Genomic DNA, 57,671 nt, shown 5'->3' with positions numbered 1-57,671 from the left:
CACGCGCAAGACGCACCGGGTCGATATCCGTCACAACCAGCAGCGACGGCTTCCTTTCCGCATGCAGCGCATAATCGATGGTTCCAAGGCCCATCGGGCCGACCCCCGCGAGAAGCGCCATTTTTCCGCCCTCCCTGATGCCCATTTCATGCACATAGGAGCCAAATTTCGTATGGTAATTCACGTGTGCGCCGCCCGCGATACAGCTCATGGGTTCGGCGAGCGATCCGTGATAGAACGCATCCCCTTCATATTTCAGGAAGCAGTCCGTCTCGAATGCTTCAGCCGGGATAATGATATACGTCGCGTCCCCGCCGTAATAGGGATAGGAATACCCCGGCGAATCGAGGGTTCCCTTGTAAAACATTGCCGGCTGCACGGTAAACTTATCGCCCGGATTCGCGAGATGCGCCACATTTTTTCCCGCTTTGACAACCTCCCCGCAGAATTCATGACCGATAATTACCGGGTTTTCCGCTACGTTATTGGGCACGCGCTTATGGTCGCCGCCCTGGAGGGCCGCCTTATAGCTCGACATGCACAAGCTGTCCGATATCACCTTTGCCAGCATTTCATCATCCGTAATTTCCGGCAGCTCAAACTCTTCCAGCCTTAAATCCGATTTCCCATACAACCTAACTGCTTTTGTTTTCATTGTTTTCCTCCAAACCCTGGATTTTTAAATACTCCGCTGCGCCTGTCAGCGGTTTCATACAATCTGGACATTCCTGCGCTTTGCTTCCCGCACAATCTCTTCGTCGAGGTCGTCGTCTGAAATAAGCACGTCGATATCCTCCATATATGCGTACGTAAACGGCATAATCTTATCGATTTTTTTGCTGTCCATCAATACAATCGTTTTTCGCGCGCGGTTTACCACCTCTTTTTTGATCTCGCATTCCGTATAGGTGCCGCTCGTGAATCCGTTCTCAACCGAAAACCCGCTCGCCGCCATAAACGCGATATCGATGTTTACCTCGCGGATAAAATTACACGAATTGATGCCGGATACGGAAATTGTGTTGCGGTTCACCTGCCCGCCGATCAGCGTAACGCTCGGCTTCTGCTTTTTAATCAGCTCCATGGCAATGTTCACGCCCGACGTCATAATGGAAAGGTATTCGTCCTCCATCTCCCGGGTGAACAGCATCAGCGTCGTGCCCGCGTCCACATAAATCGACCGTCCCCGTTCAATAAACTGAAGCGCTTTCTTGGCAATCACATATTTTTCCGCCACATTCTCAAGGGCGCGTTCCGAATAAATATCCTCCGCCGCAATGGAAAGCCGGCTCATCGCTACCGCGCCGCCGCGCGTGCGTTTCACATAGCCGTTGTCTTCCAGGTATTTCAAATCCCGGCGCAGCGTCATGCTTGAACAATCCGGAAAATGCTGTTCCAAATCCTTGAGTTTTACTTCCCCGCGCTCCCGCAGCAGTTCCTTGATCTCTTCCCGTCTTTCTGTGTTCATAACAGTTTCTCCAGTTTGTTTTTTCATATTGTAACATAAAAGTGTTCATTTCTCAACAAATTTATGAAAATTTTTGACATTTTCGATCATTTTATTTATTTAGCTCCGACGGAAGGCAAATAATTTTTTCGAAATTTTGTTTTTGAACATTCTAACGGGAAATACGCAAAAAGCGATCATTACGCATTTTTTAATTGAACGCCGGTTCACAGCGCCTTAAAATATCAAAATACCGCATTAAAAAGGGATTTTTTGCCTTGACAACACCTCCCGAAATCCGTATTATTTTATTAAATGAACTATGGTTCGTATTAAAATACCGATGGCGGACCTGCAATTGGCCGTCCGAAACCGGACGTTTGCATATTGTAAATTTATTAATGTAAGGACTTATATTTGGAGGTTTAACTATGGCAATTAAGAACACGATCAAAAGCGCGGGCGCTAACGTTGCGTTCTCTGCGGCATTCAAGTACCTGGAAAAAGACCCGGTCAAGAACCTGCCGAAGCTCCTGAAATGGGCGGACGGTTTCACAAAGGGCAACCAGTGGAACAAATCGGTCAAAAATTTCCAGGACTGGTGGGACCAGCAAACCTGGCAGGGCGTCCTGATGAAACGCGTCCTCACCGATGTAAACGTAAATTACCTGAAGCGTTTTATCCTCAACTTCTTCCTGAACTCCGGCGTAAAGGGTATGCCGATCGCCCAGGCGAAGGGCAAGGAAATGGGCGTCAACGTTCCGTGGGCAATCCTTATGGACCCGACTTCCGCCTGCAACCTGAAGTGCATCGGCTGCTGGGCCGCGGAATACGGCAAGCATTACAACCTGTCCTATGAAAAGATGGATGAAATCATCACACAGGGCAAGGAACTGGGCATCTATGTATACCTGTTCTCGGGCGGCGAGCCGCTGGTTCGCAAAAAGGACCTGATCCGTCTTGCGGAAAAGCATTCCGACTGCGCGTTCGGCGCGTTCACAAATGCGACGCTGATCGACGAAGACTTTGTGCAGGACCTCCTGCGCGTCGGCAACTTTACATTCATGATCTCCGTGGAAGGCACGCCGGAAGAAACGGATGCCCGCCGCGGCGAAGGTACGTATGATAAGGTCATGAAGGCAATGAAGCTCTTGAAGGACGCCGGTATTCCGTTCGGTTACTCCGCTTGCTACCACAGCCAGAACTATAAGACAATCGCAAGCGACGAGTGGAACGATACGATGATCGAGGCAGGCTGCCTGTTCGGCTGGCTGTTCACCTATATGCCGATCGGCAAGGACGCCGTTATGGACCTGTGCGTGACGCCAGAACAGAGGGCGCATATGTACCAGCGTGTTCGTGAAATGCGCGAATACAAGCCGCTCTTCATCCTCGACTTCTGGAACGACGGCGAATATGTCGGCGGATGTATCGCCGGCGGACGGCGCTATTTCCACATCAATTCCAACGGCGACTGCGAACCGTGCGCGTTCATCCATTATGCGACGCACAACATCAACGAGTGCACTCTTGAAGAAGCGCTCGGCAGCCCGCTCTTCCGTAAGTACCAGGAAGGCCAGCCGTTCTCCGACAACCTGCTGCGTCCGTGCCCGCTGCTCGATAACCCGGACGGCCTGCGCAAGGCAGTCAACGAATCCGGCGCACATCCGACGCAGGACCTCGACCTCGAGGGCGTCGACGTGCTGACGGCCAAGACGGATAAGATCGCTGAAAACTGGAAAGTCCGTGCAGATGAAATCTGGTCCTGCGGCCACTTCCCGTTCAACGGCGTAATCAACGCGGCGATGGATAAGAGGGTTGATACCACGAACGGCCAGGGCGCCAGCGCGTGCGGCAACTGCGGCCATGTTCCGTGCGACAGGGAAACGGAAATCCCGGAGAGCCTGAAATAACCGCAAACCCATTGAATTTTACGGCACAGCCCAACGCGGGCTGTGCCGTATTTTTTATGAATATCCGTTTACAAGCCCGTTCCTTGTCCGGTATAATAAAATTGTATCTGAAATTATAAAGGGACGGAGAAAAATCATGTTACTCACCACACGGGAAAGCATTACCGGAAAAACGCTTGAAGAGCTGGGAACCGTCACAGGCAGCACGGTGCAGAGCGTACACATTGGGAAAGACTTTATGGCCGGCTTTAAAACGCTGGTGGGCGGCGAACTGACATCTTATACGGAAATGATGCAGGAAGCGCGGAAAATCGCCACGGGGCGCATGGTTGCGGAAGCGGTCAACCTTGGTGCCGAGGCAATCGTGTGCCTGCGTTATGCTTCCTCGTCCATCACGCAGGGCGCGGCGGAAATCATTGCATATGGCACGGCTGTAAAATTCAAAGATTGATTTTCCCGGAAAGGAACCGGCTTGGAAAATATCATATCCACCTTCCCCACTGCCCTTGAAATCATCGGCCTGCTTGCTTTCAGTGTTTCGGGCGTTATTGCCGCGCTGCAAAAACACCTCGACCTGATGGGAATTATTGTGCTCGCGATCACCACCGCCTGCGGCGGCGGAATCCTGCGCGATGTTCTCCTGCAAAACGGCATCCCTGTTTTTTTTACAAACTATTCCTATATCACCACGGTCGTCGCCGCCATTGTAGGCACGCTCGTCATCAATAAGCTCTATTCGCGGCACAAAACCCTGCGTAAATATAATGTCAGCCGTATTCTCGATGTGGCGGACGCAATCGGCCTCGCAACCTTCGGCACGTCCGCGGCACTCATGGTTTTAGACCAGGGCGGCAATATGCTCACCTGTGTATTCATCTGTACCATTACCGGCTGCGGCGGCGGAATCCTGCGGGACGTGCTGGTCCAGCGCATGCCGATTATTTTTTCCGGCACCATCTATGCCGCCTGCTGCATTGCGGGCTCCGTTGCCATGTACCTCCTCTACGACTATTGCTCCCTGCCGCGTGAATTCATTACCACTATCTGTTTTGTCCTGATTCTCGGCCTTCGTTTCCTTGGCATTTTCAAGGGCGTCGGCCTGCCCAAAATACAATATCACGCCGAATAGGCATTTGCCGCTTGACGTTCTTTTGGTATCGTCATATAATACCAATAAACCAGCCGCGTTTTCCTGTCTCCGGGAGGTGCATTATGGATAACGATTTGTTGTATGTCGAGCTCAAAAATATACTCATGCGGAATATATACGATGGAACCTATGCCGTGGGGCAGCCGCTTCCTTCGGAACGGACCCTTTCGGAGGTATATGGCCTCAGCCGTGTAACGGTAAGGAAAACGCTCCAGGTGCTCGCGGACGAAGGTGTCATCCGGAAAAAAACCGGCTTTGGCAATATCGTATCGTTTGAACGCGGCAGCCATCCGGGGAAGCTTGACCAGGTTGCTCTCGTCGCTCCTGCGCAGCGTACATTTTTTTCGCTTTTCCTGGATCATTTCCAGCGAATTGCCGACGCGGCGGGTGCGCTCGTCTTTTTTATCCAGCAGTCGGAACGCGAACGCATCGAAGACACCCTCTTCCGCCTGCTCCTGCACGGCATCCATAATTGTGTTATCTGGCTTGATTATAAAATGCTTGACCCTGTTTATATCGAGCGGTTGCGCGCCCTGGGGATGAATATGGTCTTTTTTGATATCCCGGTATCGACTCCATATGCCGACAGCGTTTTCCTGGATAATATGGATGCGATCTCTTCCCTTTGCCAATACCTCGAAGATAACGGCAGGCCTCCCCTTGCGTATGTAAGCCGGGAAAACACGGCCCCTACCAGCTTTTTTGAACGGGAACATGCGTTTTCTTCCATGAATCCACACTCCGTGATCCTGCACATCCCGTGGTTCCACACCGGCTATCTTTCCGAACATATGGACCGCTTCATCCTGGATACCCTGTACCCGGCGCACCGGCCGGGCAGCCTTTTATGCAGCGACGGCGAAATCGGGGTTGCGCTGAAAAAAGCCTTGCAATACCACGAAATCGACGATATCCTGATTGCCGGTATCGATGATTTTCCGGAGGCGGAAGAACTGTCGCTGACGGTTTACAGGCAGCCGTACGACCTTTTCGCGCAGCAGGTTTTCGATTGCCTTGCAACACAAAACACCAGCAAGGATTGGCAGGCCGGGACGTACCGCATCAAGGGCGAACTGGTTATACGGTAAACTCCCCCGCCATCCCTGTCATATTTTACGGAATAGACAAGGGACCGCCCGGCGCTTCCACCGGACGGTCCCTTTAAGAGGAAATAGAGCTGCAAGATTATTGGCTGCTATTTCTTAGCTCACTATGATTTTTTCACCATGCTTTACAGTGGCATGATCTCGAATCCAAGATATTCGCGGTATGCCTCCAGCAGCGCGTCCCTGTTCTGTCCCGAGGAAACGCTCACATGATGCCTGAACCCATTTTTCGCAATTTTATATAGCTTTTTCTGCATATTTTCAATCTGCGCGACGCCGCCCGTGCCAAAGTAGCCGTCCTCGATCGGCTCCCCTGTAAAGGTTCCGTTATCCACATATGCGACAATCTTTCCGCTGTCGGATTTTGCGCTGGAATAGGTCATGGGCATCGCTTTGATACAGCCCTGGTTTACACCCCAGCTTACATCGTCGCCCATGGTCTTTTTAAACATCTTGTGTTCCACAATTATTCCTTTTTCCTTCATCATCGTGTTGCAGATTGGTCCGCAATGGAACAGGATGCATTTATTGGGGTCGTCGCCGTAGTTGTTGTTGAAATCAAGGCACATGGCGGGCTGCTCCGACGCGCTTGCAAGCGCCTTCATGGAGATTGCGTTTGCAATGTCGAGTTCGCACGCCGTTACGATGCCGCGGTCGTTAAGCTCGCTCACGAGGTTGCATGCGGATATCTGCATTTCGCGCTGGAATTCGTCCCAGCAGCGGATCGTCATACAATCCGTCTCAAGCTCCGCCGCAATTTGATCCGCCGCGAGGCTTGCGCGCACCATTTTGTCCATCGAAGCGGCGGGCACCCGCGTACAGTCCGCATAGCTTTCATAAAAATCCATCCTGCCCTTATATTCCGCGGAAGACGGATCGGCCGATTTCATCCGCAGGAAAAAGTCCGCAAGGTCGATTGTCTCCACCGTAATCCCGTATTTTTGCGCAGTCAGTTCGTCGAACCGCATCGTCTTGAACGCCGAAACGCGCGCGCCAATCGCCGCCACCGTAAGCTTTCGCAGGCTTTTCACGACCCGGCATACCGCGCCGAATTTCTTCAGCTCCCCCTGGAACTCCCCGCTGCTCAGGGCAACAACATGCGACTGCGTCAGTGAAAAGGGAATGCCATATTGGTAAAACAGGTCGGTAATGGCAAGCTTGCCGCAGAACGCGTCCCGCCGACCGGCAAAATCCATCTTCCCGATTTCGTCCGGGCAGGCCTGGATCAGGATCGGTACGCCGCAATCCTTGAGTGCGGCCACCGCCGCCGACTCGTCGCTGAAATTCGCCAGACACACAATTACGCCGTCGAATTTCCCCTTGTTCTCTTCCAGAAACCTTGCGTAAATTTTTCCCTCCGCAACGGTCTCCGCCGCGCCATGGCTCGTCAGGCCCACATCCATGCTGATAAAATCAAAGCCCGCGTCTTTCACCGCTTTTTCAAGCTGCGGCCGCGCTTCATCGATCACATCGTCGGGCATAAACGCCCTGTTCCCATAAAATAAAGCAAATGTCGTCATGCTTCCGCCTCCACTCTTCTTTCCGGGCCCCGCAAACACCCCGGCGCGTTCCTAGCGTCAGTCCCCGTATAAAAGGCTGCGCGTATCCCGGATGCACAGCATATCCGTAATGACCTCGCATACCTTATCGTATACCGCCTGCCGTGCCGCTTCGATATCTTCCTTCTCCGCAAGCGCGTTTTCATAGGCCTGTCTGATTTCCGTACCCACGTTGATTTTCGCAATTCCCGCACGGATTCCCTCGCGGATGCATTCTTTGTTGATCCCGCTTCCGCCGTGCAGCACAAGCGGAACGCCCGTCGCCCCGGCAAGCTTTTTCAAGTGTTCGATATCGAGCCGCGCCTCCGGTTTTTTCTGGTGGCGCAGGTTTTCCGCGACGGCTCCGTGAATGCTTCCCACCGCAACCGAAAGCCAATCGCATCCGCTTTCACGTACAAAGCGCTCCGCCTCCGCTACATCCGTAAATCCTTTTTTGGTCGCAAAAATTTCTTCATAGGGAATCCTCGGCCCGCTCTCGTGGCCCATCACCGCACCCAGCTCGGACTCGCACGGGATTCCCGCCCCGTGCGCCACCTGCGCAACCTCCTGCGTTGCGCGGATATTTCCTTCGAGGTCAAGCCGGGACGCGTCAATCATAACGGATTGGTACCCCGCCGCGATGGCGCGCCTGATAATCGGCAGGTAGTCCACCTTCTTCTGGTCTTCATCGATTACCGGAACATGGTCGAGATGCAGGAGCGTATGCTCCGGGTTCCGGTATTTCCCGTATTCCTCCGCCACCGCTTCAAGGCTCTGCGAGTCGAATTTTTCCCATTCAACCCGCGCCACCTGGATCATTGCCACCGAATTCATATCCGTCACCGCCTGTACGACGGGCTTCACCATGGGCAGGTACGGAATATTGTATGCCGGGATTACGGTCCCGTGCTTTTTCGCCCTCAAAACTGCGTCTTTTGCGTCCATCATGATTTATAAATCTCCTTTATCGCTTCGTAAAGCCGTTTATATTTTACATAATTGCTGCGGTATGCGGATACGTTTTCCTGCTGCGGCCGGAACGCGGCCTTATACCGGATCAGGTCTTCCTGCGCCTGCACAATGCTGTCGTAAAGGCCGATCTGGTTATAGCAAAGGATCGCGCTTGCAAGCGTACCCGCCTCGCTGTTTTCGGGCAGGCATACCTCCTGCTCGAAAATGTCCGCACGAATCTGCATCCACAGCGGGGATTTGGAGCCTCCCCCCACCGTAATAATCCGTTTCAGGCTGATACCGATATCCTCGAGGCAATCGATATTCAGCTTCATTTCATAGGTCTCGCCTTCCATAAAGCTCCGGAACAGCGCCCCCCGCGAGGTGTTGAGCCGCATACCGGCAATTGCCGCGGGCGTCCGGGCGTCTGAATACGGGGTGCCGCTTCCGGCCAGGTATGGGAGCACGATCAAGCCTGTCGGCCCCGCCGGGGCCTCTTCGTTAAGCAGCCCGTATGCATCCGGAAAGCCCGCAATATCCTTTGAAAGCGTATCCCGGAACCACTTCACCGTGCATCCGCCCGACATATTGAACGCATAGGTGGCATACTGGTTTTCCCCAAAATAGGGAACGACGGGGAATTTATACCGGAGCATCTTATCCATATCCATGCTCCCGTCCTTCATCACCGCGGTGAGGCAGTCAACCGTGCCCATACCGTTCGCGATATCCCCTTCTTCCCGTGCGCCGCTTCCGACCGCCGCAAGTATCTGGTCATGGCCGCCAAGAATCAGCTTTACATCCCCCGGCATGCCGAGCTTCTCCGCCGCCCGCCTGTTCAGCGTCCCGACGACGCTGCCGCCCGGCGCGGGCCGGGGCAGGATGGAGGGATCAATTCCCGCGAATTCAACCGCGGGTTTCCACCATTCCTTTTGCCTGAAATCAAACATGCCGCTGCGCGACGCCAGGGAATAATCGCAAATATGATCCGCGCCCAGCATATAGGTAACAAAATCGGTGATAAACGAGATGCGCTTTACCCTGGCCATCATTTCAGGCCTGTTCTTATTAAGCCATCTCAGCTTATATACGGCAAACATGGGGTCGACATAGTCCCCTGTTTTGCAAAAAATCTCCCGCTCCGTAAAAAGCGTTTTGAATTCTTCCGCCTCTTTTGTGCCGCGATGATCCATATAGATCATCGTTTTCCCCAAAATTTGGTCGCTTTCGTCAAAGCAAACGAACGATTCCCCGAAGGAGGTAACGCAAATTGCCCGTATTTCCTTTTTTTCACATACCCGTGCCGATTCCGCCAGCACCTCGTAAGCCTTTTCGATCAGCACGCGCGGATCAAGTTCAAACATCCCGTCCCCGGGGCAGATCAGGTCGTATTCCCGGTAGGCGTGGCCGAGCACGTTTGCTTTTCCGTCAAAAACGGTGCTTTTCACGCCGGATGTCCCTATGTCGAGCCCAATTACATACATATTTCCTTAACCCCTTGTGAGCCGCCCGCATACCATAGCGGGCCCTGCTTCATTATTTCGCGGGCATATTCGGATATTCGCTGAACAGCGGATACAGAATCGCTTCGTCTTCCTCGATGGTCGGGAAACGTCCCGTCTTTTCATAAAACCGGTTGTCTACATTATCGTCGTTCGTGCGCGACACCTCCCCGATCAGGCATTTCCCGCCTTCCGCCCAAAAGGTGTGGTATTGTCCCATCGGCAGGGAAATGCTTTCGCCCGTACCAATCTCAATCCTTGAACCCGCCGCCACTTCATAGGCCCGTCCATCCTGGTAAATCGTAACGGGCGTATCGAGCTTTTCTCCATTTTCGCCGGAATTATAACACCTGAGAACCAGCAGCCCGCCGCCGCGGTTGATGATATCCTCCTGCTTTTTCCAGTGGAAATGATAGGGCGTAACCTGGCCTTCCTCGCTGATTAAGAGCTTCTCCGCATAGGTCTTATTGTATTTGGGATCGCTGAAGCTCCCGTTGCGAAGCGTAATCATCAAAAGACCTATCTTGTGGAAATCCCCGCTGCCAAAATCCGTAATATCCCAGCCAAGCATGCAATCCTTAATTTCGTCGTATTCGCTGTTTTTCGTCTTCCACTCGTCGTACGTCCATGTCACGAATGGCGGCAGCGCAAAATTCTGCTCTTTAATGAATGCGACCGCGTCCCTCATGATTTGATTGATCTCTGATCTTTTCATAATTCCTGTCCCTTCTCTGCCGTTTGCACACGCGGGCGGATATCCCGCCCGCATATGCTTAACCGTTCGCCTTATGCGGCAACCTCTTTTGTCCTCTGCGATTTGATAAAGCTGTCAAACGCAACCGCCGCAATGAGTACAAAGCCCTTAACAAACTGCTGTACAAACTCGCTGATACCAAGCATCGTCATACCGTTTGTCAATATTCCCATAATCAGTACGCCGATGATAACCATATACAGCTTGCCCTGGCCGCCCATCATGCTTACGCCGCCGAGCACCACGCCCGTGATGACGTCCATTTCATAACCTTCGCCGGTATTCGGCTGGCCGGAATTCGTCCGCGCCAGGATTACAAGTCCTGCCAGCGCGCTCATAAAGCCGCCGACCGCATACACCAGGAATTTTACTTTTGATACGTTGACGCCCGAGAGCCGCGACGCTTCCTCGTTTCCGCCTACGCCGTAAATGTGGCGGCCTGCGCGCGTCTTTGTCAAGAAAATGATCCCGAACGCGAACACGCCCGCCATAATCAGCACCGGTATCGGAATTGGCCCGAGGTATCCCTGGCCGAGCTGCGTATAAGATTTGTCAAAGCCGAACACCGGCAGGCCGCCCGTAATGATGTAAGCAAGCCCGCGGATCGACACCATCATGCCCAGCGTCGCAATAAACGGCGGCACATCCAGCTTGGAAACAAAGAAGCCGTTTGCCAGCCCGAGGCCAATGCCGAACAGGCACATGATAATCGACGCCAGCACCGGATGCATCGAGAACTGCGTCATCAGCAGCGCCGCGCCGACGCATGCAAACCCGGCGACCGAGCCGACGGAAAGGTCGATTCCCGCCGTCAGCATAATAAACGTCATTCCAACGGCAATGATGCCCACAATCGACACCTGCCTCAAAATGTTGAAAATATTATCCGCCGTCAGGAAGCGGTTGGAAAGCACCGAGAAAATCACAATCAGTGCGATAAGCACAAACACCATACCATAATTGCCGAAGATTCTCTTCAGGCTTTTCTTCTCTAAACTATTTTTTCCGTTTTCCATTTCTTCAACCTCCAATCAATCCGGAAGCATATTCCAGGATCAATTCCTGTGAAAATTCATTCCTGCCAAGTTCCCCAACGATCCGTCCGCCCCTCATGACCAGGATGCGGTCGCTCATGCCGATCAGCTCGGGCATTTCCGACGACACCATGATGACCGTTTTTTCTTCGTCGTCCGCCAGGTGCCTCATCAGGTTATAGATTTCCTGTTTGGCCCCAACGTCGATGCCCCGCGTCGGCTCGTCGAAAATAATAACGTCGCACTGGGTCGCAAGCATCTTTGCAAGCACCACCTTCTGCTGGTTGCCGCCCGAAAGGTTTTTCACCAATTGATTGATGCTGGGGGTTTTGATCTGGAGCTTATTCACATATTCTTCCGCAATCGCCGTATCCTTCTTGCTGTCGACAAACGGCCCCCGCATGGCTTGCTTGAGCGAACTGAACGTGACGTTTTCCTTGATGGTAAGCCCAAGCAGCACACCCTGGTTCTTCCTGTCCTCCGGCAAAAGCCCGATCCCGTGGTTAAGCGCGCTCCCGGGGTTTTTGATCTTGATCCGTTTGCCGTTCAGGAATATTTCCCCGTCCTCTATGGGATCGGCCCCAAAGAGAGCCTGCATTACCTCGGTACGTCCCGCGCCCACAAGCCCGCCGAAGCCGAGGATTTCTCCCTTCCTGACCTCAAAGCTCACGTCCTTGATCTTTTCGTTCGTTAAACCCTTGACCTGCAGCACCGGCTCGCCCAGCTCCGCCACCCGCTCCGGGTAATTTTCGCCAAGCTCGCGTCCCACCATGTCGGTAATCAGTTCTTTCCGCGTGATGTCTTTCACATCCTTGGTCGAAATGTATTTCCCATCGCGGAGAACCGTTACGCGGTCGCATATTTCGAACATTTCCTCCATCCTGTGGGAGATGAAGATGATTGTCACCTTATTCTTTTTCAGTTTCTTTACGATATTAAATAATAGCTGCGTTTCCTTGCTTGTAAGGGGCGCCGTCGGCTCGTCCATAATCAGCACGCGGGAATTCGCCATCACCGCTTTCACAATCTCGGTAATCTGCTGGTATGCCACGCCAAGGTCGCTGATCACGGCCAGCGGGTCAAGCTCGATCTCGAACTCTTCGAGCGCCTTGCTTACCTCTTCGGCCATCGCTTTTTTATCGACGAACGCGCCCTTCATAATTTCTTTTCCATAAAACACATTCTCGGCTACCGTCAGGTAGGGAATGAGGTTGAATTCCTGATATACCGCCGAAATTCCCTTTTCAATCGCCTCGATCGGCCCCAGCCTGTGATAGGTCTCGCCATTTAGTATGATCTCTCCCCGGGTCGGCTCGATTGCCCCGGTCAGCATCTTGATCAGGGTCGATTTGCCTGCGCCGTTTTCTCCTGCAAGCGCGTGGACCTCGCCTTCCTGAAAGCCAACCGACACTCCGTCAAGCGCTTTTACGCCGGGATAATATTTACAGAGATCTTTAACCTCCAATATATAATCTTGCATTTCTTTTCCTCCGCTTCAATGAACAGCCGGATTTCCTCTTACCTCTGCCGCGCCCCCGCGAAGGGGGCGCGCAAAGGCTTTTGATTTTGCCGGTTTGCCCGGCGTTGTTTTCCGCACAAGCGGATTAAATGGTTACCGTCCGGGGATTCAGCCCTTCGGTTTCCATCCTGCGAGGACGTCTTCCTGCCATACCGGATCGGTGCTGAAATAAGACGTCTTGACTTCGTCGTTCACCGGAACCTTGCCGCTGTCAACGATTTCCTTAATCGCGTTTACGCAGTCCTCACCCGTCTGGTAAGGCCCGAGGTCTACAGTTGCCCGGTAGATGCTCGCCGCGTCGTTCATTTTTTCAATTGCTTCAGGGGTCGCGTCGCCGCCGCCGATGTAGAATTTATCGAGCGTCGCCTGGTCGAGGTTCATGCCGTATACGGCTTCCACAGCGCCGAGCGGGCCTGCGTCGTTGTTTCCTGTAATAACGTTTACTTCAGGATGCGCCTGCATAACGTCTTCCGTGATCTGCATTCCTTTTTCAGGATTGTCGCCTGCCTGACGGGCTACGATTACCGCGTCGGGGCATTCTTTTTTGATGGTATCCTCGATGCCGTCCGCCCGCTTCACAACCGCTTCCACGTTGTCCTGCGAAATAATCAGCACATTGCCCTTGCCGTCCAGCTTCTCGTTGATCCACTTTGCAGCGTTCGAGCCGATGACCGTACCATAGGTATACTCATCGAGCGTGAAGATCGCGTTTGCGTTCGGAACGAGCTGCGCGAACGAGATTACCAGGATGCCCTGTTCGTTCATCTTCTGCGTTACGTCGACGAGCGCGTTGGAATCGATCGGGCAGGCGATAACCGCGGTCACGCCCTGGTTCATGAAGTTCTCGAAATCGGAAACCTGCTTCGCCACGTCGTATCCCGCGTCAACAACCGTCAGCTGGTAGCCGTATTCCTTGCACATTGCCTCAACGCCGTTCTTAACCGAAACAAAATACGGGTTTGCAAGCTGCGGGATGGACATGCCAACCGTTACGGTTCCGCTGTCCTTGGCAGCCTTGATGACCGCGTCGTTCGCCGTCGAAGCCACGGGCACCGCCTGCGTCGCCTGCGCGTCGGGCTCTGCCGCGCTTTCTTCAGCGCTTGCGCTCGCTTCCGTGCTCGCCTCTACGCTCGGCTCAGCGCTTGCTTCCACACTCGCCTCCGTGCTTGCGGACGGTTCCGCCGCCGGTGCCGAACACCCTGTCAGAGCCATCGCCGTTACCAACAAAATTGCCAGAACTGTTACGAATACTGTTTTTTTCATTTTTTTCCTCGCTTCTTTCTTTATTTTTATTTCCTAAACGCGTTTCGCGTAAAAGACTGCCCGTTCCAAGTCATGCTGGCCATCAAACTGTACCTTATTGGCCGGGCAAAAGAAGCGATAGAAATAAAACATGTAATGCGTTTTTATAATAAATTTTTATAAAAAAAGCCATTCGTGGTATATGACTAAAAAGGTACACAAAATAATCCAATCCGCAAACGTATATTTTTTACGGTTCAGCCACTTCCAGTTCCAATTCACTTTTCAAAAAAGCTTTTATTTTTCAGATGTTTTATTTTGTCGTATTCCGGATTACGACCTCCGGCCGGATCAGGGCGATCTTTTGCCGTCCCACCGGCGGCTTCGGTACGCCGCTTTTAATTTCGTCCTCGAGGATATCCATCGTCTGCCTGCATATATCGGACAGCGGCTGCCGTACCGTTGTGATCGGCTTCTGCGCCAACTCCGCAAACATCATATCGTCAAACCCCGCCACCGAAATGTCCTCCGGTATATGGACGCCGCGTTCGTCGAGGCGTTTCATAATCGCCAGCGTCATCATGTCGTTGATACATATGATCGCTTCCGGCTTACGTTCCAGGATTTTATCCGTTATATCATACGCCGCCTGGAAATTCGGTTCTTCCACAAAAAACAGGTTTTCCTCCGGCACCGTAACGCCCGCCTCGTCTACCGCCTTCATGAAGCCCTGAAGCCTCATGTTGGCGAAATTCACATCCATCCTGACGCTGATGAAACAAATATTTTTAAGTCCTTTTCCCAGCAGGTAACGGGTCATCTCATATTCCCCGCTGGAAAAATCGCACATTACACATGGTTCCATGCAGCCGGCATAGGTTTCCGTACAAAACACCATCGGAATTTTCTCCGACCGCAAAAGCTCCAGGTGCCCGATATCCGGGTGGTCCCGCAGCATCGGCACGACGATCACGCCGAGCACCCTGCGTTCCATAAAGCTTTCAATGTACATTTTCTCCGTCCGGCTTTTGCTGTTCGATATCCCGAGGAGCAGCGTATATCCCTTTTGCTCCGCAAGCTTCGCCATAATATCCACGATTGCGCTGTAGTACGGATTCACAATCTCGGGAACGAGCAGGCCGATGGATTTGCTGTCCTTCGTCACAAGGCTTCTTGCGGAATAATTCGGCACATAGGCGAGCTTTTCGGCAATCCGCAGGACCTTATTCCTCGTCTCGGCGTTCACGCCCCTTTTATTGTTGATTGCCATCGACGCCGTTGCAACCGATACGTCCGCTTCCCTTGCAACATCCTTAATCGTTACCTTCATTCGTTCTACCCCGGCCGGTTATTTGAAACGTTTAAAATTATTTGAATAAAAAAACTCCGCCTCGCTTTAATCGTTATTTCTTTCTAACAGAAAATCCTCTTAAAAATTCGCCGAGTTCCTCTAATGCAATTCTATGGTGTCTGATTCGTTTGAAACGTTTAGAACTTGTTTATGGGTTGATTATAGCAACCTTTCGTGGGATAATACTAGTAGATCAATATCGGGAAATAGCAAAATTGTACTTTTCTGCGTGAGAATATTACAGAAATTTTACGGATGTGAATCATGAGCCTGACACTGGAAACCGAAAACCTGCGGGGATTTTTACAGCATTTCAACACGATCACAGGGCTGCGCATCGCACTTTTCGACCTTGATTTTAACGAGCTGCTGTCGTGTCCCGAGCAGCCGAATCCCATCTGCGCGCGCATCAAGGAAAGCGACGCCGGGCGCGAACGCTGCCGCCGGTGTGACCTTGCCGCCCAGCTCTATATCAAGGAAAAGCCGGAAAACAATCATATTTATTTCTGCCACGCCGGGCTTGTCGACGGCATCGCCCCCATTACGGACGAGCGGCAGATTATCGGTTATATGATGATCGGCCAGTGCCTTTCGTGCGACGTATCCATCGAGGATTCATGGCAGAATACCGTCCGGCTTTGTTCCGGTTTCACGGATATCAGCGACCTGCGGGACCAATTTTTCGCAACGCCGCAGCTTACGCACGAGCAAATTCGCGCATGCGCATACCTCACCAATGCCTGTGCCAGCTATGTGCGCCTCAAAAATTATGTGCGCCTCCGGCAAAACGACGTTTTCACCACGGCAAGCAAATACATCGAACGCAACCTCCCGGGCGACCTTTCTTCAGACCATCTTTCCGCATCGCTCCTGATCCCGCGCAACGCGCTTTTCAAGGCGGTGAAGGACGAAACGGGCATGACGCTTGGCCAATATATCCTACACCGCAGGCTGAAATATGCAAAATACCTGCTCAAAAATACCAAATGCACCATCGCCCAGGCCGCTGAAAAATGCGGCATCAGCGATTTCAACTATTTTTCGCGCCTGTTCAAAAAGCAATACGGCGTTTCGCCCCGGGAATACCGGAAATCGCCGGATATGGATTAAGCCCGCGTACGAAAACGGGCGGAAGGAGTGCTTTCCTTCCGCCCGTTTTTTGATTTAAAGTATTCTCTATTTACGGCTGCATTTGCTGGCCGCCCGTCACGTTAAGCGCCTGGCCCGTCATGTAGGACGCATCGTCGCTCGCGATGAACACGAGGCAGTTGGCAATGTCTTCATACTGGCAGCCGCGCTTCATCGGCACCTGGTTGATATACTTCTGGCGCACCTCTTCCTCCGTGATTCCCTGGTTCTTCGCATATTGCTTGAACAGGCTGTTTACCCACAGCGGGCTGTCCAGCATATTGCCCGGGCAAATTGCATTGATGCGGATATTGTCCTCCGCAAGCTCGAGCGCCAAGCTTTCCACAAGGCCGATCCCGCCGAATTTCGAGGAAGCGTATGCGGAATTTTTCGCCGATCCTTTTTTGCCGGACTTGCTGTTGATCTGCACAATACTGCCGTACCCCTGTTTTTTCATCACCGGAACCGCAGCCTTCACGGTGTTGAAGAAACCGCACAGGTTTACGTCGATCACGAGCTTCCATTTTTCAGGATCGAATTCCTCCACCGCGCCGGAAAGCACGATGGCCGCGTTGGCTACAAGGATATCCACCTTGCCATATTTATCCACCGCCGCCTGAATCAGCGCTTCACAGTCGGCATACTTGGTTACGTCGAGCTTCACCGCGATTGCGTCCGCCAGCATTTTCGCCGTTTCCTGCGCGCCTTCGTAATTCATGTCGCCGACAACCACCTTGGCCCCCTCGTCCGAGCAACGCTGCGCGAGCGCCTGCCCAAGGCCCTGCGCCGCTCCCGTAATCACCACCACTTTGTCCTTAAACTTCATACACCGTTCCATTGTTTCTCCTCCCTTGCACTACACAAGTTTTTCTATAAATTCCGCAAGCGTTTTCGCGCTGTGCTTTTTTCCCCATTTTTTCTGCGCCCGTTCCATTTCCCTGAGCTTCAGGTCGTTGAGGCGCAGCTGCATAATCACCTGGCTGACCGACTGGTACTGGCTGCAATGCACCGCAAGCGAATTATTAAGCAGGAACGCAAGGTTCATATTTTCAACGCCCGGCATCGGCTTCATCAGCAGGAGCGGCTTGCCTTTTGCAATCGTCTCCGAGGTCGAAAGCCCGCCCGGCTTGGTGATTACGACGTCCGCCGCGTCGATATATTCCTCCATGTTATCCACAAATCCGAGGATATGGACATCGTTTTTATATTCCATGGAGGAAAGCCTGCTCCTCAGGCGCTTGTTCGACCCGCAGACGGCGATAAGCTGGATGCCGTCCATCTGGTCCACGTCCTCCATCACCGGGGTCATGCCCGCAAACCCCATGCCGCCCGAAGCGAGCAGCACAGTGAACTTATCGAGGTCGAGGCCCAATTTCCTGCGCGCCTCGTTCCTGGGCATCGCCCGCGCGAACTTGGGCGCCACAGGAATTCCGGTCGGGAGGATTTTATTTTCCGGAATGCCGCGCCGGGTAAACTCCGGAATCAGCAGCTCGTTCGCCGCCACAAAATAATCCATTGCCGTATACTCCCAGAATGGATGCAGGGAATAGTCCGTCACAATGCCGATGCTCTTGATCCGGTCGTCATAGGTGCCCGCCTCCTTTAAGGCGGTAACCAGCATTGCCGTCATCACAATCGAGCACACGATTACGTCCGGCTTTTCCTCATCGATATATTTCTGGAGCTTGCTTTTGGCAAGGTTGGCAAACGCCCACGGAAAATACAGCTTCATATCCGCACGGCCGTTCGCCTTTTCGGCTCCCTTGTAAATCGTCTCGTTCAGCTTTGGGACAAACCGCCCCATGGCGACATATCCCTTGTCAAACCCAAGCCCGATCGCCTTGTTCAAAAATTTGTACGTATCGAGAATATCGCATTCGTGCCCTTTTTTCAGGAGTGCCGCGCGCAGGGCCTTGCTCGTCGAGTTGTGCCCCTGCCCAACCGTCATACTTAATATAAGTACCTTCATTGTCCAACCTTTCACTTTATCCCCAATGCATTCAATATAGCATAAACACAAGTCATTATCAACGGCACGAACCGTAAAGAATTCTTACAAATTCCATACTTTTGAACCGTCGTTTCTTTTTTTGTGCAATCTCCCCGAATGGAACCTGCCGGAATGTTATTTTTGCTCGAAAAGCCGCAGCAGCGCTCTTGCCCGCGCCTTTTCATTGTGCTATGATGGGTAAGGTTATCATTCCACAGACAGGCAGGTATATTATGAGTAAAAAGATCGTATTGACGGGCGGCGGCAGCGCCGGGCATGTAACGCCCAACCTCGCCCTTATTCCCGGGCTTTCCGGGCACGGCATTGAGGTGCATTACATCGGCACGGAGGAAGGCATCGAGCATACGCTTGTGCACGGCGTTCCCTACCATGTTATTGAAGCGGGAAAAATGCGCCGCTATGCGAGCGCTAAAAATATCAGCGACATTTTCAAGATTTTCAAGGGCTATGGGCAGGCCAAAAAAATCCTGCGCAGCCTCCGGCCCGACCTTGTCTTTGCGAAGGGCGGCTTTGTATCCGTGCCCGTCGCATGGGCGGCGGCAAAGCTTAACATCCCGGTTATCCTGCACGAAAGCGACTACACGCCCGGGCTCGCCAACCGGTTGTGCACAAAAAAAGCGCAAAAAATCTGCCTTTCGTTTGATACGCGCGACGCCCATGACGGAAAAGGAATCCTGACCGGTTCCCCGATTCGCGGGGACCTTTTGACGGGCGACCGTGCCGCGGGTCTTGAAAAACTGGGGTTTAGCGGCTCAAAACCCGTGTTATTAATAATGGGAGGATCTTTGGGCGCGCAGGCGATAAACGACGCCGTAGACGCGGGAATCGAGGAACTGACGAAACGGTACAGCATCGTCCATCTTCGCGGAAAAGGAAAGCTTAACCCTGCGCTGGACGATAATCCTGATTACCGGCAGTTTGAATATGTGGAAGAAGGCCTCAACGATATTTTTGCGGCGGCCGACCTCGCACTCTCCCGCTCCGGCGCAAATGCGATTTTTGAATTTCTCGCATTGAAGCTTCCCGCGCTCCTGGTACCGTTACCTCTGTCCGCAAGCCGCGGCGATCAAATCCTGAATGCAAATTACTTTCAAAAACGCGGCTATGCAAAGGTGCTTGAACAGGAAAACCTGAACCGCGATACGCTCCTTGAAGCCCTGCGCGACCTTGAAGCGCACCGGCAGGAGCTTGTGCTCAACATGGCGCAAAGCACTGAGGCAGACGGTACAAGCAATGTCCTCAATATTATCTTAGAGAGCATTGGTGTAAAATGAATATTCAAAATTTTGTTGAAAATTACCACACCCTTCCCGCGGCGGAACGCAAAGAAGGCCTTTCCCATATTGTGAAGGAAGGGAAACTCCAGACCGTATACAACCAGGCCAAGGGCGCGAACGCGCGGGCGGCTTTACGCGTGATTGCGGATACGGGAAACCGCGCGGCCGATTTTGTCCGCGCCAACATCGACGGTATCCTGAAATTCCTGCGGACAGGCGACGCAAAGGTGCGCATGCACGCCGCCCAGATCATCGGCAACACCTGCGCGGGCGAATACCTCGACGACCTGATTGACGCCATCATGCACGAACAGACAATGTTCACGCTTCCCTCCTACCTGCTTGCCATCGGCCGGGCAAAAAACGACCGGGCAAAGCGCTTCCTCGATTCCTACCAGCTGAGGAGCGACCTCGAGAAGCACCGCGAAGAGGAAAAGGCGGCCCTCGACAAGGCGCTCGCAGGCTTTATTATGCGCCGGAAAGCGCGCGTACGTATCCTTCCGACGGATATTGTGATGCTCGCTTCGCCGAACCCGAACGTTACCTACGCGCAATGCCTCGACGCCGGTCTTTTGCCAAAAAAGCTCGGCAGGTATATTGCCGTTTCCAACCTGACGGATTTTTATGATATTTACCGGCTCCGCACCTATACGGATGCATATATTTACCTCGGGGCCTCGCCCATCGCGGAGCTTCCCTCGTTCCTCGCGCAGCGCGAACGGGCGGTTATCCAGCGGACGGGCGTAACGGGTTATCGCCTCGAGGTGCGGAGCGTCACGCACGAGGTACGCCTCGACATTATCAAAAAGTGCGTCGCGGCAATGAAGGAGCTGATCAATACCCCCTCCTCCTATTCCATCGAAATCCTGATTGAAATGGACGGGGATAAGGCGCAGGTATTTTTGAATCCGCTCACGGACGAACGGTTCGCCTACCGCAAAAAGGCAATCCCCGCCAGCATCAATCCCGGCGTCGCCGCCAGCGTATGCGCCTATGCAAGCGAATTTTTCAATCCCGACGCGCGCGTGCTGGATAATTTCTGCGGCAGCGGCACCATGCTGTATGAACGCGGCTTCTATCCGCATCACTCCCTCACCGGGGCGGATATCAATATGACGGCGGTGGAAGCGGCCAAGGAAAACAGCCGCTATGCACACGTCCATCCGCAGTTCCACTATATCGACTGCCTGAAATTCACCGCGAAAAAATATGATGAAATCATCGCCAATATGCCTTTTGGCCTGCGCGTGGGCAGCCATTCCAAAAACGAACGGCTGTACAAATCCTATTTCCGTATCCTGCCCGATATCCTTACGGACGAGGGGCTCGCCGTGCTGTATACGCATGAGAAGCAATTGACGGAACAGCTTATCCGGGCTTGCGGCAGGTTCGACGTGCTGAAACGCGCGACGTTTGACGCGGGCGGCCTCTACCCGGCCGTATATGTACTGCGCAAGGTCAAATAAACAGGACTGACATATTTTACACCGCCGGAATTATAAAATGGAAGCATCATGCTTCCATTTTTTAGATTGCAATGTATTTACTTGACTGCTTTGCGCCCTATTGCCCCGGCTCAGTCCCGGCTTTTCCCGGTAATTTTTCTATTTTCTTCAACCGCTTCATTCCCAGGACCCCGCCCACGATGACGACGGGAAACACAACGGCGGTCAAAAGGCCAACCTTCAGGCCGAATTGCTCCGGCGTGAAGCCATCCGCCGCGGCCTGCGCAATAAGCGCGGGCGAGCTTTGCGCGCCTTCCGACACAACGCCCATAATCCACGGTCCTATAGAGCATCCCATGTCCCCGCAGATTGCAAGGATGCCGAACATTGCCGTCCCCCCGCCCGGATAACATTCCGATGAATAGCTGAGCATTCCCGGCCAAAGCAGGCTGACCGCAAGGCCGCAGAGCGAGCATCCCGCCAAAGCAAGCACGGGAATATTTGCCAGCGAGGCAAGCAGGTAGGAAAACACGCATAAAACCGAACATACCAGAAGTGCGCCCGTGAGGTTGATTCTTTTTCCCCACAGCCCGTAAACGGTCCTGCCAAGGCCCATAAACACGGCAAACAGGCAGGGGCCCATCAGGTCGCCCATCATTTTCGATATCCCGAGCGCTTTTTCCGCGAACAGGGACGACCATTGCGCCATCGACAGCTCGGCCGCGCCCGCGCACAGCATCATAATCATCGCAATCATAAATATTTTCGATGCAAGTAATTTCCTGACCGGTATTTTTTCGTGCTCCTCCTCCGGCGCGGGAAGGGGCACTTTCAGGAAGCTGATGCCGTTCATAAGGGGCAATACCGCCCACAAGAGGGGCAATATCGTCCATGCCCCGTTTCCAAACGCCCGTAAAAACATCGTGGAAAGCAGCACGACCAGCACCTGCCCCCAGCAATAAAAAGAGTGCAGCATGCTCATTGCGGAGGCCTTGTCGTCGCCCGGAACCGCATCCACGATCGGGCTGATTAGTACTTCGATCAGCCCGCCGCCGACCGCATAGAGAATTACCGCAACGGAAAGCCCGGCATACGGCGTCATCACGCCCGGGAGTACCCCAAGCGCAACCAGACCGACAGTGCATAGGATATGCGCCGCAACCATGCATTTGCGGTAACCGATTTTGTCCGCAAATCTTACCGCGATTGCATCCACGACAAGCTGCGTACCAAAATTCAGGAAAATCAGGTTCCCGATCATGGAAAACGATATTCCAAATTGCTGTTGGAAAATGACAAAGAGGAGCGGCGCCAGGTTGTTGATCGCCGCCTGTACGATATATCCCCGGTAACATGCATGGATTGTCCGTTTAAAGGTATGCGCCATTTTACCTCTCCGTAATTGCCGTTTGTTTTAGAATTCCGCGCCCAATGCCTCCGCGCGTCCGGGTGCGTCCGTTTTATCAATCTCGCCCTTCGCGTTTACGCCCGTAACGACCAGCCTGCCGCGGTCCGTCCAATCGAGGTATTCCACAATCAGCCCGTAGCTGCGCAGGAGCCCGTCGAACGCCGTTTCCTCCGCGTCCCCGCCGCAAACGAGGAGCGCGCATTCCTTTCCCTTAAATTCTTTTCCGCCAACCACAAAAGCATAAAACTTATCCATCACGTTTTTCAGCTGCGCGGGAAAGGAGAACCAATACAGCGGCGTCGCAAATACCACCGCATCCGCCTCCAGGATTTCCTGTGCAATCCCATTGAAATCATCGTTGAAAAAACACGCCCTGCCGCCGCGGTAGCACCCGTCGCATGCGCGGCACCCCTTCACGTCGAGCGGCGCAGTTTCGATTTTTGCCACGGTGTGCCCCGCGCCCTGCGCTCCCGCAATAAACGCATCCGCCATACGGTCGCTGTTTCCGCCCTTACGCGGGCTTCCCGTCAATACTACGATCTTTTTCCCCATAGGTCCCTCTTCCTTTCATCAAACCGAATCTGTCTTTATTCTACGTGAAAACCACAAATTCGTAAAGCGCATAAAGCAATTTTCCTGCGCCCGGCGGAACCGGGGTTCATTCCCGCATATCCATCCGGAATCCGCACTCCCGAAGCATCTTCCGGTCGCTTTCCATGGTGATCCCCGCCGTGGTGAGCATATCGCCCGTAATCGCGGCATTGATTCCCGCGCCCAACATGCGCCTGCCCCGGTCCGTGAGGTTAATCCGTCCGCCCGCAAGGCGTATCTGTGCATCCGGCAGTAAAAAACGGAACACCGTCGCCGTCCGTTCCGCTTCCCCTTCCCGTAAAACCGCCCGTCCGCCAAGCGGCGTACCCTTTACCGGGTTTAAGATATTGAGCGGAACGGAACGTATCCCAAGCTTTCTCAGGGTAAGCGCCATATCGATCCTGTCTTCCATGCTTTCTCCCATGCCGATGATTCCGCCGCTGCACACCTCGAAACCGGCTGCCTGCGCCGCCCGGATGGCCGCAAGCTTGTCGTCATAGGAATGGGTCGTACATATCCTCGGAAAATATCCCCGGGAGGTTTCAAGGTTGTTGTGGTAACGGGATACGCCCGCATCCCGGAGCATCCCAAACTGCCTGCGCGTAAGCAGGCCGTGCGACGCGCACAGGGAGATTCCACATTCCTTTTTGATCCTCCGGTAAACTTTGCACAGCTTTCCCACTTCTTCGTCCGTCAGCCGTTTGCCGGATGTAACGATCGAGAAGCGTCCCGCCCCGCCATCGCGGTTTTTTTGCGCGGCGGCAAGAATTTCCCCTTCTTCCAGAAGCCCATAAAATTCCGCGCCTGTTTGGTAATGCCCGGACTGGGCGCAGAATTTGCAGTCCTCCGGGCACTTTCCACTCTTTCCGTTGATAATTGAGCACAGGTCGAACGCATCGCCGCAAACGGTCTTTCTGATTTCATTCGCCGTCCGGCAAAGCTCTTTAAGCCCTGCCCTAGCAAGAAACAGCGCTTCCTCTTTTGAGACCGCACCGCCCTGCGCGGCCTTTTCCCCAAGTTCCTGCACCGTCATACTGCAGGCTCCCTTCTTTTCAATACCGGAATCATCCGTTTCGCAATCCATGCCGCCAGCAGGCACCGCAGGATATCGGCGGGCAGGACGAGCACAATGCACGACCAGATCGCCGCCCATATACCGACCGGCGTTCCGAGCGCATAATTCATGATGAAATAGAAATACAGCATGCCAATGATATAAACGGGAATCATGCCGGTCATCCCCGCCGCAAAAAGCCTTCCAACCGTAAGCTTTTTCAATTTCCGCGCACGCACCCCCGCCACCCAGGCGCATACCGCGAACCCGACCAGATAGCCGAAGGTGGGTTTCAGTACATACATAATCCCGCCGCCTTCCGTAAAGATCGGAAGCCCGGCAAGGCCAAGCGCAATATAAATCAGCATCGAGATACTGCCGTATTTGGGTCCCAGCAGAAAGCCCGCCAATACAACAAAGAATCCCTGGAAGGTAATCGGCACGTATGGAATCGGAATCCGGATAAACGCGCCAATCGCAATCAGCGCCGCAAACAATGCGCACAGGATCATATCCCGCGTGGTAATACGGGTGGTTTGTTTCATCATAGCTGCCTCCTTTTTTTCATACCGTAACAGGATACCACATTCCGGTTTTATTGTAAACTTATTATTTTAATTCAGTTTACATATTTATTTTAATTTTATTTTCCATAATTTTACCTATCTATAATATGGCAAGGCCGCGGCGCCAATCCGATATTAAACGCCATATCAAGCTGCGGATTTAAGGAAAGGGAGGGATTACAATGTGTAAATATAGCTATCCTGCGGTTTTCAAAAAGGAATGCTCTATGTATATTGGCCATTTCCCCGATCTGGAATGTCCGGTCTCGTTCGGGCATTCGCTCGAGGATGCCTATGAAATGGCGGAAGAGGAGCTTTCTATTTATCTTTATGGTATGGAAGCGGCGCATGTTCCGCTTCCGCATCCCTCTGTGGGAGGCCGGATTCCATCCCGCGGGGAAAATGTGATTTTTATTTGTGTGGACACGGCGGATATTTCCGCAGATTAACGCGGCTCTATAACAAAAAACGCCTAATGATTCAGGCGTTTTTTGTATTGGGGATTATTTTTCTTTACAGAATTTTTCTTCCACAAGTTGCGCAATGGAATCGAATGCCTTTTTAAGTTGCGCCGTAGTCTCCGCGTCAAGTTCAAACCCGCAATTCGGGCATGCGCCTTTCTTCCGGGTATTCAGGACGTCGTCCCGTTCTACTTTGAACAAGGCACCGCAGTATCTGCATCTTAGTTGAGCCTGCATAGTCCTTACTCCTTTCACGATTGCAGATACCCTGATTTCCGTACGCATGGAAATCAGGGCGCCGCAATAAGTAGAGAAAACATCAGCCGCGCCGCATAGGCGGCCGGCGGGAATCAGTCCCTTTCTGTGAGCACACCGTCACTCTCAATCATCCTCGATTCCAATCCACTTTTCTTCGCGTGCGGATCGCTGTACTGCATCGATGATCTGGCATGCCTTATAGCCGTCATAAAAGCTGGCGTTTACCAGCGCCGGATCACTTTTTGAGATAGCCTCGATAAAGTGTGACATCTCCGCACACTTTAGGTCCGCATAGCCGATGCCAAGGTCCGCAATCGGCCAAAATGACATTCCGTACGGATGCATCGGCCCCATTTTAATTTTTTTGTATCCCTGCTTGTCCTCCGGGTCCGTTCCGCTGTAATATTGAAGTTCCCACAGATATTCGTTGGTAAATTTCAAGGCTCCCTTACTGCCGTAGACCTCGAAATCAAGCGTATTTTTATGTCCGTAGGCAAATCTTGACGATGTAAATATTCCTGTCGCCCCGTTTGCGAACTCCACGAGGAACTCCACTTCGTCATCCACCTTCACTTCCTGGTAGCCGAGTATCTCCTGCTTCTTTTTCAGGCCCAGCACGGCAGATTCCGATACCGGCCGCTCTTTGATGATCGTACGGCTTTTCGACACGACCTTTGCGAAATCGCCCACCAGATATCTCGCCAAGTCAATCGCGTGTGAACAAATATCCCCCAGCGCTCCGCTTCCCGCTTTGTCGATATCGAGACGCCATTCCATCGGTACATCCTCGCCGATGGCCCAGTCCTGCATATATTGGGTGCGGAATGTATAAATCTCGCCTAGTTGTCCTGATTCGATCATTTGCTTTGCCAGCGTAACGGCGGGGATGCACCTGTTGTTGTAGCCCACTGCGTTCACCACGTCCGCCCTGCGCGCCGCTTCATAAACTTCAGCCGCATCTTCAAGCGTGTTGGAGAGGGGCTTTTCACAAAAGACAGGTTTCCCGCTTTTGAGCGCTTCGATTGCCATTTCCCGATGAACCCAGTTGGGCGTCACTATGTCGATGGCATCCACGTCATCGCGGGCAATCAGCTTTGTCCAATCCTCTTCATATTCTTTATATCCGTAACGGGTTACCCCTTCTTCCGCGAGACGGACATTGCTGTCTGCAATACACTGCAGCGTCACGTCCGCCTCCGGCGGGAAGAAATACATTGGGTAATTTACGAGGGCGATACTGTGCAGCTTGCACATAAAGCCCGCGCCGATCATACCGATTCTAATCGTATCCATACTTTCGCTCCTTCAGTCTTTGCTGTGTACGGGATTTTTGCGGGAGCCGGCCTGCGCCGGGCCCCCGCTGCAACAATGGGATTATTTTTCTTCAAACTGCGGACGCAGGTCTACATAACCGCTGTCGTCAACGCTGTTGCATCCATAGTAAGCAAACACAAATTCAGCTTCCTCGTCGAAAGGGTTCCGTGTCCAGTGTACCGACCCCTGCGGCGCATAAGCGACTGTCCCCGGTTCGCATACCGTTTCCACATCCCCTTCCGGCGTTGTAAATCCGTTGATTACCTTGCCGCGGATGGTATAGACGCACTCAATCGCGTTCAGGTGCTGGTGCTTATAATGCGCCGACCTCGGCGGGAATACGCAGTGTCCGAAGATCGCCTTGTCGTTGTCCGGCACCGTGTCCCCGGTAATAATATATTGAATCTCAAACCCGGGCATCAGGTCGTCCATTCCCGGATCGTCCGGGATTTCCTTGTAATTCCACGCATACTTCTTGACAGGTTTCCATCCTGCAATTCCACCACTCATTGTTCATTACCTCCATTTTGATTTAATTTTCCGGCTTTATACCGGTTATTTCCATCTTCCTATTCCACGGCCTCAAATTCGTGGTTCCCCCACAAAACGTCAAGCGCGGCATACTCCTGCGTAACCACATAGGGCTGTGTCAGCGTTTTCCTTGGAACGTCCTTGCCCGTCAGAAAATCATAAGCGTAATTTGCAATATATTTTCCCTGGTCAAACGGGTCCTGCACAACACACGCATCCTGTATGCCTTCCCGCAGGCGTTCAAGGCCAAGCGGCGTTCCGTCAATGCCCACGAGCACAATATGGCCATCCTCACCGCTGGGCACAAGCCTTCCCATTTCGCGCAGGGCCGACTGTATCCCCGTCTGCATCTCGTCATTATGCGAATAGATCGCGGCCAGGTCCGGGTTTGCCGTCAGCACGTCCTGCGTTGCGGACGACGCCTCGGTCGATACCCATTCCGTATTTTTGGAAATCACCTCGATATCCGGGTAATTCGCCATTGTTTCCACAAAGCCGTCGTGTCTTGCCGTGGAGGAAAGCGAGGCGAGGGCTCCGCGGCATTCCAGTACCTTCCCTTTTCCGCCGATCTTATCCGCTATGAATTCCGCAGCCAACTGGCCCATCTGGTAGTTGTCCACGCCGACATGGATGGGTACAATATTCCCCTCCACTTCGCTTTCACACGTCACCAGCGGAATACCTGCTTCCTGCGCCATTTTCACGCCCGCAACCAAGCCGTCGTTGCTGTTTGGGGTAAGTATAATCGCATCTACGCGCTGCGTAATCATATCCTGTATCTGGTCAAGCTGCGTGTCGTCCGAGCCCTGCGCATCAAGGACAATGGGCGTTACCCCGAGCTGTTCGCATGTCGCTTCAAATTCCTGCTGCAAGCCGATCATCCATTCAAATCCGCGTGAGAACAGCAGCAGCGCAAAGGTCATTGGCTCGCCCTCCTCTTTTTTTGTGTATTCCGCAATATCCGCAATATTCACAACCTCGGTTCCCGAAATCGGCTCCGGCCGCTGAAGCTCTCCTGCCGGCTCCGCCGGCTCATTCCCGGCATCCGGCGTGTTTTCCCCGGCAGCCGTCTCTGCCGGCGCACTGGCGCTTTCCCCGGCGTCCGGCGCCGGTTCCGTTGTCCCGGTACCGGCGGCACAGCCCGCAAATACGGAAATGCACAGTACGCAGGCAAGTATTGCCGCCAGAACTTTCTTCCTCGATTTTCCTTCCATTTCTTTCCTCCTTATGTTCCTTTCTATTTTCAGGTTTCCCTAAACCGTTATCCGATCCTCTTTTTGCGTGTGCGCAGTGCGTCAATCAGCGCCGCCGCACCAATCACCGAGCCGGTAACCACATTGTCGTAAGCGGCGGGCACGCCCCACAGGTTGATTGAATTGCTGATCATGGCAATAAGAATAACTCCGAGGAATGTTCCAAACATATTTCCGGTCCCCCCCGAAAGGCTCGTGCCGCCGACGACAGCCGCCGCAATTACCGTAAGCTCCATCCCTGCCGCTGCCGTGGGAATCGCCGCATCCAGCCGGGAAACAAGCAGCATACCGGCAAATGCCGACAGAAGCCCGCACAGGACGTAAGCCCACAGCCTCACGTTGTCCGTTTTGATGCCGGACAGCCGCGACGCTTCCGGATTGCCGCCCGTCGCGTAAAAGCTGCGGCCCAGCTTGGTCCACTTCAGCATAAGGGCCGCAAGCACGCCGATTCCAATCCAGATAAAGATTGTCAGCGGCATATTGCCAAACACCTTGATTGACGTCATGCCCTCCAGGAATTCCGGCGCCGGCGCAATGTTCGCTCCGTTGGAATACACCCAGATGACTCCCTCCACAATTGTCATCGTGGCGATTGTGGCGATCAGTGAATTGACCTTTACCTTGGTGACGAGAAGCCCGTTCGCAAATCCTACGCCCACTCCGAACAACAGTGCAAAAATAATCGCCCATTCTTCGGAAAGCCCCTGGTATTTCGTCAGGCCCACCGAAAGCAGCCCGGCCATAGACGCTACGTTTGCTACCGACATATCCAGCCCGCCAGTGATTAATACGATCGTCATGCCTACCGCAATTACTCCCATAGAGGTCGAACGCGAAAGAATGTTAATCAGGTTCTGCGGCGTCAGGAATACGTCCGAGGTAACGACCATAATCACGAACAGGATGATAATCGCCACCAGCAGCCCGTTGTTGCTGAACACCTTTACGATCTTGTTTTCTTTGATACTCATCATTTGTATTGCCTCCTCAAGTGTTGTTGCCAGTTATTCAGCAGGGAATCGCTTCTTTGAGCATTGCCGATTCCGTAATTTCGCGGTCCATCTCCGCAACAATTTTACCGTCCGACATCACCAGCACCCTGTCGCATAAAAGCGCGAGCTCCGATAACTCGGACGAGACAAGTATTATGCTCACGCCTTCCTTTGAAAGCTGCGATATAATTTTATGAATCTCCGCCTTTGCCCCGACGTCGATGCCCCGGGTCGGCTCATCCAGGATGAGGATATCCGGTTTGGTGGAAAGCATCTTGGCAAGCACAACCTTCTGCTGGTTTCCCCCGGAAAGGTCTTCCACGCATTGATCCGTTGAGGAACATTTGATCTGGAGTTTACCGGAATACTCCCTGACAACATCGTCCTCCAGTCCCTTTTTAATCAATCCGCCTTTATAATTGAAGTTGCGGTAGGTGATCGCAATATTTTCACCCACGCTTTTGCCGAATATCAATCCTTCCTCCTTGCGGTTTTCAGGAACCAGGCAAAGTCTCGTCTCGTTTTTTAACATCGCTGCGGGCGTGATATGCCGGATTTTTTTGCCATTCAGCACAAGCGAGCCGCCCGTCGGTTTATCCACCCCGAAAACCCCTCTCATCAGCTCGCTGCGTCCGGCGCCCACCAAGCCCGCAAAGCCAAGCACCTCGCCTTTTTTCAGTTCAAAGGACGCATTTTTGATCCGGGGCTTTACGCACAGGTTTTGGACAGACAGTATCGCCGGCAGCCCCGTGGTATCCTTTTTCATGTGATCCACCCTGTCCACTGCTTTGCCCACCATCATTTCAATAATTTCTCTATGCTTCAGGTTTTTTGCGAGATTGTGTTCGATAAAGTTCCCATCCCGCAGCACAACGATTGTATCGGATATTTGTTGTACCTCGTTTAAACGGTGGGAAATATAAAGAATCGTTTTTCCCTTATCCTTGAGCTCGGTCAAAAGCCTGAGCAAACGGCTGCTGTCTTGCTCTGAAAGAGAGGAGGTTGGCTCATCCATAATCAGGATGCTCGCTTCCGCGACCAGCACCCGGGCGATTTCCACAAGCTGCTGTTGTGCGACGCTCAGGTCCTTAATCATGCTGTGCGGCGAAATGTTTCCAAGCCCTACCTCGCCCAGGGCTTCCCGGCATTTTTCCGCCATTGCTTTGTGGTCATAAAGTATTCCCCGCAAAATCGGATGCCCGAGGTAAATGTTTTCGTAGACCGACATTTCAGGAATCAGGCTCAACTCCTGATAGACGATTCCCACACCGGATGCCTGCGCATAACTGGGTGTAAATTCCGTCATTTGCTTTCCACAGATTTTCACGGTTCCCGTATCCGGCGCATGCGCGCCTGCAATCACGCGCATCAGCGTCGATTTGCCCGCTCCGTTCTCTCCCACGATACTGCATATCTGCCCTGCTTCCACACTGAAGGTAATATCCTTTAACGCGTGGATTCCTGCAAAACTTTTACTCACATCCTTCAATTCCAAAGCAACCACTATGTCCCCTCCGTTCGTTTCCTCTTCATTTTTATATACGTACTTTTGATTTTTTTTTGGCATTTTGAATGTTTGGATTGATTATCGTTTACTGTGGTTTCATTGTATTTGCTTTTTAAAACAACAACAATTAACAAAATTGGCTTGGAAGTACAGGATTTTGTCTTTCGTTCCCAAACAAAAAAGCGTCCGCAGTTTTTTCCTACGGACGCTCCCTTGCCCGGCCCTTTGGCCCTTCCTTCCTGAATTTTCCCGGCGTAATGCCCACGTTGCGTTTAAACAGCATCGTAAAATAATTTTTATTCGGATATCCCACCTCCGCCGCAATATCCGAAATCGTACGCCCGGTATCAAGCAAAAGCTCCTTGGCCTTTTCCATCCGGCAGTTCATCAAATATTGCATGGGCGAGACGCCCATTTCCCGCTTAAAAAGATGCGCAAGATAATAAATGCTAAAATTTACTTCGGAAGCAATTTGTGTTAGGCTAAGCTCCCGGTTGTAATTTTGTTCGATATAGCGGCGCGTAACCTCGGTCACATCCGAGATGTCGCTCTCCATGCTTTTGAGCTCGTCAATAATGATATACAACAGGATACACAGGGCCGAGGTAATAATCTCATTTTTCACCGGTCCGTCCCTGCTGTTCCACTCCTGCTGGAGATAAGCGCAGCTATTGAGGAAAAAATCACTGCTTTTCAAAAGCGGCAGGAAAAGAAAGTCTTCTTCCATGATTTTATTTTCCGGATGTCCCCTGATCTGATAATCATGCAAAAGAATACGCAATATTTTCTCATTCTGCGGCACTTCCGCCATCAGCCGATAACCGCATCCTCCCTGCAAAACCAGCAGCTGCCTGCGGTCAATATGGGAATATTCGCTGCCTGCGCACACCTCCGACATTCCATCCATGCAGATTACAAGCTCAGTATAGTCCATATTTTCGGGTCGCCGCCTCTTTCCGGAGCCAATCCATTCAATCAGCGCAATCTTCGGTCTTTTTAAAAAAATCGAATCGTAACTCATACTATATCCCCAGTGGCTTGGAAAACGATCATGGGCTGGAAGTGAGTGGGACGGCATATGCATGCCGCACAGATCAGCCTGTTCCTAAAAGAGTAGCACAGTCGCAGCCGCAATTCATGGCATTCCTGCGAAGAAGGCAAAATCACAGACCTTTTGAACAATTTTATAGATTTCTATTTCCCTTCCTTTCCCCTAAAATTTAGTTGTGGAGGAATCTGTCATGTTACTTGAGATGAAGCAAGTCACCAAAAAAATCTTTTCGTCCGTTCTCCTTGACCATGTGGATTTCAGGATGGAGAAGGGTGAAATCCATGCGCTCATCGGCCCCAACGGCGCTGGAAAAACATCCCTTGTGAATATCCTCGGCGGCGTATTCATGCCTGATTCCGGAGAGATTCTCCTCAACGGGCGGCCTTATCAGCCCTCATCCCCTATGGCAGCCCAAAAAAACGGTATTTTCACCGTATACCAGCAACCAAATCTTGTCGATTGTCTTTCGATTATGGAAAACATCTTTCTCGGTATCAGGAAAGGGCCTTTTGATTTTTTTATGCACTGGCGCTATATGAAGAAAAAAACCACCGAACTTCTGCACTATTTCGATCTGCAAAAATCGCCCTCAACATTGGTATCGAATCTTTCCGGAAGCGAAAAAAATATTATCACGATCGCAAAAGCGTGTATTGCAAATGCCGAGATACTGATTATGGACGAGCCCACGGCCGGGCTTACCGCCGTAGAGCAAATATATGTCTTTAACCTCCTGCACAAGATCAAGGCCCGCGGCACCAGCGTCATTTATATAACACACCGGATTGACGAGGTTATCGATCACTGCGACAGTGTAACCGTGCTTGTGGACGGTACGAATAAATACAGCGGCACGGTCAACGGCATCACCAAGGATGAACTTCACCTGATTATGTCCGGCAGGGCGCTCAACCACGACCTTCATATAAGCGGAAGCGACAGGGGGGAACCTTTGCTTGAGGTCCGGAACCTCGAAAAAAATCCCATTTATCGGGATATCAGCTTTAAGGCCCGCAAAGGCCAGATACTGGGTATTGCCGGAGCGGTCGGTTCCGGGCGCTCCGCTATCCTGCGAACCATCATTGGCGAATTCAGCAAGGATGACGGCAGCATTTTCCTCAAAGGGAAAAAAACGCACTTCACCCATCCCTTCGATGCAATCAAAAATGGCGTCGCATATCTGACGGATGATCGTATCCGGCAGGGTATTTTTCCTAATTTGAGTGTGTCCGAGAACTGCATGATCGCGCACAATTCCGTCGACCATATACTGATTGACCCGCAAAGGCAGGTCGCCGACACGCTCGAAAGCGTGATTGACCTTGATATCAAGCTGCAAAACATCAACGAGCCGATTTTAAATTTAAGCGGCGGCAACCAGCAAAAGGTTCTTCTGGCGCGCTGTATGACCGCAGACTGCGATATCCTATTACTCGACGAGCCAACGAAGGGCGTGGATGTTTCCACCCGCAACGACATTTACCTGTGGATTCAGGAGAAGGTACGGGACGGCTGCACAGTTGTCATCAGCAGCTCTGAAATTTCCGAACTGCTGATGCTCAGCACCTACATCATTGTTTTGAACCGCGGAAGGATTGCCGACCGTATGCTCCACAAGGATGCGAGCGAAGGCCGCATCCTTGCCGCAATGCAAAGTTAGATCACGTTGTTTTTCTGATAATAAGGTAACATAGAACACTTGTCGTTACAAATTAAAATTGGAAAAAAGCAAAACGTCCCCCGAACTGTTCAGGGGACGTTTTGCTAAATTTGAGCATGGAAAGAAATGTTTTCAGAAATTGAGCGCCGCATCTGCCGCCACTCTCTTTGCGCCTGCCGAAAGCATCGCTTCCGCAGTCTGCCTGTCTTCAATCGTTCCCGCCGCTTCGATTTCGGCATTCTTTACAATTCCGGCAATGTACGCAATGTCGTCACTTGTCACCTCGCGCGCCTGCAGGGGCTTAAAACCTGTCGAGGGCAGGATCACATCCGCGCCGAGGGAATCCGCGAGCTCTGCCGCGGCTTTTACCTGCTCTTTTGTCAGGAGTACCGTTTCAATCATTACCTTAGCCTTGCATCCGGCGGCGTGGGCCGTGTCTACAACGCCTTTCACTTCCTCCTTAACAACGTCGAAATCCCCCATTTTCACAGCCGCCGCATTCATTACCATGCAGACCTCCTGTGCGCCGTCCCCGATTACGAGCCTGGCTTCATTGATCTTAATTTTGGGAAGGTCGACCCCCAGCGGATAGCTGACCGACGAGCAACATTTCGTATTCGTCCCTTCCAGCGCCTTTACCGCGGCGGCCACGACGCTCGGGAATACGCTTACGCTGTATAAGCCTTTGTCCGCGGCTTTACGGCAAATATCGCCGATATATTCTTCCGTCATCCCGCATTTGAGTACCGTCTGATTTAATTCCATCTTTTTTCCTGCCTTTCTTACTGGTCGAAGCCTTCCATGATTTTGAATGCGGAGCTTGTCGCAATCCTGGACGCTCCCGCTTCCATCATGGCGATTGCATCCTCTGTCGTCCGCACGCCGCCCGACGTCATAATCTTGATGGCGTCCCCGAAATTCTTTTTCACAAGGCGTACGTTGTCAAGCGTCGTCGAGAATCCATAACCCGGATTTGTTTTGAGGAAAGGAACGCCCAGTTTAACCGCGATTTCCACGCATTTAAGCTGCTGGTCCTCAGTCATCAGGCTGCAAAAATACAGCCATTTGATGATCCTGCCGTCCGCCAGTTCAAGCATTGGCTTGAAGTCCTCTTCCACCTTTTTATAGTTTCCGGACATGAACGCACTGATATCGATTCCGCAGTCAAGTTCGTCCGCGCCGTCTGCAATCGCCTGCTTGGCCTGCGCATATTTATCCTCGAAGGTCATCCCGCCGAGCGGATAGTTGCACAGCGCGCAAAGCTTTTTTCCCGCCGCATGATACATCGGCGCGACATAAGGCACATAGAAAGGTTCGATTGCAATTGCCGCAAAGTGATAGGGAATCGTCGATTGTGCAAATTCCGTCACCTGCTCAACCGTAGGCGCGGGCGCCGCGCCGATTGAAGCGTCGATGCCCTGCTCGACGATTTCACGTGTAATTTTAGTCATCTTGATATCCTCCTGAATTTTGATCCTCTTTTATTTTGCTTCGTGCCCCAGGACAAGCTTTACGCCCGAGCTGGTGCCAAGGCGGTCTGCGCCCTCGTCAAGGAAGGCCACCATGTCCTCATAGGTTTTCATTCCGCCGGCCGCTTTCATTTTGACCTTCGGCCCGATATTTTCCCGGAAAAGGATGATATCTTCAATGGTCGCGCCGGCTGTCCCAAAACCCGTGGAGGTTTTGATATAGTCCGCCTTTGCGTTCGTGACCGCCTTGCACATGGCAATCTTTTCCTCGTCGGTCAGATAGCACGTTTCGATAATCACCTTCAGTATCTTATCTCCGCACGCGGCCTTGATCTCCCGTATTTCATCTTCGATTTTCCCGAAATCTCCGTTTTTCGCATCGCAGATATTGATGACCATATCCACCTCGTTTGCGCCGTCCGCAATTGCCTGCTTGGCTTCCACAACCTTAGCCGCCGTGACGCTGTATCCAAGCGGGAACCCGATCACCGTGCAGATATTGATTTTGTCGCCATACTTATCGTTCACCCGTTTGATATAAGTAGGCGGAATGCAGATGGACGCGGTTTTATTCTCAATCGCCTCTTCTGTCAGCTGCTGGATTTGCCCCCATGTTGAATCCGCCTTCAGGAGCGTATGGTCCACATGCTTTAAAATGTCGTTTGCTTTCATTTCTTTTCCCTCCGTAAATCGCATCACGAAACAAACCGGTATGAAAAACGGCTTTCCAGCGTCCTGCATCCCGTTGCTGCGCGGCGATAAAATGAATCGTTTTTTATTATTTCGCCGATGCGAGTGTTATATTATTGTCCCGGATAAACTGTTCCACCTCACTGAGGCGCGGCATCGATTCGATGCACCCGACCTTCGTGACACTGATTCCTGCCGCCACGTTCGCGAACACAATTGCGTCGGCAATATCGTAGCCCTTTGCCATACCCGCAAGGAATGCGCCGCCGAAGGTATCTCCCGCGCCGCTCGCGTCTACGGCATTTACCTTGAACGAGGGGATATACTGCTCGTGCGTATCGTCGACGAATACCACGCCGTTCGCACCCAGCGTCACAATCACGTGCCTGACGCCCTTTGCAAGGAACCACCTCGCCGCCTGGATTGCGCTCTGCTCGTTCGTCACGTTGATCCCCGTGAGCGCCGACGCCTCTGTTTCGTTCGGTTTGATAAATTCGAGGCAGGGATAAATCGACTCGTCAAATTCTGCTACCGGGGCCGGGTCGAGCAGCACCTTCACACCGTGCGCATATGCCCTTTTGACGGCGTACGCCATGGTGTCGAGGTTGATTTCAAGCCCGGTTCCCATATACTCGATCTCGTCAAACAGGCCGTCCTTTTCAAATTTATCGATATCTTCCTTTGAAATCGCATCGTTTGCGCCGCGCGCAACAATTACATAGTTTTGCCCGCCGTCTTCGATGATACACGTTCCAACGCCCGTAAAGCTGTTTTTATCAACGACCACATATTGCGTCGTCATCTTTTCGTCGTCCATGAATTCAAACGTACGTTTCCCGAATTCATCCTCGCCGACGCAGCCGCAGTAAGCGGTCGGCACGCCCAGCCTGTGGCACCCCACGGCCGTATCGAGTCCTTTTGCCGCAATCTCACTGTTGTAGGACTGCGCCATTACCGTTTCGCCTTTTTCCGGAAGCGCCTTCGGGCGGAAAAAATGAATCCCGAACTGGCTTCCGACAACGGCAACCTTAGCCATAATCTTTTTCCCCTTTCCTGAGCTGTCTTTAAAACTCGTTGAATTCACCGTTAATCATCTGGGTGGAATCAAAAATTTTCTCAAGGTACTGCGCTTCCTGCGCACCGTCGAAGGTTGTCGGCACGGCAAACCACGGGTTCGCCTCGTCCTGCCAAATCTGGTTGGAATGCGTCTTGCCGAGGCGTTCAAACACTTCGTCCAGTTCAAGCTCCGTCTCGATATACACGATGCTGAAATTCTTATAAATATAAACCAGCGTTTCAATTGCCCCCGAATCCCGCATCGCCTGGGGCTGTCCCTTGAATTGGGTTTCCAGGCACGTTTTATGCAGCCGTTTATAATCCTCCACATGTTCGGGTTTCAGTTCATTTACCATCACATATCTTTTCTTTGCCATTTTTCCGCTCTCCTTAATAAATTTTTTTGTAACCGGCGGAACCGGCGCGCCGCCCTGAGATGCCATTTTTTTCAGGGCGGCGGCGTCCGCCGCAGGTAGGGCTATTGTCCTCCCGGATTATCAAAGATAATCCGAAACGTTGTCTTTGTCGATCATGAAGGAATTGGACGGGATCACGTCGGATTCCGGCTCAACGCCGCCTACAAGGTAGTTGTACATATAGATCAGGCTCGAAACCGCAACGCCCATCGTATCCTGGCTGATTACAACCATCTGGCCGTCGGCAACATACTCGAGGTTATCCGGAACCTCGTCATGTCCCGCGGAAATCACCTGGTCCGAAAGTCCTTTTTCCTCGATTGCTTTGGAGGCGCCGTAATTGCCGCCCGAGGATACGTAAACCGCTTTAAGGTCCGGGTTGGCCGTCAGGTAATCCTTTGTGATGGAATATACCTTGTCCGCGCTGTCGGCCGATTCCATAACCCCGACTTCTTCCCACTCTGCTCCATTTTTCGCAAGACCATCCTTGAAACCGGAATTGCGTCCTTCAAATACCTCAACGCCGAACACGCCTGTCACGATGCCGTATTTTCCGCCCTCGGGATATTTATCCGCAACATATTCCCCGACAATCTTGCCTGCGGAATACGCATCCTGGCCGATGAAAAGCATCCTCTTGCTCGGTTCCGTGCTCTCGCCGTACAGTGTGATAACCGGAATGCCCGCATCCACGGCCTTATCAATGTACGCTTCCGTACCAACCGAGAAAGGCGTTACAATAATGCCGTCATATTTCTGCACAATCGCCGCGTCCATTGCCGTATTCACGGTCTGCGCGTCCATCGTGTCGCCCATTACGATATAGTCGACCGTCACGTTGTGGTCCGCCATCAGCTGTTTGCCGACTTCCGCGCCCTGCGCCACCAGGTCAAAGAACGCATTATTCTGGAGTGAAAGGAACGCCAGCCGCAACGGCTTTTCGGGCTCCTTGTTTACCATATCGACACGCGCGTATTCGCTGTCCACGGGAACCATCTCCACATCTCCCGCATTTGCGTCTGCAGACGCGCTTTCTTCCGCGGATGCGGATGCCTCTGTGGATTGCTCCGTGGACGCTTCCGTGCTCGCGGAAGGTTCGCTTGCCGTCTGGGCGGCGCAGCCCGCCAGTGCGCATGTAAGCAGCATAACTGCGGCGATCACAATGCTCAGTACTTTTTTCATTTTTTTCTCCTCCATTATTATGTTTTTTCTTATCCCCGCGCTTTTCGGCACGGAAAAATTATTTCGTTGTTTCAGCCCTGTCCGGTTGCGTAGCGCATAATCACCTCCTGCGCATCGTCGCTAAGCTCGCTCCGCCCGACGATCCCGGTCATTTTCCCGTGATACATGATCGCGATGCGGTCGCTCAAAAGCAGCAGTTCGGGAAGCTCCGAGGAAACCAGGATCACCGATACGCCCTCCCTTGTCAGGTTATCGATGATGCTGTATATTTCCGCCTTTGCCCCCACGTCGATCCCGTGCGTCGGCTCGTCCAGCATGAGTATTTTCGGCTTTGCCAGCAGCCACCTTGAAAGGATTGCCTTTTGCTGGTTGCCGCCGGACAGGTTGATGATTGCCTTTTCCACGGTCGGCGTTTTGATATTCAGCTGTCGGACGCTTTGTTCCGCTCGTTCGATCTCCTTTTTGCGGTTGACAAGCGTGCCCGTCCTGCATTCCCGGATCGTCGCGATGTTGATGTTGTCCCTTACGGAAAGCTCCAGGAAAAGCCCCTTGACCTTCCGTTCCTCCGGGATCAGGCCAATCCCCGCCTCCGTAGCGACCTGCGGATGGGTCATGTCCATCTTTTTCCCTTCCACGAATATTTCGCCGCTGTCTGCCGGCTCATATCCGAAAATTGCTTCCAGTATTTCCGACCTGCCCGCGCCCACCAGCCCGGCAAACCCAAGCACCTCGCCCTTTTTCAACTCAAACGATATGTCTTCAAACGCGCCTTTTTTGCATAGCTTCCTGACTTCAAGGACCGTCTCGTCCTCCATCCCGCGTTTTGTGTTTTTTTTCAGGCTGTGCATCTGGTCGTCAAGTTGCCGCCCAACCATATACTGCACGACCTTATCGTTGTCAAAATCGCCGACCGGACCTGTAATCACATGCTGTCCGTCGCGCAGGATCGTCACCCGGTCCGCCAGCTCAAAAATCTCGTTGAGACGGTGGGATACGTAAACGATGCCCACTCCCTTTTGTTTCAGGTCGCGTATGATGTCCATCAGGATCGCCGTTTCTTTGTTCGTAAGCGCGGCGGTCGGCTCGTCGAACATAATAAAATCCGGATGCTGGGAAAGCGCCTTGGCGATTTCAATCAGCTGTTTATCCGCCATGCTGAGGTCCGCAACCGTCGTTCCCGGATGGATATGCTCGAGATGCAGCTCTTCCAGCAGTTCCACCGTTTTGCGCCTGACCTCGTCCCGCCTGATCATTGCTCCGCTGGCGGGATAATGCCCCATAAAAATGTTGTTCTGTACGTCGAGAAACGGAAACAGCGAGTTCTCCTGGTGCACCATCCCGATTCCCATGTTCTGGGCATCCAGCGGGGTTTTAAACCGCACTTCCTTTCCCTTCCAGAAAATTTGCCCCTCTGTTTGGGGATAGGTCCCGAACATGATATTCATAATTGTTGACTTTCCCGCGCCGTTTTCACCGAGAATCGCATGCACTTCGCCTTTCCTCACCTGCAGGCTCACATCCTGCAAGGCCTTTACGCCGGGAAAATGCTTGGATACGTTTTTAAGTTCAACCAGCATATCTTGGTCCATTTTTGCTTCCTCCCCCCGCGGGTTTACTGTTTCCTGTTCCGAAGTCCGTCGAGCACCACGGCGATGATGATAACAGCGCCAAGCGTAATCATCTGCCAATAGGTTGAAAATTGCAGGAGGACAAACCCGTTCTTGAGCACTCCCATAATTGCCGCTCCAATCAATACGCCCACAATCGAGCCCTTGCCGCCCGACAGGCTGGCGCCGCCGATTACCACCGCCGCAATTACATCCATTTCCATGCCGCTGCCCGAGCTGTTGTCCGCAATGGAAAGATTGCATACGCAAATGGCTCCGGCCAGCGCGCAAAGCGCGCCCGCAATGCTGTAAACGGTGTATTTCACACGTTCCGTACGGATTCCCGAAAGCTTGGCCGAACGTTCGTTCCCACCGACTGCGAAGACCTTTTTCCCGAATACGGTCCGATTCAGCAGGATATGGCCGATAATGATGACGGCAAACATAATGATGACAGATACCGGAACGCCGTCCGCACCGCCGATCGTACCATTGCCGATAAAGTTGATATACGAATCGAACTTGATCGGCAGCCCGCCCGTAACAAGGTAGGCGAAGCCTTTAATAATGTTCATCGTCGCGAGTGTTGTAATGAACGCATTGAGGTTCAGCTTCACGATCAAAAGGCTGTTGCACAGTCCGCATAAAAGCCCCACGCCAAGCGTCAGGACCAGCGCAACCGTCGGATCGACGCCCGAGGCTACGAAGAAGGCCATCATGATCCCCGAAAGGGTCATCGTGCTGCCCACAGAAAGGTCGATTCCCCCGGTGATAATAATAAATGCTTCACCGACTGCCATAATGGCAACCAGCGTGATCTGGCGCAGCACGTTCATCGCGTTCCCGAATGTAAAAAACACAGGATTCGCAAGGCCCAGCACTACGCATAAGACGATCAGCGCAATGAGGATGCCAAATTCGTTTACGCTTGCGGCCCTTTTAAGCGGACTCATCCGTTTTGTTTCTTTTACTCCCGCATCCATTTTTCTACTCCCCCTTTTATTGCAATGTAATTGATGCCGTTTCTGAATTATTTTTGTTTCGAGACTTCCGGGTTAAAAAAGTAAACGTTTTTAAACAGCTATTTCAAAAAGGGAAACGAATCCAAAACCAGACAGGAAAAGTATTTAACGCAAAAAAAGGCAGTGGTCAAAAACGTTTAGGTTCTTAACCACTGCCTGAAATTTATTTTCACTGATTTGTGATTGCAACTCAATCTTAACTCATTCGGTCTGGTATGTCAACATTTTTTGTTATTTTTTTGGTGTTTGTTATAAATCATGCATTTTATATGCAATTTATGTTACTTATCCACCTTTTCCAAAGGGCTTTCATGCCGTTTTCTCAATTCCGCTTGTCCTCCGGCATTCACTTTTTTTGCTTCAAATCCCCGTATTTAACCGTACTTTTAACTATCTATAACATTTTTTGGTGAAATTTTCACATTTTGAAGCGCTTTCGATATTTTCCTTTACTTTTTTCACAAACCGCGCTATACTTAAGAAAAATTTTTGTCAGATAAGAAAGAAGCGCCATGAGTAAAAAAGCAGACCGGCTCAACCGTATCATGCAAATATTGAAGGTGCGCAACGGAGCTTCCATCCGGGAATTGTCCGCCGAGCTTGACGTATCGGAAATGACCGTGAGGCGTGACCTCGAAGTGCTGAGCGCAAGCCGTCTTGTTACGCTGATTCAGGGCGTGGCCGTATACCATCCCGCAAACGAAACGGATGGCGAGGCAATCCTCAATAAGGAATATAACCTCTCGGCCGAGCATCTTGCCCACAGGTCGGAAAAGGAACGGATCGGCGCAAAAGCCGCTTCCCTCCTAGAGCCGAACGACGTGATCGTAATCGATACCGGTACAACGACGGAACAGCTTGCGCGCTTCATTCCCGAAACGGCGTCACTGACCGCGTTATGCTATAATATGAATATCCTCATAGAGCTGAATCAAAAGAAAAACACTAAAATCATCTGCGGGGGCGGTTATTACCATTCCAATACGCAGATGTTCCAAAGCCCGGAGGGCATATCGCTGATTTCGAGAACGTGTGCCAACAAGGCTTTTATTTCAGCCGCCGGTATCAGCAGCAAAATGGCGGTCACATGCATCGATCAATATGAGCTCGATACCAAAAAAGCGGCCGTCGCCTCGGCGCTCACAAAAATACTTCTTGCCGACTCTTCCAAATTTGATAAAGTTTGTCCCGTCATGTTCGCCAACCTGACGGAATTTGATATGATTATTACAGACAAAGGGCTCAGCGAAGAATGGCTCGATACCATCCGCCGGATGGAAATTGAGCTTCTTCTCGTCTGACCGGTCTATCGCTGAAAAACAGGAGAAACATCGTTATGGATGCATTGGAAGCAATTTTTACGAGGCGGAGTATCCGTAAATACACTCCGCGGCAGGTGGAAGACGATACCGTCAGCCTGCTGCTGAAAGCGGGAATGGCCGCGCCTACCTGTGTCAACAACCTCGACTGGCAGTTTGTCGTTATCCGCGGCAGGGAGCATATGGAAAAAATTATGGAACTTAAGCCGGGCAATGCCGACATGCTTCGCGAGGCTTCCGCCGCCATTATGGTATGCGGCGATATGAACCTCGCCTACTCCGGTAATCCCGATTATTGGATACAGGACTGCTCCGCGGCAACGCAGAATATCCTCATTGCCGCGACCGCCCTTGGCCTTGGAAGCGTCTGGCTGGGCGTTTGGCCAAACCTCGGACGCGCGCAGGCGCTTCGCGACCATTTCGGCCTCGCGGAAGCGCTCGTTCCCTTTGCCGTCGTCTCCCTCGGCTATCCTGCCGAGCACAAGGAACCCCGCGATTTCTTTGATCCGCGCAAGGTTCATTATGCCGGCTGATGAAGATACGCTTCTAATCGATATGACCGTCAAACACATCAGGATCGCGTCCGAATGACATTCCCTTGTCAAGGCCGTCGATCCTTTTCATATCTTCCTCCGAAAGACTGAAATCAAACAAATCCGCATTTTCTTCGATACGGCTTTTGTGGACGGATTTTGGAATCACGTTAATGCCCTTTTGCAGATGCCAGCGCAGTGTTGCCTGTGCCGGCGTCTTCCCATATTTTCCACCGATTTCCCCTACCAGCGGCTCTTCTGCCAGATGCCCGTGGAAAATAGGGCCCCAGGCCGTAACGGAAATACCGTTTTTCGCGCAATAATCCCTCAGGCCGCGCTGCTGCAACCACGGGTGCAGCTCAACCTGGTCGTTCGCCGGTACCGCGCCGCCATGCTCCTTCAGTTCTTCCAAGTGCCGGATGAAAAAATTGGATACCCCGCAAGCGCGGATTTTTCCTTTATCCTTCAGCTCCTGCACTTCTTCCCATGCCCGAAGCCGCAGCTTTGTATCAAGCCCCGGCCAGTGAAGCAGGTAGAGGTCGATATATCCGCAGCCAAGCCGCTTCAGGCTGCCCGCCGCCGCTTTCTGCACATCGCCGAATTCAAGCGGCCACAGTTTGGTGGTAATAAAAAGCTTTTCCCGCGGGATAAGGCTGTCCCGTATCGCTTCCCCTACGCTTTCCTCGTTGAAATAAAAGGACGCCGTGTCGATCAGCCGATAGCCCGCGTCAAGCGCAAAGCGTACCGCCCGATAGGCTTCCTGCCCGTTTTCGACCTTATAAACCCCAAGGCCCAACGTCGGCATATCGACCCCCGGCGCAATTGTTTTTGCCGTCCCAATGTCCATCATTTCCCGTCCTCTCCCGCCTGCCCTCGTTTGCAAAGGCCATGAATCCGCGTTTTTCGTTCGCGCAAATACCCGTCGAACACCTCGAGGCTGCGGCTGACGACCAGTTCCTCCGGGAATCCGGATTCCTCCAATATGCGGACGGCATGCTCAAAACGCCCGATTTTATAGCAAATATGCGCGTCGGATGAAACCGTTACGCGCACGTCCTTTTGCCTGCACAGCCGCAGAAATTCCAGGCAATTCGGCTGCGACCCCTTTCGGTATATAAATGAATTGTTATTGATTTCAATCAGCTTGTCCCGGCGCTTTGCCTCTCCAACTACAGCTTCTATGTCAAGCTCGAAATGCGGATTCCCCGGATGCCCGATTACGTCGATATACGGGTTGCCGAGCGCGCCAAGCACCGCTTCCGTATGCTCCGCCTTGCTCCCCGGCACAACGATGCCGTCGTGCATCGAAGCAATCGCAAAATCGGTATGCCCAAGATAGCGGTCTGAAATGTCGAGCTTTCCCGCATAATCCAGGATGTTTGCCTCCGTTCCGTTCACGACACGCACCCCTTCGATATATTCGGGACCGTGGGAAAGCACCGTCACAATAAACCCGGCTGCCGCTCCTTCCATCGCGGGGCCGTGATCCGTACAACAAATTGCTTCCATTCCCGCCTGCTTTGCCGCAAGCGCATTCTCCCTGACCGTGGAACGTGCGTGCCCGCTTGAAATGGTATGGGTGTGCGGGTCTACCAGAAACCTCATTATATTATCCTCCGTTTCATTCAAAAATGCCGGTTTCCCGGCTTCGGAGAACAATAGCAATTACCTGTGCAATAAAATGCGGACCTTCCCTCCTGTCTATGGCTCCTTGATTATACCACCAGCCGCCCCGCAAAGTAAATCCAAAAAAGAGCCCCGCATCCGGAGCTCTTTTCCTGCGTTCCCTGTCCGCCTTCCGGCGGCCGGGGATTTATTTCTTTTTCGGCTGCAAATAATGCTCCGGGGTCGCGTTGTCAAAGATGCGCTTTAAATACTCGCCCGTATAGCTTCCCGGCGTTTCCGCCACTTCCTTCGGCGTTCCCTTGGCGATCACCATGCCGCCCTTGTCGCCGCCGTCCGGTCCCATATCGATGATGTAGTCCGCGCTCTTGATTACGTCGAGGTTATGCTCGATCACCACCACCGTATTCCCCTTGTCCGCAAGGCGGTTTAATACCTTCACAAGCTTCTTCACATCGTCCATGTGCAGGCCTGTCGTGGGTTCGTCAAGGATAAAGAGCGTATTGCCCGTCTGCTTTTTCGCAAGATGCGTCGCCAGCTTCACGCGCTGCGCTTCGCCGCCCGAAAGGGTCGTGGACGGCTGCCCGAGCTTCACATACGAAAGCCCCACGTCCATCAGCACCTTGAGCTTGCTCTCGATGCGCGGGATATTCTCAAAAAACTTATAGGCTTCCTCCACCGTCATATCCAGCACTTCAAAGATATTCTTGCCCTTATAGCGCACCTCGAGCGTCTCGCGGTTGTAGCGCTGGCCCTTGCACACCTCGCACGGCACGTAAACGTCCGGCAGGAAATGCATTTCGATTTTGATAATACCGTCTCCGTGGCATGCCTCGCAGCGCCCGCCCTTCACGTTGAAGGAGAATCGTCCTTTCTGGTAGCCGCGCGCCTTCGCGTCCTGCGTCATGGCAAAGATATCGCGGATCATGTCGAACAGCCCGGTATACGTCGCGGGGTTGGAACGCGGCGTCCTGCCGATGGGCGACTGGTCGATGTCCACGATCTTATCCACATATTCCAGTCCGTCGATGCGGTCGTGCCTGCCCGGCCGGTCCTTGGAATGGTAAAATTTCTGCATTGCCGCCTTTTTCAGGATATGGTTCACAAGCGACGATTTCCCGCTGCCCGAAACGCCCGTCACCGCCGTAATCACGCCCGTGGGAAAAGCTACGTCGATATCCTTGAGGTTGTTTTCCTTTGCGCCGCGCACAGTGATCCATTGCTTCGGCTTCCTCAGCTTCGCGGGAATCCGAATCAGCTTTTTCCCCGACAGGTATTGCCCGGTGATGCTTTTTTTGTTCGCCATAATCTGCTTCGGCGTGCCTTCCGCGACCACCTTGCCGCCGTGCGCGCCCGCGCCCGGCCCGATATCCACGATATGGTCGGCGCTGAGCATTGTTTCCTCATCGTGCTCCACCACGATCAGCGTGTTTCCAAGGTCGCGGAGGCCCTTTAAGGTTTTGAGCAGCTTGTCGTTGTCCTTCTGGTGCAGGCCGATGCTCGGCTCGTCGAGGATATACAGCACGCCCATCAGCCCGCTGCCGATTTGCGTCGCCAGCCGGATACGCTGCGCTTCACCGCCCGAAAGCGTGCCCGCCGCCCGGGAAAGCGTAAGGTAATCGAGCCCTACGTTAATCAGGAAGTCAAAGCGCGCGTTCAGTTCCTTTAAAACGCGCTCCGCGATCATCTTCTGCTTGCTGTCGAGCTTCACGGTGTTCACGTATTCGCGCGCCGCGCGGATTGACATATCCGAAAGCTCCGCGATATTTTTATCGCCGATCCTTACGGCAAGCGTTTCCGGCTTATAACGCTGCCCGTGGCATACCGGGCACGGCGTTTCCACCATATAGCTTTCGATCTCGCCCTTCATGTATTCGGAGCTCGTCTCCGCATACCGCCGCTCGAGGTTGGGGATGATCCCCTCGAAAGCCGCGTTGTAATAGCCCGCGCCGCCCATGCCATCGTATTCCACACGCAGCTTTTCACCGTTTGTGCCATACAAAAGCGCGTGCTTCACCTCTTCGGGCAGGTCCTCATAGGGCGTATCCATATCGAAATGATACCGCTTCATCATCGCGTCGAGGTAATTTTTGGCGATCGTGCCCACCGCGCCGAAATTCCAGCCCGATGCCTTCACCGCCCCCTCCCGCAGGGTTTTCGTCTTGTCCGGCACGATGAGGTCCGGGTCGATCTTTAAAAGCATTCCGAGGCCCGTACATTCGGGGCAGGCGCCGAACGGGCTGTTGAAGGAGAACATCCGCGGGGAAAGCTCCTCGATGCTCACGCCGCAGTCCGCGCAGGCAAAGTTTTCGTTCATCAGCGTTTCCTCGCCCGTATCCATGTTGCGGATCACCACAAGGCCGTCCGCCATCCGCAGCGCCGTTTCGATGGAATCCGCCGCGCGCTTCGCGCTTTCCGGCTTTACAATAATGCGGTCCACCACCGCGGATATCGAATGCTTCTTCTGCTTTTCAAGCTTGATTTCCTCGTCAAGCCCAATCGTCTCGCCGTCCACCACCGCGCGCACGTAGCCTTCCTTGGCAAGGCCTTCCAGAACCTTCTTATGCTCGCCCTTTTTCGCGCGGATCACGGGCGCGAGGATCATCAGCTTCGTACCCTCCGGGTTCTTCATCACCCGGTCGACCATCTGGTCGACGGTCTGGCGGGTGATCTTTTTGCCGCATTTTGTGCAATACACCTCGCCCGCACGTGCGTAAAGAAGCCTTAAATAGTCGTGTATCTCCGTCACCGTGCCCACCGTGGAGCGCGGGTTCCTGGCGGTTGTCTTCTGGTCGATGGAGATTGCAGGGGAAAGCCCTTCTATGAGGTCCACATCCGGCTTTTCCATCTGCCCCAGAAACTGGCGCGCGTAGGAAGAGAGGGATTCCACATACCGCCGCTGGCCTTCGGCATAGATCGTATCAAACGCCAGCGACGATTTTCCGCTGCCCGAAAGCCCGGTAATCACAATAAATTTGTCGCGCGGGAGCGAGATATCGATATTTTTCAGGTTGTGTTCCCGCGCCCCCTTGATGTGTAAATAGTCCATTTTTCCTCCGTTTATCTGTCAAAATCAATTACTTTTATTCATAACGACGGCTGCCTCCCCCCTATCGGGAACAGCCTTGCCCATCGGTGCCGGGCAGCTTTTTTCCACATTTCATTTTACCAAAAAATCCGTCGCCGCGCGACCTTTTCATGGGGCCGCGCGCCGTTCCCTTCCGCCGACGAAATAAATCCACGCGAGCGGTACGCATGCTTTTCCAACCCCGTAACGCAAATTCCAACGAATCCGGACGCACCGATTGCAGGCGCGCTCCCTCCTGTGCTAAGATAAGGTATCGGGATGCGGCCCTCTGCGCCTTCCGAGACCCCGGGGTGAACGCCACCGCGGAACCATACCAAACCACCAGGAGGCAATCGCTATGGAAACGATAAAATGGGGCGTTGTAGGAACGGGCTACATCGCGGGCAATTTCGCCGAATGCATGAATTATGTGCCCGGCGCACAGAAAACCGCAGTCACGGGCACAAGCATCGAAAAGGCCCGGGGCTTTGCGGATAAACACGGGTTTGAAGCGGGCTTCTCCGATTTCGGGGAAATGCTCGAAACGGCGCGGCCGGACGTCGTTTACATTGCCGTTCCAAACCATCTCCATTTCAGGTTTGTGATGGCGGCGCTCGAGGCCGGGGTGGGCGTGCTGTGCGAAAAACCAATCGCGGATAATACCGCCCAACTGGAACAGATGATCGCCAAAGCGCGGGCACAGGAGGTCTTCCTGATGGAAGGCATGTGGACGCGTTTCTTTCCCGCAGTCCAAAAGGCCTGCGACTGGATAGACGCCGGGGCCATCGGACGGGTGCGTTCGGTGCGGGCGGCCTTTGGTCTCAAATCCGCGCCGGATTGGCAGATGTGGAAGGCCAGCGCCGCTTCGTCCGCAGGCGCCCTGCGCGATGTGGGCGTATATTCCCTCGCCATGGCGTTCCTCGGCTTCCGCGAAATGCCGGAATCCGTCGCTTCGGTCTATACCCTGAAAAACGGGGCGGATTCGCACTCCGAGCTGATGCTGCGCTACAGCGGGGGCCGGGCCGCGTTCCTGACGGGGTCGTTTGAGATTATTACCGATCCCCGCGCAATCTTTTACGGGGACGACGGCCTTATCATCCTCGGCGATAAATTCTGGTGCCCGAACCGCGCGGAGCTCTATGCCTACGACAGCGAAGATATCCTCGCGACGACGCTTACGGAAACCTTTGAAGACGCTTATCCCTCGCATGGCTTTCAATATGAAATCGCCCACGTGATGGAATGCATCCTGCACGGCAGGAAAGAGAGCAGCCTCTATCCGCTGGAGGAAAGCCTCAAATCCGTCCGGCTGACGGACAGCCTGCGGAAGGAATGGGGCGTTCGCTATCCTTCGGACGTATAACGGCGCCTTGCCGCCGGACGGGCCGCAGCTTTGCGGCCCGTTTTTTGATTCCCAAACCTCCCCGGGCGCGTTACTTTTTCAATTCCTCGATCATATCGCGCAGCTTTGCCGCAACCTCGAACTCCAGCTCGGCGGCGGCCTGCTTCATTTGCTGGGTCAGCAGGTCGATGCGCATGTTGCGCTCGCCCCGCGGCAGCTTTGTGAGGTCCTCGTCCTCCGCCTTCTGCGAGATGGCAAGCGCCTCGCTCACATCCTTTGATATCGTCGTCGGCGTAATACCGTGATCCTCGTTGTATTTCCTTTGCAGCGCGCGGCGGCGTTCCGTCTCCCTCACGGCCGCCTTGATGGAACGCGTCATCACATCCGCGTACAGGATCACGCGGCCCTCCGCGTTACGAGCGGCGCGGCCGATGGTCTGTATGAGGGACGTCTCGTTCCGCAGGAACCCTTCCTTATCCGCGTCGAGGATGGCCACAAGCTCCACCTCCGGGATATCGAGGCCCTCGCGCAGCAGGTTAATGCCTACCAGTACGTCGAATTCCCCCAGCCGCAGGCCGCGCACGATCTCAATGCGCTCCAGCGTATCGATATCCGAATGCATATATTTTACGCGGATACCCATTTCCGTATAATATTCGGTAAGCCGCTCGGCAAGCCGTTTGGTAAGCGTAGTCACCAGCACGCGCCTTCCGCGCGCCGCAATATCGCCGATTTCCCCAAGCAAATCGTCAAGCTGTCCTTCCGTCTTGCGTATCTCGATCGCCGGGTCAAGGAGGCCCGTCGGGCGGACGATCTGTTCCACCACGTCGCCTCCCGCGAGGTCGCGTTCGTATTCCGCGGGCGTCGCGGAAACATATACCGCCTGGCGCACCCGCTCGTTAAACTCGCCGAATTGAAGCGGCCGGTTGTCGAACGCGGACGGCAGGCGGAAGCCGTAATCCACCAGCATCTGTTTGCGCGCCCGGTCGCCGTTGTACATTGCCCGCACCTGCGGGAGCGTTACGTGCGATTCGTCCACAAACAGCAAATAATCGTCCGGGAAATAATCCATCAGCGTATACGGCGGCTGGCCGGGCAGCCGTCCGTCAAAATACCGCGAGTAATTCTCGATACCCGAGCAATACCCCAGCTCTTTAAGCATCTCGATATCATACATTGTGCGCTGCTGGATACGTTCCGCCTCGAGCAGCTTGCCCTGCTCCTTAAACATTTCCACCTGTTTCAAAAGGTCCCGCTTGATGTCCGGCAGGTGCGCCAGGACCTTTTCATGATCCATTGCATAATGCGAAGCCGGGAAAATAATGATATATTTGAGGATGCTCAGCTTCTTGCCCGTCAGCGCGTCGATCTCCGAAAGCTGTTCGATTTCGTCGCCGAAATATTCCACCCGAATCGCTTTTTCGCTCTGTCCGGCCGGGAAAATCTCCACGATCTCCCCGCGTACGCGGAAGGTGCCGCGCGTCATATCCGTGTCGTTCCGCGTATAATTGATGGAAACAAGCTTTTCGAGGAGCGCCTCGCGTGAATATTCCATGCCCTCGCGCAGGGAAACGGCAAGGCTGCCGTAATCCTCCGGCGCGCCGATCGAATAGATGCACGACACGCTTGCCACCACGATCACATCTCGGCGCTCCAAAAGCGAAGATGTTGCCGAGTGGCGCATTTTGTCGATCTCGTCGTTGATGCTCGCGTCCTTTTCAATATAAAGATCACGGCCCGGGATGTATGCTTCCGGCTGGTAATAATCATAATAGGAAACAAAGAATTCCACCGCGTTATTCGGGAAAAACTCCTTGAATTCACTGCACAGCTGCGCCGCAAGGGTCTTATTATGCGCAAGGATCAGCGCCGGGCGCTGCGTGCGCGCAATCACATTTGCCATGGTAAATGTTTTTCCGCTGCCCGTAACCCCAAGGAGTACCTGCGCCCTCTTATTCTCCTCCACCCCGCGCACCAGCTCGTCGATTGCCTGGGGCTGGTCGCCCGCCGGGGCATACCGGGAATGCAGTTCAAATCTCTCCATAATGCCTCCATTTTTCAAAAAATGAGTAACTTATATTATACCACATTTCGGCAGGAAAATGATTAATTTATCCGCATTTCCATAAACACATTCCGAATGGCGGACACAAAAAAAGCGCACACCCGTGCGCCCATGCTGCGGCAAGCCCCGCGGCGGGTTTCACCCTAGGTCCGCCGCCGTTCTTTTTTGAACGCTTCTTTTTTAGTCCCGTGCACGAAGATCACCGCCAGCACCGTCGCCGCGATGCACAACACCGCGGAAAACAGGAAAGACATATGCACCCCGTAAACGCCCGCGCGAACAGGGGAGGCAAGGCCGGACGTATTCATTGACACAGACATTACCGTCACCATCAGGGCCGAACCAATCGCCCCCATCACCTGCCGCATGGTGTTGTTGATCGCCACGCCGTCCGGCATTTTTTTCAAATCCAGCGAATCCACGCTCCATGTGGTCGTCGGCATAATCAGGAACCCAAGGCCAATACAGCGCACACAGTAGTCCGCCACCAAAACGCCCATCGGCGTGTTTGCGTCGGTCATCACCAGCAGCAGCGTGCCGCCCGTAAGGAAGGCCGAACCAATAATAAGCGTGGCTCGCGCCCCCAGGCGGTCAAGCATCCACCCGGAAAGGGGGCTGGTCGCCGCCATCAGGAATGCGCCGGGCAGCAGCGTCAGCCCGGAAACAAGCGCCGTCTGCCCCAAATAGCTCTGGATATAGATGGGCAGCACGATTCCCATTCCGAGGAACGCAAAGTAGTAAAGGGATATGAGCGCGGTTCCCACCGCGAAGTCCCGGTTTTTGAAAATGCGCACATCCAGTAGGGGATTTTCAATCCGAAGCTGTCGGCGCGTAAACAAGGCCAGCGACAGGAGGCCCGCCGCAAGCGGCACAATCACAAGCGGATGGACAAAGCCGTAATCCGAAAGGCTGGTAAACGCAAGCAGCAGCCCGCCGAAGCCGCACGACGAAAGCAAGATTGAAATTTTATCGAGCGCGCCCGAAATCTCCTCCCGCTTTACATTTTTCAGCAGGAAAACGGCACCCAGCAAAATTGCCCCGGAAAGAATGGAAAGCAGCAGGAAAATACTCTGCCAGCCATAGGTATCGTTCAGCCAGCCCGAAAGCGTCGGCGCAACCGCGGGGGCAAAGCTTACCGCAAGCCCCACAATCCCCATCGCAAAACCGCGGCGGCTTAAGGGGGCCAGCTCGAGGACAATTACATTTAAAAGCGGAAACAATATTCCCGTACCGGCCGCCTGCAAAATCCGTCCCGCAAGCAGCGTCGCAAAGTTCCCGGAAAAAAGCGCAAGCAGGGAGCCCGCAAAAAAGAGCGACATACAGGTGTAGAACAGCTTGCGCGTGGAAAACTTCCCGATCAAAAAGGAAGTGGTCGGCACCATAATCCCGATCACCAGCAGGTAAATAGTCGTCAGCCACTGCCCAAGCCCCACCGACACCCCGAGGTCGGCGACAATTTTTGGCAGCGCGGACGTAAGGAGCGTCTGCGTAAGCGACCCCACGAACGTTCCCACTAAAATAATGATGATCGTCGGCATATATTTTTTATCCACGCCCATGCGCCCTTGCCTCCTTCCCGTTTCTCCACGTCAAAAGTAGTTGCGGGCGCAACTACTTTTGGTAACAGGAATAATGCTACCCCTGCCGGCCTGTTTTGTCAAGACCGCAGCCATGCCTGTCATAAAAAGCGGCAGATACAGTATCCGCCGCTTTATACCGCCCGTTTTGTTTTACTCGATCGACTTCATGGATTCCACCATGTCGATTTTTTTCAGCTTGAAGTGCAATACAAAATTCACAATACAGGTGAACGCCATGGTAAGCGCGCCCGCATATAAAAATGCCGTCCACGGAATTTCCGGCGCAAACATCACGATATCCACCTCCGCCGTCTGGATAACAAATTTTTCGAGGAACACGCCCCCCACAAGTCCGGCGAGCATTCCGATCACAGCGGAAATATTGTTCTCCCGGTAAATATACGCCGATACCTCCTTGTCGTAAAAGCCCAGCACCTTGATGGTCGCAAGCTCGCGGATACGCTCCGTTACATTAATATTCACAAGGTTGTACATCACAATAAACGCAAGCAGGCCCGCCGACATAATCAGCACGAGCACAATGCTCCCGAGGCTGTCGGCGATATCCGAGAACTGGGTCACCGAGCTTTCGGCATAAGAGATTCCCTGTATGTTGTCATACCTGAGTATCGTTTCGGAAAGCCGGCTCAGGTCCGCGCCGTCCTCCGTATTGAACATAAAAGTGTTTACCACGGGCGCCGCGCCGAAAACCTGCTCATAGTACGCGGGGGACATATAGACATAGTTCATCGCGTAATTTTCCGTAATGCCGGAAACGCGCACCTGCGCCTGTTTTCCGTCCGCATCTTCAAGCGTAAAAACGCTGCCCGTTTTAAGGCCCAGAAGCTTGGCGAGTTTCTCATTTACCACCGCGCCGTCGCCGCCAAGCGAAAGGGGCGTATGCTCTTCCCTGGTGCGCAGCGTTACATAATCCCCGAGCCCGTCCGGGTCTTCGGGCACAAACGCGGTTACGCTCGCCTTATTTTTCCCGGCCGCGGCGTCCATTCCCTGGTAAAGGATCATCATATCGTTCGCGACGCCCGGCGTACCCGAAATCTGCTGCCGGACCGTTTCCGTTTCCTCCGGCGTAATGTCGGTGCTCATCGCGCCCATCGCGTCATAGATAAAAATTTCCCCGAACTGCTTTGGAACAATGGCTCCCACGGAATATTGGAGGCCAAAGCCCGTCAGCATCAGCGCCGTACAGCCCGCAATCCCCACGATTGTCATCAGCACGCGCTTTTTATACCGGAACAGGTTGCGAACCGTTACCTTCTGCGTAAAATTCAGCTTGCTCCACAGCCACGTCCATTTCTCCAGCAGCACCCGTTTTCCCGACGGGGGCGACTTAGGGCGCATCAGCTGTGCGGGCTGCTCCTTCAATTCCGCATAGCCCGCCGCCCACGCCGAGAGCCCGGTCACCAAAATCGCGACCACCGTGCACCACACGGCATAATCCCAGCGGAAGGGCGTGATTGGCTCCGGCATAAAATAGCGTATCTGGTAGGCATGGATAATCGTTGTCGGGAACAATGTAAAACCGACGAGCAGGCCCACGATGCTGCCAATGAGGCTCGCCGCGATCGCGTACCACAAATATTTCCCCATGATCGTATGGCTTGAATAGCCAAGCGCCTTGAGGGTGCCGATCTGCGTGCGCTGTTCCTCCACCATACGCGTCATTGTCGTCAGGCACACGAGGGCCGCCACAAGGATAAAGAATACCGGAAACACCTGCGCCACCGCGTCGACCTTTTCCGCATCGTCCTGGTAGCTGGAATAGCCGGGGTTATCGTCCCGGTCCCATACATACCACACCGGCTTTTGCACATCCGCAAGCTTTGCTTCCCCGTCGGCGATTTCCTTGCGCGCATCCTCCAGCTTTTGGTCCGATTCGCGCTTGCCCGCGTCATAATCCGCACGCGCCTGGTCCAGCGCTTCCTGCCCGTCCGCAAGCCGATCCTCCGCGGCGGCAAGCGCCTTTCCGCCCGTCTTTTTCTGTGCCGCGAACTCTGCCCGGCCGGAATCAATCTCCGCCGCTGCGCCGTCGAGCTGCTCCTTTGTGCCGTCAAGCGCCTGCTTTGCGGCGTCGAGCCGGGCCTTCGTATCGTCAAGCGTTCGCTTGGATTCATCCAATTTCTGCTGCGCCGCGTCCAACTGCGCATAGCCGTCCGCAATGCCCTGTTTAAGCTGGGCAAGCCCTTCTTTTGCGGTTGCAAGCTGCTCTTCCTGCGCATCGATCGCGGAAGAAACGCCGGACAGCACCGCCGCAAGCTGCCCCTTTTGCGCCGCCTTTCCGCCCGGGTCGGCTGCAGGGTCTGTCGTCACATAGCTTTGCAGCAATGCTTTGATGCTTGGCGTACCCGCGGGCGCCAGCGCATCCAGAGCGGCCGATGCGTCGATTACATTTTTTACATCCGGCGGCAGGTAGGAAAGGGCGGGGACGAACTGGTTTGCAAAGCCGTCTACAACTCCGTTCACACCGGCGACAAGCTTTCGCCCTGCGCTGACCTGCGCCTGCCCGTCCTCCACCTGCTTTTCCAGGGCGTCGCGCTGCTGCTCAAGGCCATGCAGTTTTTCAAGCGCCGCCGGTTCCTGCGCCTCGAAATCCGCGGCACCCTTGCGGTACTCCTCCATGCCGTCGCCGTACTGCCGCAGCCCGGCTTCATATTCCGCAAGGCCCGCTTCATATTTCGCCTGGCCGTCTGCAAGCGCTTGCTGCGCATCGTCGAGCTCCTTTTGCGCTTCGGCAATCTGCGAATTATATTCATTCCTGCTTTTTTCCAGCTCCGCGCGTCCGTTTGAAAGCTCTGCCTGCGCGTCGTCAATTTTCTTTTGCGCATCCGCGAGCTCCGTACTTTGCTGCTGTTCGCCGTCCGCAAGCTCCTGTTTTGCGTCGTCCAGATTTTCCCGCGCTTCGGCCACGACCTCGTCATAGCGCTCCTCTTCCCGGGTGTCCGCAATCTGTTCAAAACGCTTAACCGCCAGTCCTACTTCGTCCTTATACGGCTGCTCAAACGGCGAAAGCCCCTGCGTTGAATGAAGGGTCAGATATACGTCCGTATAGACATCCAGCTTGAAATCCTCCGCCGGAACCATCATGAACGTATCGATCTCCCCGTCGCCGATCTGTGTTTTGCCGCGGTCAAAGGAAATATACTGCGGCGATTCCACAATCCCCACAATGGTAAACGTGTCCTGCGACAGCGTGTCCTTGATATCCTCGTCTTCTTTTCCGGCGATAAGTTTAACGGTGTTTCCGATTTGGAATTCTTCAGGGGAATGGATATTTTTTTCCACCACGCACTCCCCCGCTTTTTCCGGCAGGCGGCCCTCCTGCAAAACCGGCTTATTGAGCGCATCCGCGCTGTTAAGGGTTTGTGCGTCGAGGGAGAGCACCTTTACGATCGTGTCCGCCCTGTCTCCCACGTCTACAAACGCATCAACGGAATAGCCGGGCGTCATCGCACGGATATCCCGGTCCTGCCGGATGGCGGCAAGGTCATTGTCATTAAAACCGTAAGTCGAAACGAGATGCACGTCGCTGAGAGCGGTATCCTCGTAATATTGCTCCATTGTAAGCTTCATATCCGGGCAGCTCGCCTTGACCCCGGCAAAAAAACCGACGCCGAGCGCTACGATGCCCAGGATGGAAAAGAAACGGTTGCGGCTTCGCCATATTTCACGCAGCGTTTCCTGAACCAATTTTGACTTCATACGCCTACCACTCTATTTCTTCCACCGGAACCGGACGGTCGTTCAGTTTCACATCCACAACCTTGCTGTTCTTGAGTGTTATAACACGGTCCGCCATAGGCGTAATCGCGTGGTTATGCGTAATGACTACGACCGTCATATGATCCCGCCTGCACGTATCCTGCAAAAGCTTTAATATCGTTTTTCCCGTATCGGAATCGAGCGCGCCCGTCGGTTCGTCGCATAAAAGCAGCTTGGGATTTTTCGCAAGGGCGCGCGCAATTGAGACGCGCTGCTGCTCGCCGCCCGAAAGCTGCGCCGGGAAATTATCCATGCGCTCCGCAAGCCCGACTTCCGCGAGGGCGGTTTCCGCGTCCTTCGGTTCACGGCAGATTTGCGTTGCCAACTCCACATTTTCCTTGGCCGTCAGGTTCTGCACCAGATTATAGAACTGGAATACAAAACCAATATCAAACCGCCGGTATTCCGTCAATTCCTTTGGCGAATACCGGCTGACCTCGCAGCCGTCCACGAGGATAGTCCCTTCGTCGCACTGGTCCATACCGCCGAGAATGTTGAGGACCGTCGTTTTTCCGGCCCCCGATGACCCGACAATGACGGCAAATTCCCCTTTTTCGATCTCGAAGGAAACCCCGTCCGAGGCGGTAATCGTCACCTCGCCCATCCGGTATCTTTTATATACGTCCTTCACTGTAACAAAGCTTCCCATTGCTTTCACCGCCTGCACTTTTTCGCTACCTTTATTATATCACAATCTTCCCGCAGTGAATCCTTGTGAATGGATTGCACATAAATTTCTGTTTTCAATAATATACCCGGTTTCACCCTGAAGGAACGCATTCCAATACATTTTCCTTCCTAAAAACAGATTTACAAGGAAAAATTTGTATGGTATAATAATCCGCATATGGGGCATTAGCGCAGCTGGTAGCGCACCACAATGGCATTGTGGGGGTCAGGAGTTCGAAT

At 53.3% G+C, this 57,671-nt stretch carries 49 protein-coding genes and 1 tRNA gene (2 of these 50 running past the window's edge); 13 read left to right on the top strand and 37 right to left on the bottom strand.

Annotated features, from left to right (window positions below; translation table 11 throughout):
* Together BBD38_RS08170 and BBD38_RS08165 are read right to left on the bottom strand one after the other, a co-directional pair.
* Positions 1 to 655, bottom strand: the 5' portion of a protein-coding gene (locus BBD38_RS08170; protein WP_066686593.1) for a zinc-binding dehydrogenase. 605 nt of this gene lie to the left of the window's left edge; the window shows 655 of its 1,260 coding nt (coding positions 1-655); the start codon lies at positions 653 to 655; the stop codon falls past the left edge of the window.
* A 54-nt stretch (positions 656 to 709) separates the two neighbouring features.
* Positions 710 to 1,468, bottom strand: coding sequence for a DeoR/GlpR family DNA-binding transcription regulator (locus BBD38_RS08165; RefSeq protein WP_066686591.1), 759 nt, complete (start codon positions 1,466 to 1,468; stop codon positions 710 to 712).
* A gap of 410 nt (positions 1,469 to 1,878) precedes the next feature.
* On the opposite strand from BBD38_RS08165, the gene BBD38_RS08160 reads away from it, so the two are divergent.
* The 4 genes from BBD38_RS08160 (at position 1,879) to BBD38_RS08145 (ending at position 5,598) form a co-directional block, all read left to right on the top strand.
* Positions 1,879 to 3,360 carry a radical SAM protein gene (locus tag BBD38_RS08160; protein ID WP_066686589.1) on the top strand — a complete coding sequence of 494 codons (1,482 nt, stop codon included), beginning with the start codon at positions 1,879 to 1,881 and terminating at the stop codon, positions 3,358 to 3,360.
* A 136-nt stretch (positions 3,361 to 3,496) separates the two neighbouring features.
* Complete coding sequence (locus BBD38_RS08155) at positions 3,497 to 3,811, top strand: YbjQ family protein (RefSeq protein WP_066686587.1); 315 nt, start codon at positions 3,497 to 3,499, stop codon at positions 3,809 to 3,811.
* A gap of 21 nt (positions 3,812 to 3,832) precedes the next feature.
* Positions 3,833 to 4,489: a trimeric intracellular cation channel family protein gene (locus BBD38_RS08150; protein WP_066686584.1), complete on the top strand. Its 657-nt coding sequence runs from the start codon at positions 3,833 to 3,835 to the stop codon at positions 4,487 to 4,489.
* Positions 4,490 to 4,572: 83 nt separating this feature from the next.
* On the top strand, positions 4,573 to 5,598 hold the full coding sequence (locus BBD38_RS08145) for a GntR family transcriptional regulator (protein WP_066686583.1): 1,026 nt from the start codon (positions 4,573 to 4,575) through the stop codon (positions 5,596 to 5,598).
* A gap of 143 nt (positions 5,599 to 5,741) precedes the next feature.
* Here BBD38_RS08145 and BBD38_RS08140 read toward each other — a convergent pair whose 3' ends face one another.
* From BBD38_RS08140 to BBD38_RS08105, 8 genes are all read right to left on the bottom strand, one after another.
* Positions 5,742 to 7,136: an L-fucose/L-arabinose isomerase family protein gene (locus BBD38_RS08140; protein ID WP_066686582.1), complete on the bottom strand. Its 1,395-nt coding sequence runs from the start codon at positions 7,134 to 7,136 to the stop codon at positions 5,742 to 5,744.
* A gap of 57 nt (positions 7,137 to 7,193) precedes the next feature.
* A complete protein-coding gene (locus BBD38_RS08135) occupies positions 7,194 to 8,102 on the bottom strand; it encodes a class II fructose-bisphosphate aldolase (RefSeq protein WP_066686580.1) in 909 nt (302 codons plus the stop codon).
* Entirely contained in the window at positions 8,099 to 9,589 is a 1,491-nt protein-coding gene (locus BBD38_RS08130; RefSeq protein WP_066686579.1) for an FGGY-family carbohydrate kinase, read from the bottom strand. The genes BBD38_RS08135 and BBD38_RS08130 overlap by 4 nt, the downstream gene beginning before the upstream one ends.
* A 52-nt stretch (positions 9,590 to 9,641) precedes the next feature.
* Positions 9,642 to 10,322, bottom strand: a complete 681-nt coding sequence (locus tag BBD38_RS08125; RefSeq protein WP_066687015.1) for a D-lyxose/D-mannose family sugar isomerase — start codon at positions 10,320 to 10,322, stop codon at positions 9,642 to 9,644.
* A gap of 71 nt (positions 10,323 to 10,393) precedes the next feature.
* Entirely contained in the window at positions 10,394 to 11,377 is a 984-nt protein-coding gene (locus BBD38_RS08120; protein ID WP_066686578.1) for an ABC transporter permease, read from the bottom strand.
* A 4-nt stretch (positions 11,378 to 11,381) separates the two neighbouring features.
* On the bottom strand, positions 11,382 to 12,875 hold the full coding sequence (locus BBD38_RS08115; protein WP_066686577.1) for a sugar ABC transporter ATP-binding protein: 1,494 nt from the start codon (positions 12,873 to 12,875) through the stop codon (positions 11,382 to 11,384).
* A gap of 147 nt (positions 12,876 to 13,022) precedes the next feature.
* On the bottom strand, positions 13,023 to 14,177 hold the full coding sequence (locus BBD38_RS08110; protein WP_066686576.1) for a sugar ABC transporter substrate-binding protein: 1,155 nt from the start codon (positions 14,175 to 14,177) through the stop codon (positions 13,023 to 13,025).
* 292 nt (positions 14,178 to 14,469) lie between these two features.
* Entirely contained in the window at positions 14,470 to 15,486 is a 1,017-nt protein-coding gene (locus BBD38_RS08105) for a LacI family DNA-binding transcriptional regulator (protein WP_066686575.1), read from the bottom strand.
* Positions 15,487 to 15,771: 285 nt separating this feature from the next.
* Between BBD38_RS08105 and BBD38_RS08100 the strand changes: the two genes are divergently transcribed.
* Complete coding sequence (locus BBD38_RS08100) at positions 15,772 to 16,617, top strand: PocR ligand-binding domain-containing protein (protein ID WP_066686574.1); 846 nt, start codon at positions 15,772 to 15,774, stop codon at positions 16,615 to 16,617.
* Positions 16,618 to 16,687: 70 nt separating this feature from the next.
* Here the strand turns inward: BBD38_RS08100 and srlD are convergent, their stop codons facing one another.
* Both srlD and BBD38_RS08090 read right to left on the bottom strand, forming a co-directional pair.
* On the bottom strand, positions 16,688 to 17,461 hold the full coding sequence (gene srlD / locus BBD38_RS08095; protein WP_066687012.1) for a sorbitol-6-phosphate dehydrogenase: 774 nt from the start codon (positions 17,459 to 17,461) through the stop codon (positions 16,688 to 16,690).
* Between the two features lie 30 nt (positions 17,462 to 17,491).
* Positions 17,492 to 18,604: an MGDG synthase family glycosyltransferase gene (locus tag BBD38_RS08090; protein ID WP_066686572.1), complete on the bottom strand. Its 1,113-nt coding sequence runs from the start codon at positions 18,602 to 18,604 to the stop codon at positions 17,492 to 17,494.
* Between the two features lie 212 nt (positions 18,605 to 18,816).
* Here BBD38_RS08090 and BBD38_RS08085 point away from each other — a divergent pair, with 212 nt between their 5' ends.
* Entirely contained in the window at positions 18,817 to 19,920 is a 1,104-nt protein-coding gene (locus tag BBD38_RS08085; protein WP_235829116.1) for an undecaprenyldiphospho-muramoylpentapeptide beta-N-acetylglucosaminyltransferase, read from the top strand.
* Positions 19,917 to 21,389 (top strand): methyltransferase, encoded by a 1,473-nt coding sequence (locus BBD38_RS08080; RefSeq protein ID WP_066686568.1) that lies wholly within the window; start codon positions 19,917 to 19,919, stop codon positions 21,387 to 21,389. The genes BBD38_RS08085 and BBD38_RS08080 overlap by 4 nt, the downstream gene beginning before the upstream one ends.
* Positions 21,390 to 21,486: 97 nt before the next feature.
* Here the strand turns inward: BBD38_RS08080 and BBD38_RS08075 are convergent, their stop codons facing one another.
* The 4 genes from BBD38_RS08075 to BBD38_RS08060 all read right to left on the bottom strand — a co-directional run bounded on the left by BBD38_RS08075 (position 21,487) and on the right by BBD38_RS08060 (position 24,969).
* Positions 21,487 to 22,755: an MFS transporter gene (locus BBD38_RS08075; protein WP_066686566.1), complete on the bottom strand. Its 1,269-nt coding sequence runs from the start codon at positions 22,753 to 22,755 to the stop codon at positions 21,487 to 21,489.
* Positions 22,756 to 22,782: 27 nt separating this feature from the next.
* Complete coding sequence (locus BBD38_RS08070) at positions 22,783 to 23,328, bottom strand: flavodoxin family protein (RefSeq protein WP_066686564.1); 546 nt, start codon at positions 23,326 to 23,328, stop codon at positions 22,783 to 22,785.
* Between the two features lie 106 nt (positions 23,329 to 23,434).
* Positions 23,435 to 24,451, bottom strand: a complete 1,017-nt coding sequence (gene bioB, locus BBD38_RS08065) for a biotin synthase BioB (protein WP_331463059.1) — start codon at positions 24,449 to 24,451, stop codon at positions 23,435 to 23,437.
* Positions 24,397 to 24,969, bottom strand: coding sequence for a biotin transporter BioY (locus tag BBD38_RS08060; RefSeq protein ID WP_235829115.1), 573 nt, complete (start codon positions 24,967 to 24,969; stop codon positions 24,397 to 24,399). The genes bioB and BBD38_RS08060 overlap by 55 nt, the downstream gene beginning before the upstream one ends.
* 200 nt (positions 24,970 to 25,169) lie before the next feature.
* Here BBD38_RS08060 and BBD38_RS08055 point away from each other — a divergent pair, with 200 nt between their 5' ends.
* Positions 25,170 to 25,436, top strand: a complete 267-nt coding sequence (locus tag BBD38_RS08055; RefSeq protein WP_066686560.1) for a type II toxin-antitoxin system HicB family antitoxin — start codon at positions 25,170 to 25,172, stop codon at positions 25,434 to 25,436.
* 393 nt (positions 25,437 to 25,829) lie between these two features.
* Here BBD38_RS08055 and BBD38_RS08045 read toward each other — a convergent pair whose 3' ends face one another.
* The 6 genes from BBD38_RS08045 to BBD38_RS08020 form a co-directional block, all read right to left on the bottom strand.
* Complete coding sequence (locus BBD38_RS08045) at positions 25,830 to 26,999, bottom strand: Gfo/Idh/MocA family protein (protein ID WP_066686557.1); 1,170 nt, start codon at positions 26,997 to 26,999, stop codon at positions 25,830 to 25,832.
* Between the two features lie 81 nt (positions 27,000 to 27,080).
* A complete protein-coding gene (locus BBD38_RS08040) occupies positions 27,081 to 27,530 on the bottom strand; it encodes a cupin domain-containing protein (RefSeq protein WP_066686555.1) in 450 nt (149 codons plus the stop codon).
* Between the two features lie 59 nt (positions 27,531 to 27,589).
* Complete coding sequence (locus tag BBD38_RS08035; protein ID WP_066686554.1) at positions 27,590 to 28,765, bottom strand: sugar ABC transporter substrate-binding protein; 1,176 nt, start codon at positions 28,763 to 28,765, stop codon at positions 27,590 to 27,592.
* A gap of 47 nt (positions 28,766 to 28,812) precedes the next feature.
* On the bottom strand, positions 28,813 to 29,778 hold the full coding sequence (locus tag BBD38_RS08030; RefSeq protein ID WP_066686552.1) for an ABC transporter permease: 966 nt from the start codon (positions 29,776 to 29,778) through the stop codon (positions 28,813 to 28,815).
* 34 nt (positions 29,779 to 29,812) lie between these two features.
* The gene (locus tag BBD38_RS08025) at positions 29,813 to 31,300 is read right to left on the bottom strand and encodes a sugar ABC transporter ATP-binding protein (protein ID WP_172807798.1); all 1,488 of its coding nucleotides are present in this window, start codon (positions 31,298 to 31,300) and stop codon (positions 29,813 to 29,815) included.
* 202 nt (positions 31,301 to 31,502) lie between these two features.
* Complete coding sequence (locus BBD38_RS08020; RefSeq protein WP_066686551.1) at positions 31,503 to 32,324, bottom strand: helix-turn-helix transcriptional regulator; 822 nt, start codon at positions 32,322 to 32,324, stop codon at positions 31,503 to 31,505.
* Between the two features lie 220 nt (positions 32,325 to 32,544).
* Between BBD38_RS08020 and BBD38_RS08015 the strand changes: the two genes are divergently transcribed.
* Entirely contained in the window at positions 32,545 to 34,014 is a 1,470-nt protein-coding gene (locus BBD38_RS08015) for a sugar ABC transporter ATP-binding protein (protein ID WP_066686550.1), read from the top strand.
* Between the two features lie 132 nt (positions 34,015 to 34,146).
* Here the strand turns inward: BBD38_RS08015 and deoC (BBD38_RS08010) are convergent, their stop codons facing one another.
* The 8 genes from deoC (BBD38_RS08010) to BBD38_RS07975 form a co-directional block, all read right to left on the bottom strand.
* The gene (gene deoC, locus BBD38_RS08010) at positions 34,147 to 34,779 is read right to left on the bottom strand and encodes a deoxyribose-phosphate aldolase (protein WP_066686549.1); all 633 of its coding nucleotides are present in this window, start codon (positions 34,777 to 34,779) and stop codon (positions 34,147 to 34,149) included.
* Positions 34,780 to 34,796: 17 nt separating this feature from the next.
* On the bottom strand, positions 34,797 to 35,465 hold the full coding sequence (gene deoC / locus BBD38_RS08005) for a deoxyribose-phosphate aldolase (protein WP_066686548.1): 669 nt from the start codon (positions 35,463 to 35,465) through the stop codon (positions 34,797 to 34,799).
* 30 nt (positions 35,466 to 35,495) lie between these two features.
* The gene (gene deoC, locus BBD38_RS08000; protein WP_066686547.1) at positions 35,496 to 36,155 is read right to left on the bottom strand and encodes a deoxyribose-phosphate aldolase; all 660 of its coding nucleotides are present in this window, start codon (positions 36,153 to 36,155) and stop codon (positions 35,496 to 35,498) included.
* Positions 36,156 to 36,261: 106 nt separating this feature from the next.
* Positions 36,262 to 37,209 carry a ribokinase gene (locus BBD38_RS07995; RefSeq protein WP_066686545.1) on the bottom strand — a complete coding sequence of 316 codons (948 nt, stop codon included), beginning with the start codon at positions 37,207 to 37,209 and terminating at the stop codon, positions 36,262 to 36,264.
* 28 nt (positions 37,210 to 37,237) lie between these two features.
* On the bottom strand, positions 37,238 to 37,606 hold the full coding sequence (locus tag BBD38_RS07990) for an L-rhamnose mutarotase (RefSeq protein WP_172807797.1): 369 nt from the start codon (positions 37,604 to 37,606) through the stop codon (positions 37,238 to 37,240).
* 120 nt (positions 37,607 to 37,726) lie between these two features.
* On the bottom strand, positions 37,727 to 38,827 hold the full coding sequence (locus BBD38_RS07985; RefSeq protein WP_172807796.1) for a sugar ABC transporter substrate-binding protein: 1,101 nt from the start codon (positions 38,825 to 38,827) through the stop codon (positions 37,727 to 37,729).
* A 71-nt stretch (positions 38,828 to 38,898) separates the two neighbouring features.
* Positions 38,899 to 40,416: a sugar ABC transporter ATP-binding protein gene (locus BBD38_RS07980; RefSeq protein ID WP_066686540.1), complete on the bottom strand. Its 1,518-nt coding sequence runs from the start codon at positions 40,414 to 40,416 to the stop codon at positions 38,899 to 38,901.
* Positions 40,417 to 40,439: 23 nt separating this feature from the next.
* Positions 40,440 to 41,417 carry an ABC transporter permease gene (locus BBD38_RS07975; RefSeq protein WP_066686538.1) on the bottom strand — a complete coding sequence of 326 codons (978 nt, stop codon included), beginning with the start codon at positions 41,415 to 41,417 and terminating at the stop codon, positions 40,440 to 40,442.
* A gap of 551 nt (positions 41,418 to 41,968) precedes the next feature.
* Between BBD38_RS07975 and BBD38_RS07970 the strand changes: the two genes are divergently transcribed.
* Positions 41,969 to 42,757 (top strand): DeoR/GlpR family DNA-binding transcription regulator, encoded by a 789-nt coding sequence (locus BBD38_RS07970; protein ID WP_066686536.1) that lies wholly within the window; start codon positions 41,969 to 41,971, stop codon positions 42,755 to 42,757.
* A 44-nt stretch (positions 42,758 to 42,801) separates the two neighbouring features.
* Positions 42,802 to 43,308: a nitroreductase family protein gene (locus BBD38_RS07965; RefSeq protein ID WP_066687002.1), complete on the top strand. Its 507-nt coding sequence runs from the start codon at positions 42,802 to 42,804 to the stop codon at positions 43,306 to 43,308.
* 13 nt (positions 43,309 to 43,321) lie between these two features.
* Here BBD38_RS07965 and BBD38_RS07960 read toward each other — a convergent pair whose 3' ends face one another.
* From BBD38_RS07960 to uvrA, 3 genes are all read right to left on the bottom strand, one after another.
* Positions 43,322 to 44,158, bottom strand: coding sequence for an aldo/keto reductase (locus tag BBD38_RS07960; RefSeq protein ID WP_082989560.1), 837 nt, complete (start codon positions 44,156 to 44,158; stop codon positions 43,322 to 43,324).
* A complete protein-coding gene (locus tag BBD38_RS07955; protein ID WP_066686998.1) occupies positions 44,155 to 44,913 on the bottom strand; it encodes a phosphatase in 759 nt (252 codons plus the stop codon). Before BBD38_RS07955 ends, BBD38_RS07960 begins: the two co-directional genes overlap by 4 nt.
* A gap of 208 nt (positions 44,914 to 45,121) precedes the next feature.
* Entirely contained in the window at positions 45,122 to 47,980 is a 2,859-nt protein-coding gene (gene uvrA, locus BBD38_RS07950; RefSeq protein ID WP_066686534.1) for an excinuclease ABC subunit UvrA, read from the bottom strand.
* Between the two features lie 376 nt (positions 47,981 to 48,356).
* On the opposite strand from uvrA, the gene BBD38_RS07945 reads away from it, so the two are divergent.
* The gene (locus BBD38_RS07945; RefSeq protein ID WP_066686532.1) at positions 48,357 to 49,361 is read left to right on the top strand and encodes a Gfo/Idh/MocA family protein; all 1,005 of its coding nucleotides are present in this window, start codon (positions 48,357 to 48,359) and stop codon (positions 49,359 to 49,361) included.
* Between the two features lie 70 nt (positions 49,362 to 49,431).
* On the opposite strand, the gene uvrB is transcribed toward BBD38_RS07945, so the two are convergent.
* The 4 genes from uvrB to BBD38_RS07925 all read right to left on the bottom strand — a co-directional run bounded on the left by uvrB (position 49,432) and on the right by BBD38_RS07925 (position 57,411).
* Entirely contained in the window at positions 49,432 to 51,384 is a 1,953-nt protein-coding gene (uvrB, locus tag BBD38_RS07940; protein WP_066686530.1) for an excinuclease ABC subunit UvrB, read from the bottom strand.
* A gap of 164 nt (positions 51,385 to 51,548) precedes the next feature.
* Positions 51,549 to 52,964 (bottom strand): MDR family MFS transporter, encoded by a 1,416-nt coding sequence (locus BBD38_RS07935; RefSeq protein WP_066686528.1) that lies wholly within the window; start codon positions 52,962 to 52,964, stop codon positions 51,549 to 51,551.
* 171 nt (positions 52,965 to 53,135) lie between these two features.
* Entirely contained in the window at positions 53,136 to 56,702 is a 3,567-nt protein-coding gene (locus BBD38_RS07930; protein WP_066686526.1) for an FtsX-like permease family protein, read from the bottom strand.
* Between the two features lie 4 nt (positions 56,703 to 56,706).
* On the bottom strand, positions 56,707 to 57,411 hold the full coding sequence (locus tag BBD38_RS07925) for an ABC transporter ATP-binding protein (protein WP_066686525.1): 705 nt from the start codon (positions 57,409 to 57,411) through the stop codon (positions 56,707 to 56,709).
* 200 nt (positions 57,412 to 57,611) lie between these two features.
* On the opposite strand from BBD38_RS07925, the gene BBD38_RS07920 reads away from it, so the two are divergent.
* Positions 57,612 to 57,671 (top strand) — tRNA-Ala (locus BBD38_RS07920); it runs 40 nt beyond the window's last position.

The sequence above is a fragment of the Christensenella intestinihominis genome, assembly GCF_001678845.1.
Lineage (GTDB): Bacteria > Bacillota > Clostridia > Christensenellales > Christensenellaceae > Christensenella > Christensenella intestinihominis.
This window is presented reverse-complemented; position numbering and strand designations above follow the sequence as displayed.

Bases quoted from the DNA above. Each gene is read 5' to 3' on its own strand.
- BBD38_RS08145 (WP_066686583.1), top strand. From the start codon at position 4,573: ATGGATAACGATTTGTTGTATGTCGAGCTCAAAAATATACTCATGCGG.
- BBD38_RS07930 (WP_066686526.1), bottom strand. From the start codon at position 56,702: ATGAAGTCAAAATTGGTTCAGGAAACGCTGCGTGAAATATGGCGAAGC.
- BBD38_RS07970 (WP_066686536.1), top strand. From the start codon at position 41,969: ATGAGTAAAAAAGCAGACCGGCTCAACCGTATCATGCAAATATTGAAG.
- BBD38_RS07990 (WP_172807797.1), bottom strand. From the start codon at position 37,606: ATGGCAAAGAAAAGATATGTGATGGTAAATGAACTGAAACCCGAACAT.
- BBD38_RS07955 (WP_066686998.1), bottom strand. From the start codon at position 44,913: ATGAGGTTTCTGGTAGACCCGCACACCCATACCATTTCAAGCGGGCAC.
- BBD38_RS08090 (WP_066686572.1), bottom strand. From the start codon at position 18,604: ATGAAGGTACTTATATTAAGTATGACGGTTGGGCAGGGGCACAACTCG.
- BBD38_RS08015 (WP_066686550.1), top strand. From the start codon at position 32,545: ATGTTACTTGAGATGAAGCAAGTCACCAAAAAAATCTTTTCGTCCGTT.
- BBD38_RS08120 (WP_066686578.1), bottom strand. From the start codon at position 11,377: ATGGAAAACGGAAAAAATAGTTTAGAGAAGAAAAGCCTGAAGAGAATC.
- BBD38_RS08055 (WP_066686560.1), top strand. From the start codon at position 25,170: ATGTGTAAATATAGCTATCCTGCGGTTTTCAAAAAGGAATGCTCTATG.
- BBD38_RS08135 (WP_066686580.1), bottom strand. From the start codon at position 8,102: ATGATGGACGCAAAAGACGCAGTTTTGAGGGCGAAAAAGCACGGGACC.
- BBD38_RS07975 (WP_066686538.1), bottom strand. From the start codon at position 41,417: ATGGATGCGGGAGTAAAAGAAACAAAACGGATGAGTCCGCTTAAAAGG.
- BBD38_RS08040 (WP_066686555.1), bottom strand. From the start codon at position 27,530: ATGAGTGGTGGAATTGCAGGATGGAAACCTGTCAAGAAGTATGCGTGG.
- BBD38_RS08155 (WP_066686587.1), top strand. From the start codon at position 3,497: ATGTTACTCACCACACGGGAAAGCATTACCGGAAAAACGCTTGAAGAG.
- BBD38_RS08165 (WP_066686591.1), bottom strand. From the start codon at position 1,468: ATGAACACAGAAAGACGGGAAGAGATCAAGGAACTGCTGCGGGAGCGC.
- srlD (WP_066687012.1), bottom strand. From the start codon at position 17,461: ATGAAGTTTAAGGACAAAGTGGTGGTGATTACGGGAGCGGCGCAGGGC.
- BBD38_RS08100 (WP_066686574.1), top strand. From the start codon at position 15,772: ATGAGCCTGACACTGGAAACCGAAAACCTGCGGGGATTTTTACAGCAT.
- uvrB (WP_066686530.1), bottom strand. From the start codon at position 51,384: ATGGAGAGATTTGAACTGCATTCCCGGTATGCCCCGGCGGGCGACCAG.
- BBD38_RS08160 (WP_066686589.1), top strand. From the start codon at position 1,879: ATGGCAATTAAGAACACGATCAAAAGCGCGGGCGCTAACGTTGCGTTC.
- deoC (WP_066686547.1), bottom strand. From the start codon at position 36,155: ATGAAAGCAAACGACATTTTAAAGCATGTGGACCATACGCTCCTGAAG.
- BBD38_RS07960 (WP_082989560.1), bottom strand. From the start codon at position 44,158: ATGATGGACATTGGGACGGCAAAAACAATTGCGCCGGGGGTCGATATG.
- BBD38_RS08035 (WP_066686554.1), bottom strand. From the start codon at position 28,765: ATGGAAGGAAAATCGAGGAAGAAAGTTCTGGCGGCAATACTTGCCTGC.
- BBD38_RS07985 (WP_172807796.1), bottom strand. From the start codon at position 38,827: ATGAAAAAAGTACTGAGCATTGTGATCGCCGCAGTTATGCTGCTTACA.
- BBD38_RS07980 (WP_066686540.1), bottom strand. From the start codon at position 40,416: ATGGACCAAGATATGCTGGTTGAACTTAAAAACGTATCCAAGCATTTT.
- BBD38_RS07935 (WP_066686528.1), bottom strand. From the start codon at position 52,964: ATGGGCGTGGATAAAAAATATATGCCGACGATCATCATTATTTTAGTG.
- BBD38_RS08115 (WP_066686577.1), bottom strand. From the start codon at position 12,875: ATGCAAGATTATATATTGGAGGTTAAAGATCTCTGTAAATATTATCCC.
- BBD38_RS08130 (WP_066686579.1), bottom strand. From the start codon at position 9,589: ATGTATGTAATTGGGCTCGACATAGGGACATCCGGCGTGAAAAGCACC.
- BBD38_RS08125 (WP_066687015.1), bottom strand. From the start codon at position 10,322: ATGAAAAGATCAGAGATCAATCAAATCATGAGGGACGCGGTCGCATTC.
- BBD38_RS08140 (WP_066686582.1), bottom strand. From the start codon at position 7,136: ATGACGACATTTGCTTTATTTTATGGGAACAGGGCGTTTATGCCCGAC.
- BBD38_RS08085 (WP_235829116.1), top strand. From the start codon at position 18,817: ATGATGGGTAAGGTTATCATTCCACAGACAGGCAGGTATATTATGAGT.
- BBD38_RS08030 (WP_066686552.1), bottom strand. From the start codon at position 29,778: ATGATGAGTATCAAAGAAAACAAGATCGTAAAGGTGTTCAGCAACAAC.
- bioB (WP_331463059.1), bottom strand. From the start codon at position 24,451: ATGGATTGCGAAACGGATGATTCCGGTATTGAAAAGAAGGGAGCCTGC.
- BBD38_RS07995 (WP_066686545.1), bottom strand. From the start codon at position 37,209: ATGGCTAAGGTTGCCGTTGTCGGAAGCCAGTTCGGGATTCATTTTTTC.
- BBD38_RS08060 (WP_235829115.1), bottom strand. From the start codon at position 24,969: ATGATGAAACAAACCACCCGTATTACCACGCGGGATATGATCCTGTGC.
- uvrA (WP_066686534.1), bottom strand. From the start codon at position 47,980: ATGGACTATTTACACATCAAGGGGGCGCGGGAACACAACCTGAAAAAT.
- BBD38_RS08070 (WP_066686564.1), bottom strand. From the start codon at position 23,328: ATGGGGAAAAAGATCGTAGTATTGACGGGAAGCCCGCGTAAGGGCGGA.
- BBD38_RS07945 (WP_066686532.1), top strand. From the start codon at position 48,357: ATGGAAACGATAAAATGGGGCGTTGTAGGAACGGGCTACATCGCGGGC.
- BBD38_RS08105 (WP_066686575.1), bottom strand. From the start codon at position 15,486: ATGAAGGTAACGATTAAGGATGTTGCAAGGGAAGCGGACGTATCGGTT.
- BBD38_RS07925 (WP_066686525.1), bottom strand. From the start codon at position 57,411: ATGGGAAGCTTTGTTACAGTGAAGGACGTATATAAAAGATACCGGATG.
- BBD38_RS08020 (WP_066686551.1), bottom strand. From the start codon at position 32,324: ATGAGTTACGATTCGATTTTTTTAAAAAGACCGAAGATTGCGCTGATT.
- BBD38_RS08080 (WP_066686568.1), top strand. From the start codon at position 19,917: ATGAATATTCAAAATTTTGTTGAAAATTACCACACCCTTCCCGCGGCG.
- BBD38_RS08110 (WP_066686576.1), bottom strand. From the start codon at position 14,177: ATGAAAAAAACAGTATTCGTAACAGTTCTGGCAATTTTGTTGGTAACG.
- BBD38_RS08075 (WP_066686566.1), bottom strand. From the start codon at position 22,755: ATGGCGCATACCTTTAAACGGACAATCCATGCATGTTACCGGGGATAT.
- deoC (WP_066686549.1), bottom strand. From the start codon at position 34,779: ATGGAATTAAATCAGACGGTACTCAAATGCGGGATGACGGAAGAATAT.
- deoC (WP_066686548.1), bottom strand. From the start codon at position 35,465: ATGACTAAAATTACACGTGAAATCGTCGAGCAGGGCATCGACGCTTCA.
- BBD38_RS08045 (WP_066686557.1), bottom strand. From the start codon at position 26,999: ATGGATACGATTAGAATCGGTATGATCGGCGCGGGCTTTATGTGCAAG.